This is a genomic window from Eubacterium album (assembly GCF_025336545.1).
GTDB classification, from domain to species: domain Bacteria; phylum Bacillota; class Clostridia; order Lachnospirales; family Lachnospiraceae; genus Eubacterium_U; species Eubacterium_U album.
In genome coordinates, this window is sequence record NZ_JAODBU010000007.1 from 1 (window position 1) to 57,671 (window position 57,671).

Sequence of the window (57,671 nt, forward strand, 5' to 3'; positions counted from 1 at the left end):
ACGTGCAGCTGACTGATACTAATAGGTCGAGGGCTTAACCATAAGGAAGGAATTTGAGGAAAAGTTATCCAAGGAAGGAAAGAGATTGGAAGATTAGTTGGTGTGCAGTTTTGAATGTATAATCAAAACAGAAAAAGAAAAAAGAAATAATCCTCGATAGCTCAATGGTAGAGCACTCGGCTGTTAACCGAGGGGTTGTAGGTTCGAGCCCTACTCGGGGAGTTTTTATTGTATAAGGAAGTAAACAGAGAAGAAATGAGGCTCCATGGTCAAGCGGTTAAGACACCGCCCTTTCACGGCGGTAACAGGGGTTCAAATCCCCTTGGAGTCATTAAAGATAGAAGAAACAGAAAAAGGAAACAAGAAAGCAAAGACATGCCGATGTGGCTCAATTGGCAGAGCAGCTGATTTGTAATCAGCAGGTTAACGGTTCGAGTCCGTTCATCGGCTTTTTTGGACCTGTAGCTCAGTTGGTTAGAGCAACCGGCTCATAACCGGTCGGTCCTGGGTTCGAGTCCCCGCAGGTCCATTGAACTCAAAAGAAAAGAAGAAAACAGCAAGGGATCTTAGCTCAGCTGGGAGAGCACCTGCCTTACAAGCAGGGGGTCACAGGTTCGAGCCCTGTAGGTCCCATCAAGGCGAAAAGCCTGAGGAAGCCGGCGTGGCGGAACTGGCAGACGCGCAGGACTTAAAATCCTGTGGTAGCAATATCGTACCGGTTCGATTCCGGTCGCCGGCATAGACAAGCAACTTAGGTTGCTTGTTTTTTTATGCATTAGTTTATATTTTAAGGTATTGTCTTAAAATATTGCTTAATGTTGAATAGTTTATAATTAGTATTAGTATAAGATACATCTGAAAAATTAAAGAAGGTATGAGGGAAAAATAATGAAAAAATTATTATATGCAGTTACAAGCATATGTTTGATGACGGGAATTATATTTTGTAATAATGTGAATACAGAGGCAAAAGTAATCAATAACAAAATTGTTTATGCTAAAAATAATGAAAATGGAATAGCAATAAAATGGGATGTAGTTAGAAATGCGACAAAGTATGTAGTTTATAGAACTAATCAGGATGGAAAGTTTGAAGAATATGATACAGTAAATTATGGAAATAAATATTTAGATGAAAATGTTGAAACAGGTGAAGAATATAGATACGTTATATATTCATATAGGTATTCAAAAAAAATTGCAGAAAGTGATGAATCGGAGAAAATAGTTGGAGATCCAAAGACAGTAACAAACGTTACTGCAAAAACAGGAAAGGGTGATGAAATTTGTATCACTTGGGATATTAATCCATATGCGTCAGGATATTATGTATATAAAAGTTCAGATAATAAAAATTGGGATAAAATAGGAACAGTATATGAAAATGAAGGAAAATATATTGATAAAAATACAGAATATAACATATTAAATAATAGTACTAAATTAAATGCAAAGTTAGTATATAAATACAAAGTAAAGGCATTTGAAAATATAGATGGAATAACATATACAAGTAAAATATCTAATAGTTATGGAATGGCTATTCAGGAAAAAGGAATTGATGTATCACATCACAATGGAAAAATTGATTGGAAAAAAATAAAAAAATCAGGCGTTGATTTTGCAATGATTCGTATAGGGTATGGAGATTCTAAAAAGGGTGGAATAAAGGATAAAAAATTTAAATATAATATGAAAAATGCAAAAGCTAATGGAGTAGAGATTGGCGTATATTTTTATAGTTATGCTGATAACATACGTGAAGCAAAGAAGGAAGCAAAATATGTAATTAAGAAAATGAAAAAATATAATATTGATTATCCAATAGCATATGATTTTGAAAATGATTACAGAAGAAAGCGAAAATTAAAAAAGAAAAACACAAAAATTATTGATGCATTTTGCAAGACAGTAGAAGATGCAGGATATAATACAGTAATATATTCCGATGCAAACTATTTTAGAGATTTCTTATATACAAAGAAATTGGCAAAATATGGGCTTTGGGTTGCAAGATGGACATATGATAAGAATGATTTTAGAGATTATGATTTAGAAAATGTACTTATTTGGCAATACTCAGATAAAGGTAGAATTAAAGGATGTGATTATCCGTTAGACTTAAATGCGAGCTTTATTTGTAAAAATGACAATTAAATTAATAATTTTACATATTTTTAATTAAACTGATTAGAGAATATAAGCTAATTGTATAATTTTAATAAATAGTATATTATTTAATAAAAAACAATAAAAACAAAAATAAAAAACTCACAAAAATAAAAAAATTCACAAAAATAAAAAACTCAACTAATTATAATAAAATTGGTTAATTATATTGACATCTTATGAAATTTAATGTAAAATACACAATGTCGCGTAAAACGATATTGTATGTACGTGTAGCTCAGCTGGATAGAGCGTCTGGCTACGGACCAGAAGGTCGTGGGTTCGAATCCTGTCACGTACATTGAAATCCTCTAGATTTATCTAGAGGATTTTTTATTATGCATAATTTAGTATATAGGATATAAAAGAATAGTATTGCAAAGTCATAAAAAATAGAAGAATAGTATTACAAATTTGTATAAAAAAATAGAAATAAAGTATTATAAATTTGTATTAAAAAATAGAAGTATAGTGTTACATATTTGTATTAAAAAAATAGAAATAAAGTATTGCAAATTTATATTAATAAATTAGAAAAATTTTATAAGAAAATATCTAAATTTTTGCTGGTATATGTTTTAATGGTTTTGATTAATGAAAATTAACATTAATTAATGCTAATTTTATATAAGAACTTAGAAATAGGAGAGTTTTAAATGCAAGAAGATTTGTCTATGAATATAAAGAAAAAAGTAATGAAATTATTAATATGTATAGTATTAACATTGATGTTGGCCGTTGGTTGTGAAAATATCGAAAATACAAATTTTAATAATGAAAATCAAAATGTTAGTTATAATATAGAAACAGATTTAAATAGTTCAAAAAGTGAAAATAGATCAGAAGAAAGCACTGAAGAATATGATAACATTTCATTAAATGATGGAGAATGTAATATATATGTACTGGATGTAGGACAGGGGAGTAGTACATTAGTTGAAGCAGATGGTGAATATATGCTTATAGATGGTGGAGACTCAGATAAGTCATCATATGTAGTAAGTTATCTGAAGGAGAAAAAAATTACAAATTTCAAGTATGTAATTGCAACACATTATGATGCAGATCATTTAAATGGAGTGGTAGGGGTGTTGAATGTATTTGATGTCGAAAATGTTATTGATCCGCAATATACAGCTACAACAAGAGTATATAATTCATTTACTAATATTATTGATACTAAAAAGATAAATCAAATAAAACCGATTGTAGGAGAAACATATTCACTAGGAAGAGGTGAATTTACTATAATATCACCAAATTCATCAGGATATAGCAATGTGAATGACTATTCTGTAGGAATACGGTTTAAATATAACAATAAAAGCTTTTTAGTTGCAGGAGATGCAACTAGTGTTTCAGAAGAAGAAATTGTAAATAATGGAATAGATATAAATTCTGATGTTTATATAGTAAATCACCATGGAAGTAGTGGATCGAGTTCAAGCGAATTTTTAAATAAAATCAATCCTAAATACGCAGTAATAAGTGCAGGAAAAGGAAATTCATATGGACATCCGGCATACAAAACATTAGAAAAACTTAATAAAATAGGGGCAAAAATATATAGAACGGATATTGAGGGTGAAATTGAATTTTCATTTTCAAAAAAAGAAATTAAGTTTAATAAAGATTCGTATAATAAGTTGGAGCCTGGAGAAAAATTAAATAATTCAGATGAAAATAATCCGGATAATAAAATTGAAACATCTAATGTAAATGATAATCAGAATGACATAAATATGGATTCAAATGATTCGGAAAATAGCGTAAATTATATATTAAATAAAAATACTAAAAAAATTCATAAAACTGATTGCAATAGTGTAAAAAATGTGAGTGAGAATAATAAAGTATATTTTGATGGCACACTAGATGAAGCAGAGGCACAAGGATATAGTAAGTGCCAAAATTGTTTGAAAAATGAATAAATAAAAATATATGAGGCATAATATCCATGTGACAAAAAATGAATTAAAGAATTTAGGAGGACATTATGTCAAAAAAATATTCGAATGAATTTTCAAATTCAAAAAATAGTACTTCAAATGTAGAAAACAAGATTTCAGACAATTCTGCATCAAAAAATTCAACATCAAAAAACTCAACTTCAAAGAGTTCAACATCAAAGAACTCGACTTCAGAAAAAGATTGTTCTGATAAATACTAATATAATTAAAAAATTTTTAGTAGAGGTATTTTGTAATTAAGGGCAAAATGCCTCTATATTTTTATACTTTTTTATGAGGGTTTGAAATGAAAGGCTTATTTTTTAGTTTATATAAATTTAGATAACTATATAAATAAAATAATAATATTTATATATTGAACTTTTACTGCAAAAAAATAATGATTAATGCAAATATATATAATGCATAATGAATATAAACAATTTTACATATGTGGTCTGGAATATGATACAATAATTAGGATTGTTAATTTTTATGAGAGAAGGAGAAAAAATAAAATGAAAAAAGCACTTATTATAGGGGCAGGCCCGGCAGGATTAACAGCAGCATATGAGTTAATTGTTAAATCAAAAGACATACAGGTAATTGTGTTTGAAGAGAGTGATAGTTTTGGTGGAATTTCAAGGACAGTAGAGCATAATGGAAACAGAATGGATATGGGAGGTCATAGATTTTTTTCAAAAATACCGGAAGTTAATGAATGGTGGGAAAACATGCTTCCAATGCAGGGAAAACCATCTATGGATGACAAGATTTTAGATAGAGATGTAACACTTTGTAAAAATGGACCGGATCCGGAAAAAGAAGATAAGGTAATGCTATCAAGGAATAGGGTATCCAGAATATTTTTTGATGATAAATTTTATGATTATCCGGTATCATTAAAAATAGAAACGTTAAAGAATATGGGATTTATGACAACTATGCAAGTAGGTTTTAGTTATATTGCATCATTGATACATAAAAGACCCGAAGATAATTTAGAAAATTTTTATATTAATAGATTTGGGAAAAAATTGTATTCAATGTTTTTTGAATATTACACAGAAAACCTTTGGGGAAGGCATCCAAGTGAAATTGATGCATCGTGGGGAAGCCAAAGAGTTAAAGGGTTGTCAGTAGTTGCAATTATAAAAGATATTTTGGGGAAAAGGGCTAACAAGAAGAACAGGCAGGTTGAAACATCTTTAATTGAGGAATTTAAATATCCCAAGTTAGGACCAGGTGAATTATGGGATGTTACAGCGGAAAAAATACAGGAATTAGGTGGAATTATCATTAAAAATGCTAAAGTAACAAAAGTATGGAAAGATAATGATAACAGGATAATTAAACTTACGTATGAGGAAAACGGAATTGAAAAAGAAATGTATGGAGATTATTTCATATCGTCTATGCCGGTTAAAGATTTAATTTTGGGAATGAATGATGTTCCTGACAATGAAAGAAGAATTGCAAAAGGATTACCATATCGTGATTATATGACACTGGGAGTGTTAGTATCAAAATTAAATTTGAAAAATAAAACAAAAATAAAAACAGTTTCTAACATTGTTCCTGATTGTTGGGTATATGTGCAGGATAGAAGAGTAAAGATGGGCAGGTTCCAGATTTATAATAATTGGTCTCCGTATTTGGTTAAGGATTTAAAGAATACAGTATGGATTGGATTAGAATACTTTGTTACAGAAGGGGATAAGTTCTGGAATATGACAGAAAAGGAATTTTCAGATTTTGGTGTTTCGGAAATGTTAAAAATGGGACTGATAAATGATAAAAAAGAAGTTATAGATACACATATGGAAAGAGTGAAGAAAGCATATCCGGCATATTTTGATACATATAACGAAATAGATACGCTAATTTCGTATATTAATAATATAGATAATCTTTATTGTGTAGGTAGAAATGGGCAACATAGATATAATAATATAGATCATTCTATGGTAACGTCTTTTGAAGCAGTAAAGAACATTTTAAATGGAAACAAAGATAAATCAAATATTTGGAATGTTAATACAGAGCAGGAGTATCATGAAGAAACAAAGTAAAACAAACATAGCAAAAAGCAATGGACTAACAAATAAATTTGAAAAATTATACACTACAAATTTAAATGAACTTTCAGAAATAGAAATAGAGAAAATATGTATGCGAATATTGTTGATTGGAAGTATTGCAAAATTGATTTATAGCCTTATAGTTCCATGTAATATTTCTAGACATGACTTAGGGTTTATTTCTGATTGGAAAACAATAGAAAATGGACACTTAGGATATATACAATATATTTATCAATACAAACATTTGCCGGATTTTTCACCTGAAGGAATGGTTCAATTCTACCATCCACCATTTTTTTATATTGTTTCGGCAATTTTAATGGGGATTACAATGATGTTCGAAACAAACGTTATATTTGCATTTGACGTAATACAAGTATTTGTTACTTTGATTGCAATATATACAACAATGCTCTTGTTTGTGATGGCAAAAAAGATTGGAATTAAGGGAAGAAACTTAGTATTTTTAGCAACATTTTTTTCGTTTTGTCCTATTTTTTACATATTAGGGGTAACTCTTAATAATGATATGCTGATGATAATGCTAAGTGTTTTAGCAATGTATTTTACATTGTGTTGGTGTGAAAATCATTCCCTTAAAAATATAATAGGCATTGCAATATCTATGGGACTTGCAATGATGACTAAAACTTCTGCAGGTATCATTGCACCAGCTATAGGTTTTGTATTTTTACACGAATTAATAGTAAATAAAAATATGAGAAAAAAACTGATAATACAATTTGTATTATTCGGGATTATATGTGTTCCTTTAGGAATGTTCTGGGCTATAAGAAATAATGTACTTTACGGAATACCGTTTAATTATGTATTTGATCCAAAAAGTGATGAAATGTATTTAGGATATCATACTTTAATTGATAGGATTGGTTTGCCAAGTATTTATGAACTATTTGGGTATAGAATTGACATTTCACAAACTGATAAATATTATAATATCTGGGGACAAACAATGATGACAATGGTGTTTGATGAAGGAATTCTAAGTATTAAATCAATTCCTGAATGGGTAATGGGAATACTTATGATGTGGAGCTCTACAATTCTTTATATTATGGGATTAGTTTCTACTGTGAAAGGAATAGTAGATAAAAAAATCAACATAAATAGAAGGATTTTGTTTATAATCAGTTTTTGGAGTGTATTTATAAGTTACATAATATTTTGCTTTAAATATCCTTATATTTGCACGATGAACTTTAGATATATAGTAATAACCCTGGTATCAGGAATGATGATGCTTGGATTAATGGAAAATAATAAGCAATGTATGAAAGCTAATAACAAAAAAAAGAGTATAACCACTGTTTTGTTTAATCTGTGCGTTATAGTCACAAGTATTTGTAGTTTTATATTATTTATTGTTTGTGCAGAAAGCCCATATTAATATAAAAATGTTTAATATTTATAAAAAAGAAAAGGAATAGCATATGAAAAAATATAATTTTGTTGCACCGTGCCATTTTGGAATTGAAGCGGTACTTAAAAGAGAAATTCAGGATTTAGGATATGATATCGTTAAAGTTGAAGATGGAAGAGTCACATTTGAGGGAGATATTTCAGCTGTATGTAGGGCAAATGTTTTTTTGAGAACTGCAGAGAGAGTGTTACTTCAGGTAGGACGAGTTAAGGCGACAACTTATGACGAATTGTTTGAAGCCGTAAAAGCTATGGATTGGGAAGAGTATATACCTGAGGATGGAAAATTCTGGGTGAAAAAGGCAAGCTCTATAAAAAGTAAGTTATTTAGTCCTTCTGATATACAAAGAATTGTAAAAAAGGCTATGGTAGAGAAATTGAAATTAAAGTATAGAGTAAACAGATTTGCAGAAACAGGAAATGAGTATCCTTTAAGAGTTGTTTTTTACAAGGATGAAGCTATTATAGCGCTTGATACTTCAGGTGATTCTTTACATAAAAGAGGATATCGTAAAAATACGGCTAAAGCACCTATTTCAGAGACTTTGGCAGCAGCATTAATAATGCTTACACCTTGGAACAAAGACAGAATTTTAGTTGATCCATTTTGTGGAAGTGGAACATTTCCAATAGAGGCAGCGTTAATAGCAGCAAATATTGCACCAGGAATGAATAGAGAATTTACTGCAGAAAACTGGGATAATCTTATTGAAAAGAAATTATGGTATGACGCAATAAATGAAGCAAATGATATGATAAATGATGATATAGAAGTAGATATTCAAGGCTATGATATAGATGGAGAAGTAGTAGAATTTGCCCGAAAAAATGCTGAACTAGCAGGTGTAGACCATTTGATTCATTTCCAAAGAAGACCGGTTAGTGAATTAAGACACAGCAAAAAATATGGGTTTATTATAACAAATCCACCTTATGGAGAAAGATTAGAAGAAAAAGAACAATTACCTCCAATATATCAGGCGTTAGGTAGACAGTACAAGGCACTTGACAGTTGGTCTGCATTTGTAATAACGTCATACGAAGATACTGAAAAATATATGGGGTTAAAAGCAACTAAAAATAGAAAAATATACAATGGAATGATTAAAACATATTTTTATCAGTTTATGGGACCAAAACCGCCTAAAAAGAAGGAAAATTTGCGATAAATGGCGGAATGCTTTAATATTTGTTTGAAAAAAGATAGGAGAGAGATAAAAATGAAAGAAATAATTTTTGCAACAACAAATCAAAATAAAGTAAGAGAAGTAGGAATGATGTGCAATAATCCTGATTTGAAATTGTTAACTTTAAAGGATATTGGCTTAGATGTAGATATTGTAGAAGATGGAAGTACATTTGAAGAAAATGCAATAATTAAAGCAAAAACAATTATGGAAATGACAGGAAAAATAGCTTTAGCAGATGACTCAGGTCTCGAGGTTGATTATTTAAATGGAGAACCAGGAATTTATTCAGCGAGATATTTAGGGGAAGATACACCTTATTCAGAAAAAAATGCCGACATTATTAGAAGACTTGAAGGAGTAGAGGGAAGTGACAGAAGTGCCAGATTTGTGTGTGCAATGGCTGTAGCATTTCCTGATGGAAGAATAAGGACATGTCGAGGAACTATTGAGGGAGTAATAGATTATAAGGAAAAAGGAACAAATGGATTTGGATATGATCCAATAGTTTATGTGCCTGAATATGGGTTGACAACAGGTGAAATGGAGCCTGAACTAAAAAATAGTATTAGTCATAGAGGAAAAGCTTTAGAACAGGTAAAAAAGATACTTGAGGAAGAATTGCAGTAATTGATAAACGAATAAAGTTAGTGTTTGAAAGTGGTGTTAATATGAAGAGAGTATTAGTTGTAAGTGATTCGCATGGAAATATGGGAAATTTAAGTGAAGTAATAAAAAGATCTAAAGATATTGATATGTTAATTCATCTTGGAGATATACAGGGAGAAGATGAATTACTACGTTCTATGTGCAATTTCCCAGTTGAAATTGTACGTGGAAATTGTGACTTTGAAACAAATAATAAATTATACTTGACAATTGAGCTAGAATGTCATAAGATATTCGCGACCCATGGACATGCCTACGGCGTTGAATGGGGAATAGAAAGATTGTCATATGCAGCTTTAGAAGAAGGTTGTGATATTGCGATGTATGGACATACACATGTTCCGGAAATTATTCAGGGAGATGACATTACGGTTATAAATCCCGGAAGTATTTCAAGACCGCGACAGATGAACCATAAACCAAGTTATATTTTGATGGAATTACTTGACAATGGGGAAGTTTTTTACAATCTAAATTACTTTGAAAAATAAGTGATTAAAAAAATAAAAAAAGTTTAAAAAAGTTGTTGACAAGTTGAAATACATAATATATAATACATCATGTTGCTGCTGAAAAACACAGAACAAAACAGCAACGAAGACGCGAAGTACTAACACCAATCGGGGTGTGGCTCAGCTTGGCTAGAGCGCTTGATTTGGGATCAAGAGGTCGCAGGTTCGAATCCTGTCACCCCGACTTCGCGGGTGTAGTTCAATGGTAGAACACTAGCCTTCCAAGCTAGATACGTGGGTTCGATTCCCATCACCCGCTTTGCTTATTAGAGAGCCTTGTGAAAGTTGATTCTCTATGTAAGCTGAGAGGTTAACACCTAGAAGTTAATGAATGTGCGTGTCCGTAGCTCAGCTGGATAGAGCAACGGCCTTCTAAGCCGTGGGTCGGGGGTTCGAATCCCTTCGGGCACATTGTTCTGGAAAGAAGCCAGATGCTGTGGTGGCTATAGCGCAGTTGGTTAGCGCGCCAGATTGTGGCTCTGGAGGCCGAGGGTTCGAATCCCTCTAGCCACCTTTCACAATGGGCTATCGCCAAGCGGTAAGGCACAGGACTTTGACTCCTGCATTCGCTGGTTCGAATCCAGCTAGCCCAGTTATTGGGCAACCAAGTAAAACATTATATGGGCCACTAGCTCAGGTGGTAGAGCACTTGACTTTTAATCAAGTTGTCCGGGGTTCGAGTCCCCGGTGGCTCACTGACAGGTGTAAGAAATCTTACACCTGTTATTTTTTGAAATGATTTAGCGGGTGTGGCGGAATTGGCAGACGCGCCAGATTTAGGTTCTGGTGGGAGACCGTGCAGGTTCAAGTCCTGTCACCCGCATGAAAAAGGATTGTCGATTGCGACAATCCTTTTTGTTTTTGAAGAATTACTAAAAAATCAAATAAAAAGCTACCTTTAATTAAAAGGAGATATATGGTATTATTTATTATGCTATTCACATGGGATATTAGAATCGAAGAATAAGAAAAGCCAATAGATATGGAGGAGAAAAAGGTGGAAAAAGAATTTAGAGACAAGGTTCTTAGATTTGGATTAATAACATTAGTTATATGCATTTTATTGGAAATTTTTGTGTTTAACTATAAGAGCTTTACGTTGTTGGGAGGTAAATATAATCAAAGGACAATTCCAGTGTCGGAAGCACAGGTTACAGGTGCAAGTGAGAGTAATGGAGTATATACTGCATCGAACAAGGAAATAGCAGTAAAGTTTCCGGTAAATGATTATGTTAAAACGATAAAGTTTAATATGGAATCTGCTGATGGTGGAAAAGAACAAACAGATGTAAGTATCGCATATACAGAAAGCGCACATAGAGACTCAGATAGGTATAGCAATAAAAAGATGAATATAGTTAAATCTATGCCTGAAACAAAATATGCTACTTGTAGTTTTACAGGTGAAACATATACGATTACCATGAAAATAGAATCTGAAGCAAATCAGAGGTATACAATTACAGGTTTGACTATAAATGAAAAAATCCCATTTAAATTTTCTTTTATCAGAGTTTTTATGATATTTATCATAATGGTTTTGGGATATGTATTTGCTAAATATCCAGGACTTGATGGAAGAATGAATCTGAAGAAAAAAAGTCAAAAGGCGGTAGTTATATTTGCAGTAGTTGTATCAGCGTTAACACTTACATTTATTGCAAAAATGTATACAGATGATTTGTTTAAAACAGAAGAAGTTGTGACGAATCAGATAAATCAGGAATTAGTTGATGCGTTTGAAAAAGGACAGGTATCATTGCTTGATCCTGTTCCGCAGGCGTTACTCGATGTGGATAATCCGTATGATTGGACGCAAAGAACGACAATGGGAGAATCATACAAATGGGATCATTTGCTTTATAATGGAAAATATTATTCATATTATGGAATAACAACAGTTTTAACGTTATTTATGCCATATCATAAGATTACGGGAAAATATTTTTCTACGGCCTTAGCGACTTACATTTATAGTATGATAGCGTTGATTTTTATAGCATTAATATATATAAGCGTTGTAAAAAACTGGTTTAAAAAGATTCCGTTTAGGATGACTATAATGGGATTGTTTACAACGTTGATAATTAGTGGAGTTACATTAAATGTTGTAAGACCTAAGTTTTACGAATTAGCATCAGCATCAGGACTTTGCTTTACAGCGATAGGAATGTTCTTTATTATAAACAGTGGAATTTTTCAGAAAAAGAAAATTAAAAAAAGTTTCCTGTTTTTGTCTGCGCTGTTTATGGGATTAGCAGTTCTTGCAAGAGTTACAGCTGTATTTTGGTGCTTCGCATGTGTAATATGGATTTTATATGGATTAATTCAGAACAATAAGCAAAATGGAAAGAATGCAATAGAGATTATCAAATATGTTTTGGCAGCAGGTGTGCCTTATGTTGTATTTGGATTAATTCAAATGTGGTACAATTATGCAAGATTTGGTAGTGTTTTTGATTTTGGAATTCAATATTCATTAACAATAAATGATTTTACTCAGGCAAAATCAACTATTGAATTGGTTATGGTTGCTGTTGTAAATACATTGTTAGTTATACCGACTATTAATTCAACATTTCCGTTCATACATGGTAATTATGACTCAATGCAGCTTAATGGGTATTATTTTGTGGATACACCATGTACAATGGGATTGATTGCAAGAGGACTTCCAATACTTTCAGTTCTATATGCACCGAAACTTGCTAAGAATTTTGATAAAAAAGAGAAGATAAAACTTGCATTGACATGGCTTATACCTGGAATTATATTCCCGTTAATAATGGTTTCAATGACATGGGAAAATGGTTATTCCATAAGATACGGATGTGATTATGCATGGCAGTTTATGATGGCGGGATTGGCAGTTATGTTCTATGTTTGTGGAAATATGAAGAATGAACAACTAAAAAAATGGATATACCGAGTTTTTGTATTATGTACGATATGGGCTGTTATAAGTACGATTGCAGCAAGTATTGCTGTTACACCTGAGAGCACATTAACATATTATGATAATGAAAAAGGTATGAGAATATATTGTCATTTAAGAAATCTAATAATGTTTTGGAACTAAATGATTGTGGTGAAATTAAAAAATTAATGAAAAGCCTCATTAGTATACTTACTTTTAAAAGTTAGCACAAAAAAATCTAACGATTAGAAGCCGGGACATTAATGAGGCTTTTTATTTAGTTAGCACAAAAAAACTAAAAGATATAATTTTTCAAAAAAAAGTGTAACCTGATATGAAATTATCGTGTCTATAGATATATAAGATAAAAATAATAAAACTAATTAGAAAGGGATAAAAATGAATACTAAAAAGAAAAATTATATAGAAGGTTTAGATGCAATGAGAGGAATCGCAATTCTGGGAGTTGTTTTTTATCATTTAATACCAGGCAAATTTCCAGGAGGATTTCTTGGAGTCAATATGTTTTTTGTTTTATCAGGATATTTGATTTATAAAGGGGCAGAATGGGAAGTGACTAATGGAAAATATTCTGTTCAAAAATTTTACATGAAACGAATAAAGAAAATTTTCCCACCATTAATAATTATGATATGCTCGGTGTGTGGAATGTTAGCGATATTTATACCGGAAGTGTTAAAAGGAAAAACAAGTGAAATTATTAGCGTTTTTGGAGGATATAATAATTTGTGGCAAATTCAACAAAATGCATCATATTTTGCCAGAATGAGTAACCAGTCGCCATTTACACATTTATGGGCTATAGCTATAGAAATGCAATTTTATATTGTTTGGCCTGTACTGTTTTTCATGATAAAACGTAGTGAAAAGTACTTTTCTAAAAAGAAAACTTTAATAATAATTGCTTTAGTAGTGTTAGTTGGCGGAGCGTGGATGAGTGTTTTGTATAGTCCACAAAATGATGTATCAAGATTATATTATGGGACAGATACAAGAATGTTTTCGCTTTTGATGGGAGTGCTTGTAGCAATTATACAAAATAATTTAAAGCATAGCGAGTCAAAAATAGTTTCATATGCCAAAAACATTTTTTTAGTAATGTTAAGTGTGTTATGCATATGTGGATACTTTATTGTAGAAGGACAGAGCGCATATGTATATTTAGGAGGACTGTTCGTAAATAGTGTTATTTGTGCATTAATTGTTTTACTGATGTCTGGCAGTGGATTTAGTAGAGTAATTGAAAAGAGCCCTCTAACTATTGTTGGAAAGATAAGTTATGAAATATATTTATGGATGTATCCTATTATATTTATCTTTGGATATTATAAGGCAAATTATGGAATCACATCATGGGTAATACAGATATTGTTGATTTTAGGTATTGCAATAGTTCAAAATTGCTTTACAAAACGTTTAAACACCAATCGAATAAGAGGCAAAAAAAATAAATTTGTTAAAAGTTATTTAGCTAAGAGTTATTTATCTGCATGTATAGTTTTGATTATGTGTATTTTGACTGTTAGATGTGACTTGTCAAAGGTATTGAATAGAACATTAATAAAAGCTGATGAAAACAAAGTAGTAAGTGAGATGAAAAATGAAAACAATTATGAGAAAAAAAATAATGACATAGCAAATAATCAAGAACCTGTAACTTTAAAAAATGAACAAGTGAATAATAAAGATTATACTAATGAAAAAAAGAAAAAAACAAAAAAGCAGCAAATTAAAAATGAAAAAATTACAATAATAGGAGATTCTGTATTGTTAGGAGCATCAGCCGAAGTGAAAAAAATAAATCCTAATATAATTATTGATGCAAAAGTATCAAGACAGGTATCACAGGCAAAAGATATTGTTAAGAATTTAGAAAGAGAAGGAAAACTAGGAGATATTGTTGTTATTGCATTGGGAACAAATGGAACATTTTCTTCTTCGACAGGAAAAGAATTGATTAAAGCTATTGGTGCAAAGCGACAGATATATTGGGTAAATGTTTTTGGCGAACATTTGCAGTGGCAGGAAGAATCAAATCATATGATTGAAAGCATTGTAAACGAATATAAAAATGTGAATTTAATAGATTGGTCAACATATGGAGAAAGTCATAAGGACTGGTTTGTGAATGATGGAATTCATTTAACAGAATCGGGGTGTAAGGCTTACGCAACGTTGCTATATAATAATATTTTAAATAATATAAATACGGATAACTGAAAATAGATTTTAGTAAGGAAATTAAAATGAAAAATTCGTCAATTAATCAAAAAAAAATAAATGAAATAGTGGATGATGAAGTTATTATCAAACAATTTTTTGAAAGGGATGAAAGAGCAATTGTAAATATAGAACAAAAATATGGTAAATATTGTTATTCAATAGCTTTTAGAATTTTGTTAAATGAAAAAGATACAGAGGAGTGTATAAATGATACATGGCTGAAAGTTTGGGATTCCATACCACCGATAATTCCGGAGATTTTATCAGCGTTTATTGGAAAAATAACAAGAAATCAGGCAATTAATAAATATAAATATGAAAATGCAAGCAAAAGAGTTAATTCAAGAATTGAAAAGACATTAGATGAATTAAATGAGTGCGAAATTCTATTGAATAATAATGTGAGTGAAGAAATGGATAGAAAAGAATTAGAAAATTCAATTAATAAATATCTCGAAAAACTGCCAAAACAAAAAAGACAAATATTTGTACGAAGATATTTTTATTTGGATGAAATAAAAGAAATTGCGGATAGGTTTAATCTTAAAGAGTCGGCAGTAAAAGTGTTATTGCATAGAATGAGAAGAAAATTAAAGAGCTATTTGGAAAATGAAGGATATGAAATATATTAAGGAGAATAGGCATGGACAATAAAAAAGAAAAAATCAGTAATTTAGAATTGCTGGAAGCTATGAGTGGAATTAATGAAAAATATTTAAAAGAGGCAGATTCTTTATGCATTAAAAAAAAGAATTATTGGCATATGGCAGTTGCGGTTGCAGCAGTAATTATATGTACAATAATAATTCCTAATATAAATGAATCAACAGCATATGCTATGCAAAAAATACCTTTTGTAGGTGCATATTTTGAAATGGTCACATTTAGGCAATATAAATTTGATGATGGCAAAAATTATGCAGATATTAATTTGAAAAAAGTGAAAAATAAAACAGAAGATACGGAATTAGAAATTAGAGAAAACGCTGATAAATCTGAAGAAAAAATAAATCAGGATATGAAGAAAAAAACAAATGAACTTATTAAAGAATTTAGAAAACAAGTTGGTGGCTTAGGGTATTCTTCTTTAAAGGTGAATAATACTGTAGTTACAAATTCAATTGATTATTATTGCATTAAGTTGTCAGCATATATGTCTCAGGCAGATGGTTATGAAGTAAACTATTTTTATACAATTGATAAAAAGACAGGACAAGTGATAAAATTAACAGATTTGTTTAAAAAAGATAGTCAATATGTAGATGTAATTACTAAAGATATAAAGAAACAGATGAAAAAGAAAATGAAAGAAAATTCACAGTATAAATATTTTATAGATGAAGAGGAAAAATATACAACATTTGAAAAAATAGATGAAAATCAACAGTTTTATATTAATAATTCAGGTGAATTAGTTATATGTTTTGCAGAAGGAGATGTTGCACCGGCATATATGGGCGCATTAGAGTTTACAATATCACATAAAACAATCCAAAATATTTTGAAATAAATAAAAAAGACTAATGTAATAATAAAAGGATTTATGCAATAATTAAAAAGGTAAAAAATTTTTAGTTATTGCGTTAAATCCTTTTTTTGTTGAGTTGAAAAAATTACAATATTTCTTTGCTCATATTACTGTTATGATACTTTTTGTCATATGTGACATCTTCTCCGAACCATTCAGGTGGAATAAATGAATTGGCATCTTCGATAGAATTAAATTCGACTTCTACCAGTAAACGACCATCAAATATATCGTGGAAAATATCTAACTCAGCTGTTAGAGAATTAAATAGAGGAATGAGATATCGTGTTTTTGTAATAATATTACCATCGGCTTTTGTCAAAAGATGAAAATAACTTTTTTGATTCAGAGGAAGATTATATTCTTCTCTAGACATCATTCCGCTACCTTTATATGTAAGAAAATAATCCTCATCCTGTTTTCTGATTCGAATAACAGGAGAAGTATTTAAATAAGCCTGTTGAATATCGTGGTGTTCATAAGAGTCTAAATTGTCAGGAAGACATTTAGGAATAAATTTGCGTTCTATTTCCATAAAAATACCATTATAACAAATACGTTAATACCTTTCATAAAATATAGTTGTATAACAAAACATTAAATACTAGAATAATATTATCAGTTTGCTATAATAAAGGCAAGAAAAGTACAAATATAAAGAAAGTGATTGTACAGAATAAAACTAATAAAATGATATAGAAAGGAATAAATATCATGAAGAAAATATATGCATTTTTAGCACAGGGATTTGAAGAAACAGAAGCGTTAATGGTAATCGATTTAATGAGAAGAAGCCATACAATTGATGTTGTTACAGTATCCGTAACGGATGAATTAATGGTTGAAAGTTCTCATAAAGTAAACATTATGGCAGATAAATTAATTAAAGATATTAATTTTGATGAAGGAAATGGAATTTTTCTCCCGGGAGGTATACCGGGCACACCTAATCTTGAGGCATGCGATATGTTGAAACAGGCAATATTAAAATATTATAAGGAAGGCAAGTATCTTACAGCTATATGCGCAGCACCAAGTATATATAGTCATTTGGGCTTACTAAAAGATAAAAGAGCTACATGTCATGGAAGTTTTGAAAAAGAAATGGATTGCAAAGAATATGGTGGAAGCGTAGTTACTGATGGACAGTTTGTTACTGCAAACGGATTAGGAGCAGCATTAGAGATGGGACTTGAAATGGTATCTATATTAGACAGCGAAGAAAAAGCAGGAAGTATTGCTGAAGCAATTCATTTTAATAGATAGTAAATCTGCATGATAAAGAATTGATAAAATGCAATAGTTAAAACACTTAGAAGTTTATAATTTATATAGAGAAAGTTTACAAATAATATTATATAAGTATTAAATAAAAAAATAATAATTGATAAAAATAGAGTTGAAAAAGTTAATAAAAAAATGATGACAGTATCTTGCATTTATGTTATAATGTTGTACTGCGTATAGGGTGTAGTATGCCCTGTTGCAATCAAAAAGATAGAAAGATGGACACTGACTCATAGTCCATTTTACATATTCAAGGAGGAAATATTAAGATGAGTTTACAAGTTGAAAAGTTAGAAAATAACACTGCAAAGCTTACAATTGAAGTACCTGCTGAAGAGGTTGAAAAGGCTATAGAAAGTGCATACCAGAAATCTAAATCTAAATTCAGCATTCCTGGATTTAGAAAAGGTAAAGTACCTCGTAAGATGATTGAAAAGATGTATGGCGTTGGCGTATTTTATGAAGATGCTGTAAATAGCATGATTCCTGGAGCTTATGCTGATGCTGCAACAGAAAGTGAATTAGAAATCGTTGCTCAGCCTGAAATCGATATAGTACAGATTGAAGCTGGAAAGCCATTTATCTTTACAGCAGAAGTAGTATTAAAACCTGAAGTAGAACTTGGAAAATACAAAGGAATTGAAGTAGAAGCTAAGGATACAACAGTAACAGATGAAGAAGTTGATGCTGAATTAGCAAAGGTTCAGGAACAGAACTCAAGATTAGTTGCTGCAGATGATAAAGAAGTGGAAAATGGAGACCAGGTAACAATCGATTTTGAAGGATTTGTTGATGGTGTTGCATTTGAAGGTGGAAAGGGTGAAGATTATCCATTAACAATTGGATCACATTCATTTATTGACACATTTGAAGATCAGTTAGTAGGAAAGAAAGTAGGAGACGAAGTTGAAGTTAACGTTACTTTCCCAGAACAGTATCAGGCTGAAGAACTTGCAGGAAAACCAGCAATGTTCAAGGTAAATATTAAAGAAATCAAGGTTAAAGAACTTCCTGAATTAGATGATGATTTCGCTCAGGATGTATCTGAATTTGATACACTTGCTGAATACAAGGAAGATGTTAAGAAGAACCTTGAAGAAAAGAAGAAAGAAGAAGCAGAACAGCAGAAAGAAGCTGATGTAATTAAAGCAATCGTTGAAGATGCTAAGATGGACATCCATGAAAAGATGATTAAAGCACAGGCACAGCAGATGGTTGAAGATTTTGCTCAGAGAATACAGTCACAGGGAATTTCTTTTGAACAGTATATGCAGTTTACAGGTTCAACACCTGAAATGTTACTTGAACAGGTAACACCACAGGCTGAAGAAAGAATTAAAGCAAGACTTGTATTAGAAGCAGTTGTTAAGGCTGAAAATATCGAAGTTTCAGATGAAGAATTCGAAAAAGAATTAGAAGAAATGGCTAAACAGTACAATATGGAACTTGATCAGATTAAGCAGTTCACAACAGATGCTGATAAAGAGACAATTAAGAAAGACATCGCAGTACAGAAGGCTGCTAAGTTAGTAGTTGACGCTGCAAAATAAATAACAGAAACAGGAGGTATGGCACATGAGTTTAGTACCTTACGTCATTGAACAGACTAGCCGAGGCGAACGTTCATATGACATTTATTCAAGATTATTAAAAGACAGAATTATATTTCTTGGTGAAGAGATTAATGATGCTGTAGCAAGTATAGTTGTAGCACAGTTATTATTCCTTGAATCCGAGGACCCAAGTAAAGATATCCATCTTTATATTAACAGTCCGGGAGGATCAGTTACTGCAGGAATGGCTATATATGATACAATGAAATACATCAAGTGTGATGTTGAAGTTACATGTATCGGTATGGCAGCAAGTATGGGTGCATTCCTTTTATCAAGCGGTACAAAAGGAAAACGTTACGCACTTCCTAATGCAGAAATTATGATTCACCAGCCACTTGGTGGTGCTCAGGGACAGGCAACTGAAATTCAGATTGCTGCAGAGCATATTTTAAAAACAAAGAAAAAGTTAAATGAAATTTTAGCTAGCAATTCAGGTCAGCCACTTGAGGTTGTGGAAGCTGATACAGACAGAGATAATTGGATGACAGCGAAAGAAGCTCAGGAATATGGTTTGATTGATAAGGTTATTGAAACAAGATAGCATGTAATTTATAAGGCACCGCATTAGTGGTGCCTTATTGTTAAAATTAGAAAGAGGTTATGATGGCAGGTAAAAATTTTGATGATAGCAATGTACGCTGCTCATTCTGTGGTAAATCTCAGTATCAGGTAAAGAGACTGATTGCAGGCCCGGAAGGAGTATATATATGTGACGAATGTGTAGAGACTTGCGCAGAAATTGTTGAAGAAGAGGTATACCATGCGCAGGATAGTGCTGTTACAGATGACATCAACTTACTTAAACCAAAAGAAATAAAAGAATTTTTGGATTCATATGTTATAGGACAGGATGAGGCAAAAAAGGTTCTTTCAGTAGCTGTATACAATCATTATAAGAGAGTATTGGCAGGAAATGATTTGGATGTAGAATTACAGAAATCAAACATTCTTATGTTAGGACCAACAGGTTCCGGAAAGACATATTTAGCACAGACTTTAGCAAAAATTCTTAATGTACCGTTTGCAATTGCTGATGCAACTACTTTGACAGAAGCAGGATATGTTGGAGAAGATGTAGAAAATATATTACTTAAACTTATTCAGGCAGCGGATTATGATATTGAAAAAGCACAATATGGAATTGTCTATATTGATGAAATAGATAAAATAACAAAGAAATCTGAAAATGTATCAATCACTAGAGATGTTTCAGGTGAAGGTGTGCAACAGGCATTACTTAAGATTTTAGAGGGAACAGTAGCAAGTGTACCACCTCAGGGAGGAAGAAAACATCCACATCAGGAATTGCTTCAGATTGATACAACAAATGTTTTGTTCATCTGTGGAGGAGCATTTGATGGATTAGAAAAAATTATTGAAAACAGAATGGATCAGAAAGCAATTGGTTTTAATTCTGAAATAACAGATAATACTGAAATGAATAACGATGCGTTATTTGGCGAAGTAATGCCACAGGATTTGGTTAAATTTGGAATTATTCCTGAGTTTATAGGACGTGTGCCTGTAACAGTTGCATTAAAATCATTAGACGAAAATGCATTAGTGGAAATTTTAACAAAACCAAAAAATGCGATTGTAAAACAGTACGAAAAGTTATTTGAACTTGATGGAGTAAAATTAACATTTACGGATGAAGCTTTAAAGACAATTGCTAAAAAGTCGTTTGAAAGAAAGACAGGGGCAAGAGGATTGCGAGCAATTATGGAGCAGACAGTATTAGATGTAATGTATGAAACACCTTCAGATGAAACAATCGAGGAATGCATTATTAATGAAGATGTAGTAAACCAGTTAGCAGATCCTGAGTTAAAGTACAAAAATAATTTGGATGCGAAAATAAAAAGAGCAAATAAGAAAGCAAAGAACGAACAGATTCAACCAGCTTAATGTAAGGGAGTAGAAATGCCAGACGAAATGTTAAATTTGCCGGTAATACCACTTAGAGGATTAACAATATTGCCGGGAACGACAGTTCATTTTGACGTCAGCAGAAAACAGTCTATTGCAGCAGCGAATGAAGCTGTGACGACAGGCGAAAAATTATTTGTAGTAACACAAAAAGACCCGGTGGTAGACGCACCGGGTTTTGATGACGTTTATAAAGTAGGAACTGTTGTTGAAGTAAAACAACTTAATAAGATGCCTGACCGGATAGTGCGTGTGATGGTTGAAGCAAAAGAAAGAGGAATAATTCATTCTTACAATGAAGAAAATTCATGTATTAAAGGCGATATTGAAATAATTAAAGAGCCGGATGAAAAAATTACTCAGGTTAGAGAAATTGCATTATTAAGAGAACTTAAGGATGAATTAGCACTTTATGATGGTATTAATCATGAATTGACACCTGTTGGAATAAAAAATATTGATAATCAGGAGTCATTAAGTGGTACAATGCTTCAGATTATTATGAGAATCCGAATGGATTTTAAAACAAAGCAGAAATATTTAGAGGCAAATACACTACTTGAAAGATATGAAGTGATTTTGTCATTTTTCAGTATTGAAAATGAAATAAGTCAGGTAAAAGCTGAAATTATAGAAAAAGTTAAAACAAATATAGATAAAAATCAGCGAGAACATATTTTAAGAGAACAAATGAGAGTCATCAGGGATGAACTTGGCGAAAATGATGCTACGTCAGATATTGACGAGATGATTGAAAAAACTAAAAAGTTAAATGCTGATGATGAAATAAAAGAAAAAATATTAAAAGAAATAAAAAGATTACGTATGTCAGCGGGTAATCCGGCAGATAGTAATGTATTAAGAAATTATATTGAAACTATGTTGGATATGCCATGGAATAACTGCACGGAAGAAAATCAAAATGTAGAAGATGCTGAGAAAATTTTAAACAGAGATCATTATGGACTTACAGATGTAAAGGAAAGGATGCTCGAATTTCTATCTGTAAGGGTTTTAACAAAAGATAAAGGCGAAAGTCCAATTGTTTGCTTAGTAGGGCCTCCGGGTACAGGTAAGACATCAATTGCGCACTCAATTGCAGAGGCATTAAATAAAAAATATGTCCGTATATGTTTAGGAGGAGTTACAGACGAGTCTGAGATAAGAGGACACAGGAAAACATATGTTGGAGCTATGCCTGGTAGAATTGCAACTGCTATCAGACAGGCAAATACAGCTAATCCTCTTATTTTACTTGATGAAATTGACAAATTAGGTCAAAGTATTCATGGTAATCCGGCAGCAGCAATGTTAGAGGTGTTAGATTCAGAACAAAATTCTAAATTCAGAGACAATTATTTGGAAGTGCCTTTGGATTTATCGAAAGTAATGTTTATTGCAACAGCTAATGATTTGTCAACTGTTCCAAGACCGCTTTTAGACAGAATGGAAATAGTTGAAGTATCAAGTTATACAGATAATGAAAAATTCCATATTGCTAAAGAGCATTTAATTCAGAAAGAATTAGAGCAAAATGGTTTGAAAAGATCACAACTTACAATATCTGATGAAGCAATAAATAAAATTATAAAATATTATACAAAAGAAGCAGGTGTCAGAAGTCTTGACAGAACAATTGCAAAAATTTGCAGAAAAGCAGCTAAGATAATAGTTGGAAAAGAAAAGAAAAGTATTAAAGTAACATCGAAAAATATTACTAAATATTTAGGAAAAGAAAAATTCCGCCAGGATGAAGCAAATGAAAAGAATGAAATTGGAATTGTTAGAGGACTTGCATGGACTAGTGTAGGTGGAGACACATTACAGATAGAAGTAAATACAATGCCTGGAAAAGGAATACTGGTTTTAACCGGAAATCTAGGCGATGTTATGAAAGAGTCAGCACAGATTGCGCTTAGTTATGCAAAAAGTGTTGCCAAAGAATATGGCGTTGACAGTAAATTCTTTAAAGAGAATGATATACATATGCATATTCCGGAAGGTGCAGTTCCAAAAGATGGACCATCAGCGGGTATAACTATGTCAACAGCAATAGTTTCAGCCATTGCAAATATTCCTGTAGACAGATATTTAGCAATGACAGGTGAGGTTACTCTTAGAGGAAAGGTTCTTCCTATAGGTGGACTTAAAGAAAAATTGTTGGCAGCAAAAGATGCGGGAATGAAAAAAGTACTTGTGCCGGTGAAAAATAAAACTGACGTAGAAGAATTCTCAACTGAAATTACTGATAGACTAAAAATAGTATATGTTTCAGAAATGACTGAAGTATTGAAACAGGCGTTAGTTAAATAATAACGACATATAAATAGAAAGGTAAATCAACATGATAATAAAGAGTGTAGAATTAGAAAAAGTTTGTGGAGTTACAAGCGTAATTCCGGACAATGATAAACCTGAAATAGCTTTTGCCGGTAAATCAAATGTAGGTAAATCATCATTGATAAATGCGTTAATGAATAGAAAATCATTGGCTAGAACATCTTCACAGCCTGGAAAAACACAAACAATTAATTTCTATAATATTAATGATGAATTATATTATGTTGATTTGCCCGGATATGGATATGCAAGTGTATCAAAAGAAGTTAAGGCAAAATGGGGAAAGTTAATTGAAAGATATTTGAGAAACTCTAAGCAGTTACAATGTGTGTTCTTATTGGTAGATATTAGACATGCACCGTCAACTAATGATGTAGAAATGTATGAATGGATCTTGGCAAATGGGTTCTATCCGATTATTATTGCAACAAAGCTGGACAAAATAAAAAGAAGCCAGGTTCAGAAAAATGTAAAGATAATTAAGGAAAAACTTAACGTGGAACCGGGAACAATTATTATTCCTTTTTCAGCTCAGACAAAACAGGGAAGAGATGAAATATGGGATATCATAGATCAGATTACAAAGGAGTAGATAAGAAATGGCAATGGATTCGGCTACATTGTATAAATTAATGATTTTATACATGCTTAATAAGGTTGATTTTCCGTTAACAAATTCACAGATTTCAGAATTTTTCTTAGAAAATGAGTATACGAATTACTTTTCATTACAGGAATCGATAAATGAGTTATGCGAAAATAATTTCGTGTTTTCGGATACAGTAAGAAATACATCATATTATCATTTAACATCAGAAGGAAGAGAAAGTTTAAAATTTTTTGAAAATAAAATTCCTAATGCAATAATTGATGATATGGATACTTTTTTGATAACAAATAAGTATGAACTTAGAAATGAAGTCGGAACAGTTTCTGACTATTATAGAGTAAATGATGGAGATTATATTGTGCATTGTCAGGTAAATGAAGATGCAAGTACATTAATTGAAATAAATCTGACTGTACCAAATAAAGAAAGCGCTGCAAAAATGTGTGCTAAATGGAAAGATGCAAGTCAGGAAATATATGAAATGGTTATAACAAAACTGACGAAATAGCCTTTGGCTATTTTGTCAGTTTTGTTGTAAAGAAAAAATAATGTATATCATGTTCATATGAATTATACGCTAAAAAGACTATGAATTAAAATGAGTAGTGAATAAAAATAGGTATTAAATTTATATAGACTATAAATAAAAATGTATAATAATTTGAAACGATGTTAATTGATGCACTTAAGACAAAAAGAGAGAAAGGAATAGTAATTATTTAAATAGAAAGACAACTACAAATAAAAACAAAGAGTTGGTTGTAAAGAAAATTAATAATTAGATGGTAATAGAGAGATGGATAAAAAAGGAATATTAGAATTAAAAAGAAGAATGACAAAAGATGGCTGTACATTTACAAAAATGACAGGATGTTATGTGGATGGAGAAAAAAATAAGATTGTAAATATAGATGAAAATTTCTTGGGATTAGAGGAAGAAGAATTTTATAAATACCTTGAAATTGCCAAGAAAACATTGTCAGGTACAATAGGCAATAATTTAATGGAATATGAATTTCCATTAGCTGAAGAGGAACCGGGAGGACATCAGCAAAGTCTTATGGCAATTAAGTCAAGTCAGTTAAAGAATGAAGAAATGCTTGAGTCATTTTATGATATGGTAATAGAAAATTATGAACATACAGGAAATTATCTAATTTTATTATTCCATGATGTTTATGATGTAATGACAAAAACAACAGACAATAATAAGTTAGATGAGTCAGAAGAGATATTTGAATATATCATATGCTCAATATGTCCTGTGGCTTTAAGTAAACCGGGACTTGGATACAGAAAAGACGAGAATAGAATTGGAACAGTAGACAGGGACTGGATTGTCGGACTTCCGGAAAGCGGATTTTTATTTCCGGCATTTACAGATAGAAGTACGGATATACATAATGTTATGTTCTATTCAAAGGATGCAAAAGAACCACATAAAGAATTGGTAAATAATATTTTAGGATGTGAAAGCAAACATACAAATGCAGAAAAACAGGTTATTTTTAATAATTTGTTATTAGAGCATGTACCTGAAGATGACCATAAAGAGGTGTTGATCAAAGTTAATGAAAATTTGGCAGATGTAATAGAAGAAAAACCGGAAGAAAAATTAACAGAAGAAGTTGTTGCGCAGGTTATTACTGAAAGTGGCGTAATGGGAAGTGTTGCGCAGAGTATCGCGGAAGAATTTGTGCATACATTAGGTGAAGAATTACCTGAAGCAGAAAATATTGTTGACCAAAAAATTGTGAAACAAAGTGCTGAGAAGAAGGAAAAGATTGAACTTACAGCAAAAGTGGAAGCACTTACAGCAAAGTTAGAAGAAGCAAATGAAACTATTGCAAATAGCACAATTAACAATGACGAAGAAGAAACACAGGAGACAGATGATAATGAAATTTTTGTAAGAGTTTCAGGTGATAAGAAAGATGAAATAAGAACCCAATTAATTGAAGGACAAAAGTGCATTGTGATTCCTGTATCGGAAGAAGATAACATAAATATTGTGAAGCGTTAAAATTTTTAAAGAGTACAATATCATTCAGAGTTTATAATCTTACTTCATTAAAATGATTATAAAAGAGGAGTTGCAATTACATAAAAGATCTACTGATAAAAAGGAGGAGAAGTGAAAAAATTATCTGCATATATATGGAAAAATAAACTTAGATATATTTTGGCAATAGGCTCGATGATTCTTGCAGTAAGTCTTGATTTAATGTCACCGCAGCTTACAAAACATATTATTGATGATGTTATTGTAGGTGGACAGATAGGCAAATTAAAATATTTACTTGCAGGAATTTTGGCAATAGGCGTAGGAAGAGCGGTATTTCAATATATAAAAGAATATACATTTGACTGCTTAGGTTCTGATATAGCAAGTTCTATGCGAAAAGATTTATTTATACATACACAGAAATTGAGCCAGGATTTCTTTGATAGAACGGATACCGGTGAATTGATGTCAAGAATTAAGGATGACGTTGATAAAATCTGGGATGGATTAAGCTATGTAAGTATGCTGTTGATTGAAGTGGTAATACATACATCAATAGTATTATTTTGCATGTATACAACAAACGTTAAACTTGCGATTATACCTACAGTAGCCATGATTTTTTGTGGATGTATTGCTTTAATTATGGAAAGAAAACTAGGAGCAGTGTATGAGGAAATAAGCGAAGAAAATGCCGAGTTAAATACTGTTGCGGAAGAAAATCTTGCAGGAGTCAGAACAGTTAAGGCATTTGCCAGAGAAAAATATGAAATAGAAAAATTTCTGAATCATAACAACAGATATTATGAATTGAATATGAAGCAGTCAAAAGTATTTGTAAAATATTATCCTTATTTTTCTGTAGTAACAAAAATTTTACCGCTATTAACATTACTCGCAGGCGGGAAAATTGTTATTGATGGAAGAATGTCTTTGGGACAATTGGCTGCAATGGTAGAATATTCAAATAATATAGTGTGGCCGATGGAAATGCTTGGATGGCTTACAAATAGTTTCTCATCAGCAATTGCATCTAATAGAAAATTAAAGAAAATTTATAATGAAGTACCAACAATCAAAGAAAAAGAAAATCCTATAATTCTTGATGAGGTTAAGGGTAAGATTACTTTTGACCATGTGGCATATGGAAAAGAAGGAAAACATATATTAAGAGATGTTTCTTTTGAAGTACAACCTGGAGAAACACTTGGAATTATGGGAGAAACCGGGTCGGGAAAATCTACAATAATTAATCTTATGTCAAGATTTTATGATGCTGATAAAGGAAAAATATGTCTTGATGATGTTGACATAAGGGATATGAAACTAAGTCAGGTAAGAGAAAGTATTTCTCAGGTTATGCAGGATGTATTTTTATTTTCCGACACAATAGCTGAAAATATCAAACTTGGTAAAAAGGACTACATAAGTGAGGAAGAAGTAGAGATAGCTTCAAATAATGCACAGGTAAGTGAATTTGCTACTAAAATGAAAAATAAATATAATACTGTAATAGGTGAAAGAGGTGTTGGACTGTCGGGAGGACAGAAGCAGAGAATCAGCATAGCGAGAGCATTTGCAAAGAAAAATCCAATACTGATATTAGATGATTCTACATCAGCACTGGATATGGAAACAGAGCAACAGATTCAGGAAGCATTAAGGAAATTAGATGGTGTTACAAAGGTTATAATAGCCCATAGAATTAGTGCTGTGAAAAATGCTGATGAAATTATAATTCTCAAAGATGGAATTATCGCTGAGAGAGGAAAGCATCAGCAGTTGTTAGAAAAACATGGCCTTTATTATGAAACATATCAATCTCAATATGGTGATGTAGAAGGGGGTGAAGTGAATGGCTTATAATTCATATAAAGAAGATGAAAAAAGCGTAGAAAAAAGTAAACTTCAAACTCTTAAAAGATTGCTTTCTTATTTGTTAAAATACAAGTGGACAATAGTGTTAGTTTTGATGCTTATGGGATATTGTGTAGTTGTAAGTTTAATAAACCCTCTAATAATTGAGTCAGCAATAGATAATCATATTGGAAATAAAGACTATATAGGCTTATACAAATTATTAATTATAGCGTTAATTATCAATTTAATTGCAACATTTGCCATTAAACTTAGAATGTATATAATGGCTAAAATGTGTAATCAGATATTACTTACAATTAGGCAGGAATTATATACTCATATACAAAAACTTGGATTTAAGTTCTTTGATAGTAGACCTACAGGAAAAATATTATCTAGGATTATCGGAGATATAAATTCCTTAAAAGATGTGCTGTCAAATTGTGTAACAACATTAATACCTGATTTTATTACAGTATGTGCAGTTGTTATTATTATGTTTTCTAAGAATCCAAAACTTGCAGTAGCAGCACTTATAAGTACACCTTTTATGGCAATTGCAATAACAATGATACAGGTTAAGGCTCATCCAAGATGGCAGACTTTTAGAAAAAAATCTTCTAATTTAAATGCGTTTTTGCATGAAGATATGTCGGGAATGAAAATAATTCATAGTTTTACTGCTGAAAAAGAAACAGAAGAAACATTTGATGAGTTACTAAATGAACATAAATCATCATTCAGATCAGCTGTAAGATTAAGTGACTGTTTTGGTTCTGTTATTGATTTCTCATGGGGATTTGGATGTGTTGCATTATATTTTATAGGAATTGTTGTATTGAAAGATGAAAATATTTCTGTAGGTACATTTTTGGCATTTGGAACATATATTAATATGTTTTGGCAGCCTATTAATAATTTAAGCAATTTCTATAATCAGATAACAACAAATATTGCAGGAGCAGAAAGAATATTTGAAATTTTAGATACAAAGCCTGAAATAGAGGATGAGAAAGGTGTTGTCGATTTACCTGATATAAAGGGTGAAGTTACATTTGACCATGTTACATTTGGATATGATGAAGAAAAAGTATTAGATGATGTAAGCTTTGTTATTAAACCGGGAGAAACGATAGCGATAGTTGGACCTACAGGAGCAGGAAAATCAACTATAATAAATCTTATCAGTCGATTTTATGATGCAAATGAAGGAAGAGTGTTGTTAGATGGTTATGATGTAAAAGATGTTTCGATAGAAAGCCTTAGAAAACAGGTTGGAACAATGACGCAGGAAAATTTTATTTTTTCAGGAACTGTCAAAGATAACATAAGATATGGAAAATTAGATGCAACAGATGAAGAAATAATCGAAGCTGCTAAAGCTGTTAATGCTCATGAATTTATAATTAAGCTTGATAAAGGCTATGATACTGAGTTGTTAGAGCGTGGTGGAGGATTATCTATAGGTCAGAAACAGATTTTAGCATTGGCAAGAACAATGGTTTCAAAACCTAAAATACTTATACTTGATGAAGCAACATCAAGTATAGACACAAAAACAGAATTAATAGTTCAAAAAGGGATTGATAAATTGTTGAGTGGAAGAACTTCTTTTGTAATTGCACACAGATTATCTACAATAAAGAGAGCAGATAGAATATTTGTTGTTGATAATGGAAAGATAATAGAAGAAGGAAATCATAGACAATTATTGGAAAAGAAAGGTGCATATTATAATTTGTATATGGCACAGTTCAACATATAACACGAATTGCTACGTTCTTCGAACTCTCGCAATTCTACAAAATATATGAGAAAACAGTTCTATCGGACTATGAATATTCTTATATAAATATATAACACGAATTGCTACGTTCTTCGAACTCTCGCAATTCTACAAAATATTCGAAAACCACCCTATCGGGCTATTTTCTCATATTTTGGCGATTCATAAAAAAGACTGCGTTTTCATGCAAGCATGAACGCAGTCTTTTTTTGAATCTGGTGTTATATGTTTTCTTTTACGGCTTTGCTTACTACTTCGGCAACTTCAGGATTGAAGGCTTCAGGTAAAATAAAGTTTTCGCTTAACTGGTCATCAGGAACGAGAGAAGCAATTGCATTAGCAGCAGCTAATTTCATTTCTTCAGTAATCTGCTTTGCACGACCTTCAAGAGCACCCTTGAAAATTCCAGGGAAGGCAACAACATTGTTAACCTGATTTGGAAAATCAGAACGTCCTGTACCAACGACCCTTGCACCTGCTTCTTTAGCAAGGTCAGGCATAATTTCAGGTGTAGGATTTGCCATTGCAAATATAATAGCGTCTTTGTTCATTGAAGCAACCATTTCCTTAGTTACGATGTTTGGAGCTGATACACCAATAAATATATCTGCACCAACCATTGCATCGGCAAGAACACCATTTTTTCCTTCAAGGTTAGTTACCTGAGCCATTTCCTTTTGAGCCCAGTTTAAATCTTTAACATCATTTGATAATATTCCATATAAACCGCATATTGTAAGGTCTTTAAAACCATATTTTAATAATAATTTTGAAATTGCAATACCGGCAGAACCATCACCATTTACAACTACCTTACAATCTTCTTTTTTCTTTCCGACAACTTTTAAAGCGTTGATAATACCGGCAAGAACAACGATTGCTGTTCCGTGCTGATCATCATGGAATACAGGAATGTCTAATAATTCTTTAAGTTTACTTTCTATTTCAAAACATCTTGGAGCAGAAATGTCTTCAAGATTAATACCACCGAATCCGGGAGCAATTCTAACAACAGTGTCAATGATTTCCTGTGTATCCTGTGTGTCAAGACAAATTGGAACGGCATTTACATCACCGAATTCTTTAAAAAGAACAGCTTTACCTTCCATAACAGGCATGGCAGCGTAAGGGCCGATATTTCCTAAACCTAAAACAGCACTTCCGTCTGAAACTACGGCTACTGTATTTGCCTTCATTGTGTATTTATAAACATCTTCCGGATTGTTAGCAATTTCAACACAAGGTTTAGCAACACCCGGTGTATATGCAATTGATAAATCCTCACGTGTTTTGATTTTACATTTTGCTTCTGTACTGATTTTACCTACTAAATCAGCGTGGAGCTTTAAAGCTTTTTCATCTGTTGTCATAATAACCTCCAAATATAATATAAATAGTAATAAATGTATATTTTAAACATATACATAAAATCAGGTGTCTGAAGTATAGTAGTAAAAAATACATTTAAACACCTGTTTATAAGCATAACACATTTTTAAAAATTACACTATTATTTTTAAAAAAGATGTGTTAATATAAAAACAGAATCTAGACTCAAGTGGGTTTCCCACACATTTCCCGGATTTAATAATAAATATTGAACAGATAGATAGTGAAAGGACTGGTGCATTTATGAGAGAAAAGTTGCAGTCATTACCAGTGAGCGAATTACGAGCCATTGCAAAGGAAAATGGGATTAAAAGTGTAACAAAGTTAAGAAAACAGCAGTTAGTAGATATGATTTTGGAAGTGAATGAGCGAAATCAGAAAAAGCAGACTGAAGCTGCCAAAAAAGAAGAAGTTAATAATGATAATAAAGAAAATATACAGATAGCAGAAGTAAGTACTGAAGAAAAAGAAGATAAGCCTGAAAAGGAAGTAAAGAAAAAAAAGTCAGAAAATAAAGAAAAAAATTCAGAAAGTAATAAAGAGTTAAAGACAGAGAAAAAGAATTCACATAAATTGGAAGGAAAGACTGAACATAGAATAATAAAAACACATTCTAAAAATGAAAATAAACCGGTACAGAAGGTGCAAAAAACTGAGAAGAGAGATCCTCAGCCAACAGATGAAGGAGATTTTAAATCAGGAATACTTGAGGTTATGCCGGATGGATTTGGATTTATCAGATGTGATAACTATATGCCTGGAGATGATGATGTTTATGTGGCACCATCACAGATTAAAAGATTTAATTTGAAAACAGGAGATATATTAGAAGGAAAAGTAAGAGCAAAGAGAGAATCAGAAAAGTTTGGAGCTCTTTATTATTTAGATAAAGTAAATGATGAATCATTAGAAAAAGTTATTTCCAGACCAAATTTTGAAGATTTAACTCCTATATTCCCTAATAACAGACTTCATTTGGAAACACCATCTGAAAATATGGCAATGAGAATAGTTGATATTATCAGCCCAATTGGAAAGGGACAAAGAGGAATGATTGTGTCTCCACCAAAAGCAGGTAAGACAACCCTTTTAAAACAGGTAGCAAAATCAATTCAGACTAATAATCCTGAAATGAAAATGATTATTTTATTAATAGATGAAAGACCTGAAGAAGTTACAGATATAAAAGAAGCAATTGAAGGGGAGAATGTAGAGGTAATTTATTCTACATTTGATGAATTACCTGAGCATCATAAACGTGTTTCGGAAATGGTAATCGAAAGAGCAAAAAGATTAGTTGAACATGGAAATGATGTAATAATTTTATTGGATAGTATTACAAGACTTGCAAGAGCATACAACATGACTGTACCGCCAAGTGGAAGAACTTTATCAGGTGGTTTGGATCCGGCAGCACTTCATATGCCAAAGAGATTCTTTGGTGCTGCAAGAAATATGAGAGAAGGTGGAAGCCTGACGATTCTAGCTACAGCATTAGTAGATACAGGAAGTAAGATGGATGATGTTGTATATGAAGAATTTAAGGGAACAGGTAATATGGAATTGGTTCTTGATAGAAAATTATCTGAGAAGAGAGTATTCCCGGCTATTGATATAATTAAGTCAGGTACAAGAAGAGAAGATTTATTATTAGATAGTGAAGAATTAGGAGCATCTTATGTAATAAGAAAAGAAATTAATGGAATGAAGAAAGAAGACGCGGCAGAAAGAATAATTAATTTATTCTATAGAACAAAAAATAATAAAGAATTTATTTCAAAAATTTCAAAAATAAAAAATAATGATGGACCAACAAATTCAACAGGTGCTCACAGATTCACGTAATTTTTGTCGAATCATTATAAAATAAAGTGACATTTAATAAAAAAAGGTTGCTAATAGTAAAAGCATATGCTATAATGACTAGGCTATTGAGTTAAGACGGATTGGCGTTGCCAATAAGCATAAAATTTAATTTAAGGAAATGAAGAGGTGAATGTAATGAGAGAAGGAATCCATCCAGATTACCAGCAGGCAACCGTTACATGTAACTGTGGTAACACATTCGTAACAGGTTCAACTAAGTCAGATATTCATGTTGAAATTTGTTCAGCATGTCATCCATTCTACACAGGACAGCAGAAAGCAGTTTCAGCTCGTGGTAGAATTGATAAGTTTAATAAGAAATATGGTATTCAGTAAGTATTAAGGATAACAGGTTGGGAATTTTTGTTCTCAACCTATTTTCTTATGTAAAGATATGCAGGTTAGAAGCATAATCTGATTATGAAAATAGGGATATTTAATATTTTTATTTGTGCGATTATAATGAATGAGGACATTTATGAAAAATAAAAATAAATTAGGTTCTTCCGGAATAGGAGGACAGGCAGTTATAGAAGGAATTATGATGAGAAATAAGGACTGGTATTCTGTAGCTGTAAGAAAAAGTGATAATACAATTGAGGTAGAAAAGAAGCAATATAAAAGTGCTTCACAGAAAAACAAAATTTTGGGAGCTCCTTTTATCAGAGGAGTATTTAGTTTTATTGATTCCCTAGTGCTTGGAATAAAATCTCTTACATATTCAGCATCTTTTTTTGAAGATGATGATGAAACAGAAGAAGAGCCTGGCAAATTAGAATTGTGGCTTATTAATAAATTTGGTGAGAAAGCTGAGAATGTAATAATGGGATGTGTAGTAGCAGTTTCTATTATATTTTCAGTATTAATATTTATGATGTTACCGTTATTTATAGCGGATATGTTTGAAAGATTTGTTCCGGGAATAGGAAACAGACAGGTTCCAGTAATAGAGGGAATAGCCAAGATGGTTATTTTTATCGGATATATGCTGTTAATATCATTAATGAAAGACATAAGAAGGACATTTATGTATCATGGAGCAGAGCATAAATGTATTAACTGTATTGAAAATGGAAAAATATTAACTGTAGAAAATGTAAGAGAAAGTTCGAGATTTCACAAAAGATGTGGAACAAGCTTTATGTTGATAGTTTTGATAATTAGTATTTTGTTCTTTATCTTCATTCGCTCGGATGTAGTTTGGATTAAATATACAATAAGATTAATTTTAATACCTGTAATTGCAGGTGTTTCATATGAGATTATCCGATTAGCAGGTAGTAGCGATAATTTTATTGTTAATTTAATAAGTAAACCCGGAATATGGATGCAGAAAATAACAACTAAAGAACCAACTGATGATATGATTGAAGTTGCAATTAAGGCAGTTGAGGAAGTATTTGACTGGAAAGATTATTTGAAAAGCAATGGAATAGAAGTTTTGGATGAAATTTCAGGAGAAGAAGATGTCGACTGAATTTGAATTAAAAGATTTGATAAAAGATGGAATAGAAAAATTGCAGAAAGCATCTGATTTGGATGCAACTGTTGATGCGTGGCTTTTAGCAGAAGAAGTTTTAGGGATTACAAGAGTACAGTATTTTATCAATCCTCAAAGATTAGTTAATAAAGAGGATGCAGATAAGTTTTTTAAATTTATAGATATGCGTTGTAATAAGATTCCTTTACAGCACATAACCGGTAAGCAGGAATTTATGGGATTATCATTTAATGTGAATGAAGATGTATTGATTCCAAGACAGGATACGGAACTTTTAGTTGAAATGGTTTTAAATTATTTAAAACAAAAGATTCAAGGCAAGAAAGTTAAAGTATTAGATATGTGTACCGGCTCAGGATGCATAGCAATTTCAATAAAAAAACTTGCTGAAAATGTAGATGTAACAGCAGTAGATTTGTCCCAAAATGCATTAAAAGTTGCAATTGATAATGCAAAGCAGTTAGATGCAAAAGTTACATTTATTGAATCAGATTTATTTGAAAATGTATCAGGTAAATATGATATAATTGTATCAAATCCGCCATACATAAGAAAAAGTGATATTGAAACGCTTATGGAAGAAGTAAAAAATCATGAACCGATGATGGCTTTAGATGGTGATGAAGACGGATTGATATTTTATAAAAAAATATCGGAAAAGTTAAATGAATATTTGTCAGATGACGGGATGATTTTTTATGAGATTGGTTATGATCAGGGAAAAACAGTTCCCGATATTTTGAAACAGTATAATTTTAAAGATATTAATGTGTATAAAGATTTGTCAGGAAATGACAGAGTTGTGATTGCGAGAAAAGGAGAAGAAAATGTTTGATAAATTAGACGGTATATTGGAAAGATTTGATGAAATATTAGAAATGTTAAACGATCCAAGCGTGGCAAATGACCAGAATAATTTTAGGAAATTAATGAAAGAGCAAAGCGACTTAGCACCAATTGTTGAAGCGTATAAGACATATAAACAGGCTAAGCAGGATGTTGAAGACAGTCTTTTAATTCTTGAAGAAGAAAATGACGACGATATGCGTGAATTAGCTAAAGAAGAATTAAATGAAGCTAAGGCAAAAGTTGAAGAAATGGAACAACAGTTAAAGATTTTACTTTTACCAAAGGATGAAAATGATGATAAAAATGTTGTTGTAGAAATCCGTGGCGGTGCAGGTGGAGATGAAGCTGCGTTATTTGCTGCTGAACTTTACAGAATGTATTGTATGTATGCAGAAAAGAATCGTTGGAAAACAGAAATGATTTCTTTAAATGAAAATGGTTTAGGTGGATTTAAAGAAGTTGTATTTATGATTAACGGTCAGGGTGCATATTCTAAGTTGAAATATGAAAGTGGAGTACATCGTGTACAGAGAATTCCGGTAACTGAATCAGGTGGAAGAATTCATACATCAACAGCAACTGTTGCAATTATGCCCGAAGCAGAAGAAGTAGATGTAGAAATCGATATGAATGATTGTAAATTTGATGTGTTTAGAGCATCAGGAAACGGTGGTCAGTGTGTAAATACAACTGATTCAGCTGTACGACTTACACATATTCCAACAGGAATTGTTATTTCATGTCAGGATGAAAAATCACAGTTAAAAAATAAGGATAAAGCACTTAAAGTATTAAGAGCAAGATTATACGAACTTGAACTTCAAAAGAAGCAGGATGCTGAATCAGCAGCAAGAAGAAGTCAGGTAGGAACCGGTGACCGTTCAGAAAAGATAAGAACTTACAATTTCCCACAGGGAAGAGTAACAGATCATAGAATTAAGTTTACATCACATAGATTAGATGAAATAATGAATGGAAATCTTGATGAAATAATCGATAACTGTATAGCAGCAGATCAGGCAGCAAAGCTTAGCAATATGGAAAATGAAGTATAAATTTTTTGAGCCATCGAAAGATGGCTCATATTTATATAAAAAAGTGAGGGTAGAATTATGCAGATGACAACTCTTTGTTATATAGAAAATGATGAAAAATATTTGATGCTTCATCGTGTGAAAAAGAAAGAAGATATTAATAAAAACAAGTGGATAGGAGTAGGTGGACATGCTAACGAATGGGAATCACCGGAAGAATGTCTTGTAAGAGAGGTAAAAGAGGAAACAGGACTAATACTTACTTCATATAAATTCAGAGGAATTGTAACATTTATCAGTGATGAATGTGAATCGGAAACCATGTGCCTATTTACTGCGGATAAGTTTACAGGAAATATAATTGAATGCGATGAGGGAGAACTTAAATGGGTAGATAAAAAAGTAGTACCTAATTTGCCAACATGGGAAGGGGATGCAATATTTTTGAAATTACTGTTAAATGATGAGAAAAGATTCTTTTCATTAAAATTGGTATATGAGGGAGATAAATTAGTAGAAAATAATATTGTTTTTTATTAAACAAAATATGAAAGCTTATGAGGTGCTTACTAAATGATAGTATTAAGTAAAAAGCAGATTGTTGATATAATGGAAGAAAAACAAAAAAATAAGGAACAATTATAAGCAAAAAATCAAAATTACTTAATTTTTAATCGTTATATATTAAAAAAAGCCTTTGAAATTTAAAAAGAAATTTGCTAAAATATCAAACGAATCGAGTGGCTAAGAGCGTAAATCCAGATATGGATTTGCGCTCTTTTATGTTATATAAGACGAAGTCGTGTGTATAACAACAAATAAAAAATTGACGAAGCCGGATTGATTTAATTTTATGAATTTTGGGAATTCATTTTAAACATAGGAGGTAAAGGGAAAAGTGGAAGAAAACAAGGAAGCAAACAAAATGGGGACGATGAAGGTAAACAAATTGATGCTGACAATGGGAGCACCTATGATTTTATCGATGGTGTTACAGGCTGTGTATAATATTGTTGACAGTGCATTTGTATCCAATATGCATGAAAATGGAGAAGCAGCTTTGAATGCCTTAACATTGGCGTTTCCTGTTCAGATGATGATGGTTGCGATTGCAATAGGCACAGGTGTCGGAATGAATGCATTGCTTTCGAAAAATTTAGGGAGTGGAAATCTGAAAAAAGCATCTATGATAGCAGGAAATACAATATTTTTAGGAACAATAATTTATTTAATATTTCTTGTTTTCGGAATATTTGGAGCAGATTTCTATGTATCTACACAGACAAGTAATGAATTAATAAAAAATATGGCAATACAATATTTGAAAATATGCTGTACTTTATCTATAGGAATAGTGTTCTTTTCAATATTTGAAAAAATGCTACAGGCAACAGGGCGCTCATTATATTCAACGATAGCACAAATACTAGGGGCTGTAACAAATATGATTTTAGACCCTATTTTAATATATGGTTTGCTAGGAATTCCTGAAATGGGAGTCGCAGGCGCGGCATATGCAACTGTTATAGGTCAGGTAGTGTCAGTTTTAACAGCGATTGCTTTCCATATAAAATTTAATGTCGAAATAAAAGGAATAATTAAAAATTTAAAACCATCAGCAAAAATAATAAAAGAGATATATATGATTGGTTTACCTGCAATCATAGCTCAGGCATTAATGTCATTTATGACATACGGATTAAATATAATACTTGTTAGAATAAGTGAAACAGCAGTTACTGCATATGGATTGTACTATAAAATTCAACAGTTTATTTTGTTTGCAGCATTTGGCTTAAGAGATGCAATTACTCCGATAGTATCATTTAATCATGGAATGAGAAGTAAAGAAAGAGTTAGGGACGGAATAAAATATGGTTTGATTTATACTTTAATTATAATGGTTGTAGGAACTGTTGTGCTGGAAATTTTTGCAAATCCATTTGCTAAGATATTTGGGTTGTCAGGTGTTACGCAACAATTATGCGTTAGTGCGATAAGAGTAATTTCTATAAGTTTTGTATTTGCAGGTGCAAATATTGCTTTTCAGGGAATATTTCAGGCACTTGAAGGTGGCATGGAATCACTATTTATTTCAATATGCAGACAGTTCTTATTTGTTCTTCCTGTTGCATGGGGATTTTCTTTAATTGCAATAAAAGATATAAGCTACATATGGTTAGTATGGATGACATTTCCGATAGCAGAGGCAGTATCATGTGTTATTGCGTGTGTGTTTATGAAGAGGATTGATAGGAGAAAAATACAAAGTCTTAATAAATAGGTAGAAATGTATGTATATATTGTTGTATTATATAAAGTATGTAGAAAAAGTATTAATTATTTATATTCTGCAGACAGATACAAGTGTCAGAGAAATATTTTTATTTAATGGGCATTTGTGCAAGAGTAAAAGCCATAAGGAGAAGTACAATGGATATTACAGTTAGAAGAGCAGAAATTAAAGATATTGATAAAGTGAGCATATTATTAAGTGAGGTACTCGAATTACATGCGAAGTTAAGACCTGACATATTTATATCAGGTACAACAAAGTATACAAGGGAAGAACTAACTAATATATTTCAAAATGATGAAACACCGGTATTTGTAGCTATAGATAATGATGAAGTTGTAGGTTATGCATTTTGTGTAATAAAAAAACAACCTTTTAGTACAAATATGGTTGATTTTAAAACATTACATATTGATGATTTGTGTGTAGACGAAAATTGCAGAGGAAAACATATTGGAACAATTTTGTATAAATATGTTCTTGAATATGCTAAATCAATAGGATGTTATGATGTTACGTTAAATGTATGGGAAGGAAATGATAATGCCCGTGCATTTTATGAAAAGGTGGGAATGTTTGTAAAGGAAACACAGATGGAAGTGATTCTTAAATAAGGATATTCATGGTAAAGAATTGGTATATGTGATAGATTTTTACAGACATATATCACAAGGATAAATTTAGGGAGAACTAAGGAGAAAGTAATATGGACAATCTGTCAGTATATGAACTTATGTGGCTGTTTTTAAGTTATTCATTTTTAGGATGGATTCTAGAAACAGTATTTGCAACAATAAAGGAAAGAAAAGTAGTTAACAGAGGTCTTATAAATGGACCATTTTGTATTATATATGGTATCAGTGCAGTTTTAATATCAACAACATTACACGAACTTACAGGAATTTGGTTGATTTTATTTGCAGCTATATATGCATCTGTTGTTGAATGGTTTGGTGGACATTTAGTTGAAAAAATATACCACGAAAAATGGTGGGATTATTCAGATATTAAATGGAATTTTGAAGGATATGTATGCGTTCCAATGGCAGCAGTATGGGGCGTGCTAGGATACATAGTTGTTAAGTTTGGAGATAGTCTGTTACTTGATTTGTACAAATTATTTCCGGAACTTTTAATGCATATAATTTTATGGATTATAACAGGATGCCTTATTGCAGATATAGTATTTTCTTCAATTATTATTAAATTTGAAGGTAAAGGCGTAGATAAAATAATTGAAGCAAATAATAAATTTACGGAAATTAGTTTAAAACTTGAAAAATGGATTGCCAAAAGAATAAATCTGCGTATAGATAAAGCTTATCCAAAATCTTCTAAAGTAGAGAAAAAGGAAAAGGATAAGAGTGTATTTGCAAGGGGATGTGATTTTTATAAAATTGCATTACTGTTTTTTATCGGCTCATTTCTTGGAGATGTAACTGAAACAATATTTTGCAGGGTTACAGCAGGAGTATGGATGAGAAGAAGCAGTGTAATATGGGGACAGTTCAGTATAGTGTGGGGCTTGGCAATTGCAATCGTAACGGCAATGCTCTATAAATATAGAGAAAAAAGTGATAGTTTCTTATTTATAATGGGAACGTGTTTAGGGGGAGCATACGAATATTTATGTAGTGTATTTACCGAAATTATATTTGGAAAGATATTTTGGGATTACAGCAAAATACCATTTAACTTAGGAGGAAGAATAAATCTTTTATATTGCTTCTTCTGGGGAATGGCAGCAGTTGTATGGTTTAAAATATGTTACCCTAAATTATCAGCAATAATTGAAAAAATTCCTGTAAAGCCGGGAAAAATATGTACATGGGTATTGATTATATTTATGAGTGTTGATGTCGTTGCGACATGCATGGTGCTTCATAGATATGACCAGAGAGAAAATGGAATAGTGGCAACAAAGCAGTGGCAGATATGGGTTGATGATAATTACAATGATGCCAGAATGGAAAAAATATATCCAAATGCAAAAAATGCCAATTAATTATTTGAAAAATGTTGTTAAAACAACAGAAATGTTATTTGAATTATAATACTATCTGCATGTGATAATTTTACATCAGAAAGGAATTTTAATAGATGGATAAAATGTTTTGTTTTCAATGTGAACAGACAGCCGGATGTACAGGCTGTACAGGAGCGATGGGAGTGTGCGGAAAGTCAGCCGATACATCTATGTTGCAGGACAAACTTACAGGTGCAATAATAGGACTGGCAAAAAGTACAAGTCATAATCCTAAAAGAAAAGAAACAGACAAAATTATAATAGAAGGTCTTTTTACAACTATAACGAATGTTAATTTTAATGATGATACATTAAAAGAAATGATAGATAAAGTTCATTTAGAAAAAAATGCAATTGCACCAAACTGCAATGCGTGTGCGATGCCTTGTGGAAGTACCGAAGATTATGATATGAATTTGTTGTGGAATGAAGATGAGGATATCCGCTCATTAAAATCACTTATTTTATTTGGAATAAGAGGGATGGCAGCGTATGCATATCATGCCATGGTTTTAGGGTATGAAGATGAAGAGGTGAACGACTTCTTTTACAAAGCGTTATCAGTTATTACTTATGATATGGAAGTTGGACAACTTCTGTCAGTAGCGCTTGAAGTGGGAGAAAAGAATTTAAAATGCATGGAATTACTTGATAGGGCAAATACAGAAAGTTATGGAAATCCTACTCCGGTAAAAGTCCCATTAACTATAGAAAAGGGGCCGTTTATTGTAATTTCAGGACATGATTTAAAAGATTTAGAATTGTTATTACAGCAGACAGAGGGAAAAGGAATAAATATATATACTCATGGAGAAATGCTTCCTGCACATGGTTATCCGGAATTGAAGAAATATTCTCATTTAAAGGGAAATTTTGGGACGGCATGGCAGAATCAGCAAAAGGAATTTGATGATATCAAAGGACCTGTATTATTTACAACTAATTGTCTAATGCCGGTTAAGCAAAGTTATGCAGACAGAGTATTTACAACGGAAGTTGTTTCGTATCCTGAGATGGTTCATATCGGAGAAGACAAGGACTTTACTCCTATAATAAATAAGGCACTTGAACTTGGCGGTTATGAAGAAGATAAAGTTATGACGGGAATAAACGGTGGAAAATATGTCATGACAGGATTTGGACATGGAACTATTCTTGGAGTTGCAGATAAGGTTATTGAAGGAGTTAAGAACAAAGAAATAAGTCATTTCTTCTTAGTTGGAGGATGTGATGGAGCAAGAGTCGGAAGAAATTATTATACGGAATTTGTTAAGCAGTCACCAAAGGATTCTATTATTTTAACACTTGCATGTGGCAAATACAGATTTAATGATTTAGATTTGGGAGATATTAACGGATTACCAAGAATTATGGATATGGGTCAGTGTAATGACGCATATGGAGCTATAAAAGTTGCAATTGCGTTAGCACAGGCATTTGAATGCGAAGTTAATGATTTACCATTATCAATGATTTTATCATGGTATGAACAGAAGGCAGTATGTATTTTATTAACATTATTATATCTTGGAATTAAAAACATATATTTAGGACCAACGCTTCCTGCTTTTATATCACCAAATATATTGAATTATTTAGTGGAAAATTATAACATTTCACCTATTAGTACACCGGATAAAGATTTAGAAAAAATTATGACAAATAAGTAAAATAAAACAGTTCGACCATACAATAGCAGGGATTATTACAGTTTATGCTATATGGCCGGACTGTTATTATTTTTAGATAAATTAATATATAGACTCTTCATTTATTAATGTTTTTCTGCTAGAATAGGAAAATGAGATTAAAACAAAAGATTTATTAGCCGAAGAGGATGCTTATGTAATTATTGAATAGAAATAAGAATTTAATTCGGAATTATTCTAAAGTCAATTAGAAAAGGTAGAGGTTAAGTAAATGAAAATTGGATTTGATAATGACAAGTATTTAAAAATGCAGTCAGAGCATATCAGAGAGAGAATTGAAAAATTTGGAAACAAGTTATATTTAGAATTTGGTGGAAAATTATTTGATGATTATCATGCATCAAGAGTTCTTCCGGGATTTCAGCCTGATTCAAAATTACAGATGTTATTACAGTTAAAAGACCAGGCAGAAGTTGTTATAGTAATTAGTGCGGAAGACATTGAAGAAAATAAGGTAAGAGGCGATTATGGAATAACATATGATTTAGATGTATTAAGACTTATTGACGAATTTCAGTCAGTTGGTCTTTTTGTAGGAAGTGTATGCCTTACAAAATTTGCAGGACAGCCATCAGCAGAATTATTCCAACAGAGATTAAAAGAACTTGGAATTAAGTCATACAGACATTATAAGATTCCGGGATATCCAAGCGATGTAAATCACATTGTAAGTGATGAAGGATATGGAAAGAATGATTATATAGAAACAGAGAGACCTTTAGTAGTTATTACTGCACCGGGTCCCGGAAGTGGAAAGATGGCAACATGTCTTTCACAGTTATATCATGAGCATAAAAAAGGAATTGAAGCAGGATACGCTAAATTTGAAACATTTCCTATATGGAATATTCCACTTAAGCACCCTGTTAACCTTGCGTATGAAGCAGCAACAGCAGATCTTAATGATGTAAACATGATTGATCCATTTCATTTAGAAGCGTATGGAAAGACTACAGTTAACTATAATAGAGATATAGAAATATTCCCTGTTGTTAATGCAATGTTTGAACTTATTGCAGGTGAAAGTCCATATAAATCACCTACAGATATGGGTGTTAATATGGCTGGTAACTGTATTGTGGATGATGAAGTATGTTGTGAAGCATCACAGCAGGAAATTTTACGAAGATATTATAAATGTTTATGCGATAAAAAACGTAATGGTGAAACAAAAGATGACATATATAAATTAGAACTTTTGATGCAGCAGGCAGGAGTTACTATTGATGACAGAAAAGTAGCAAAAGTAGCTAAAGAAATTGAAGAAAAAACAGGTAGTCCTGCAGTAGCTATTGAGCTTGAAGATGGAACAATGATTACAGGAAAAACAAGTGATTTGCTTGGCTCATCTGCAGCAGCCTTATTAAATGCAGTTAAGAAATTAGGTAAAATTGAAGATGATGTTAAATTGGTATCACCACAGGCAATTGAACCGATTCAGACATTAAAGACACAGTATTTAGGAAGTCAGAATCCACGACTTCATACAGACGAAATTTTAATTGCTTTATCATCAACAGCAGCAAATAGTGAAGTTGCAAAAGTAGCGATGAAGCAGTTACATAAGTTAAAAGGATGTCAGGCACATTCTACAGTATTGCTTACATCAGTAGATGAACAGACATTTAAGAGATTAGGAATACAGCTTACATGTGAACCTAAATACGAAGAAGATGGAAGAAAATATCATAAACACTAATTTGCAAAATAATAAATATAAACATTAAAATAACCGGTTATTAATTTTTCTTAGATTGATAACCGGTTAAAATAAGCAGGGAAAGTTGAGGTAAATATGATACAGGACATAGAACCAAAACTAAACAATCAATATAAAAATATTAAGCCTAAAGATAATGATTATGTATTAAGTTACAGTGGGAGAAGGGTATTGTTATCTAAAAAGGCAGAAGCAATAGAATATTTAACATATGAGAAGTATAAACAGATAAATCAGGGGGATGAGGCCTTGGTTTATTTTTTTAGTATAGGAAATGATTCATATTTCTATGAAAAAAACGAAATAGAAGCTGATGGATTTGAGTATGTACCAATGTTTAAGACAAGAACAATGAAGCCAATGGCTAAAGTAATGGCAGCAGCAACAGGATGGCATTTAAATATATGGTATAAGTCGAATAAATTTTGTGGTGCATGTGGTTGCAATCTGGAACATGATGATAAAATAAGAATGTTAAAATGTCCTAAATGTGGAAATCAGGTATTCCCTAAAGTCGCTCCGGCAGTTATAGTAGGAGTGACGGACAATGATAAAATATTATTAACAAAATATGCAGACAGAGAGTATAAAAGATATGCACTAATTGCAGGTTTTACAGAGATAGGAGAGACTATCGAAGAAACAGTTGCAAGGGAAGTATTTGAAGAAACAGGAGTGCATATTAAAGATATAACATATTACAAAAGCCAACCATGGGGATATGATGGTAATGTCCTTATGGGATTTTTTGCAAAACTAGATGGCAATATGAAAATTACAATGGATGAAGATGAATTGTCCGTAGCAGAATGGGTTAATTATAAAGATGTTCCGGATGATGAAGAAAAGATAAGCCTAACAAGAGAAATGATGACATGTTTTCGCAAGGAGAGAGAAAATGAAAGCAAAAGACGAAAAAACAAATGTAATGAGAGTTTTAGACAGTAAGAAAATTAAATATCAGCATTATTATTATGGTGATACAGATGCAATAAGTGGGACTGATGTTGCAAAAGCATTAGGACAAAATCCGGAGTGCGTATTTAAAACATTAGTCACAGAAGGAAAGACAAAAAATCACTATGTATTTATTGTACCTGTAGAAAAAGAACTTGATTTAAAAAAGGCAGCAAAAGCTGTAGGAGAAAAATCAATACAAATGATAAAATCAAAGGAACTTTTACCACTTACAGGATACATTCATGGTGGCTGCTCACCGATTGGAATGAAAAAATTATTTAAAACAACAATTGATTCGAGTGTAGAAAAAGTAGAAAAATTTTGCGTAAGTGGTGGAAAAATCGGCTATCAGGTAGAAATTACACTTGAAGATTTAAGAAAGGTAATTCCTGTTCAGACCGCTGAAATTACTGTATAGATATACTGCATATTTAAGAAAGACTAACGAAAGAATTCTTGCACAAACTAACATACGTAGCACTCTAAATTCTTAGAATATAGTATGTCTTTGATAGAAAATTTGAAAATAGGAGGAAGAAAATGAAATACGAATTAATTGGGTTGGATATGGATGGAACGATGCTTAATTCAGAAAAGAAAATTACTGATGGAGTAATTAAGGCTATAAAAGAAGCAATAGCAAATGGAAAATATGTTTCATTATCATCAGGTCGTGCATTAGCTGAATTGACTGAGTATAGGGAAATGTTAAAGGATATGGAATATGCTATTCTTGAAAGTGGAGCATTAGTTTATAACTTAAAAAAAGATGAGATAATATCAGTAGTTACATTAGATGAAGATATTGTAAAAAAAGTATTTGAAGCAGTTAAAGGTAAAGATGTTTTTGTGCATTTGATTTCGCAAGGACGTTCAGTTTCACCTGAGAAGTTAATACCAAAAATGGATAAATATCATATGGGTGTTTATATACCTATGTATGAAAAAGTATGCACAAAAGTAGAAGATACAATAAAATTTCATTATGAAGATAAGCAGGGAATTGAAAAAATAAATTTGTTCCATACAACTCCACAGGATAGGGAAAATACAAGAAAAAAATTACAGGGTTTGCCAATAGAAATGTTGGATGCGGAAGAAACATCGCTTGAAATATCACCTCTTGGTGTTACAAAGGGCTTTGGATTAAAGAAATTATGTGAGTATTTAAATATGGGAATTGAACAATCAATTGCTGTTGGAGATGCAGATAATGATTTAGATATATTAAAAACTGCAGGACTTGCCATAGCTATGGGTAATGCAAATGAAAATGCACAAAAGATAGCAGATGTTAAGGTTGCTGATAATGACCATGACGGGGTTGCAGAAGCGATATATAAATATTTGCTTGAGAAATAAAATTCTTGAATAAACATATATACTTGTGATATAATGAGACGTAAGAAATCACGATATAAAACAACAAACCGGATTCTTTACGAATCCGGTTTTGTAGCGTCCGGGGAAAAGTGACGCATAACAAATTTAAAGAACAGGAGTTGATTGTGTATGCATTATGACTTGATTATTGTAGGTGCAGGACCGGCAGGAATCTTTACAGCATTAGAATTATTAAAGAATAATAGTGACAAAAAGATTCTTTTGGTTGAGAAAGGAAAAGCAGTAGAAAAAAGACATTGCCCGAAAGCGGAAGTAGGACATTGTGTTAACTGCAAGCCAAATTGTGCAATAACTACAGGGTTCTCCGGAGCAGGAGCTTTTTCAGATGGTAAGTTAAGCTTGTCATATGAAGTAGGTGGAGATTTGCCGATGCTTATTGGAGAAGAATTTGCACAGGAATTAATTGACTATACAGATACAATCTATTTGGAATTTGGTGCAGACCCACATGTAGAAGGAATTTACGAGGGAGAAGACATCAAGGAAATAAGAAAGAATGCAATTAAGGCAGGTCTTAAGTTAGTAGACTGCCCAATCAGACATTTGGGAACGGAAAAGGCACAGCAGCTTTATTACAATATTCAGGAATGGTTGTTACAGCATGGTGTTGAAATGAAATTTGAAATAGAATGTGAAAATATCATTCTCGATGAAGAAGGCTGTAAAGGTGTTATCTTAAGAGAAGGTAATGAAAGTGTTCATTATTATGCAGATGAAGTTGTTATTGCAACAGGAAGAAGAGGAGCTGATTGGTTAGAAAAACTATGTGCAGAACATAATATTGCACATAAACCGGGAACAGTTGATATCGGTGTGCGTGTAGAATGCAGAAATGAAGTAATGGAAAAGGTTAACGAAGTACTTTATGAGTCAAAGCTTATCGGATATCCAAGACCATGGAAAAATAAGGTACGTACATTCTGCCAAAATCCGGGAGGATTTGTTGCGCAGGAAAATTATGACAATGATTTGGCTGTAGTAAATGGTCATAGCTTCAAGGAAAAGAAGAGTAATAATACAAACCTTGCAATACTTGTAAGCCATAACTTTACTGAGCCATTCAACAAGCCGATTGAATATGCACAAAAGGTTGGTGAGTTGACAAATATGTTAGGCGCAGGTCATATTATGGTACAAAGATACGGAGATATTCTCGATGGAAAGAGAACATGGCCTAAAGAATTAGCACAGAGTAATGTTAAACCTACACTTAAAGATGCAGTAGCAGGTGATATAACAGCGGCAATGCCATACAGAGCAATGACAAATATCATTGAATTTATAAAAATGCTTGATAAAGTTGTTCCGGGATTCGCTTCAACAGAAACATTGTTGTACAGCCCTGAATTAAAATTCTATTCAAATAAAGTAAAAATGGACGAAAACCTTAATACAAACATTAAAGGTTTACATTGTCTTGGAGATTCTTCAGGATGGACAAGAGGTCTTATGATGGCATCAGTTATGGGTGTTCTTATGGGAAGAAAATTATTAGATAAATAAACGGAAGCAACAATCTGTCTGGATAGATGGGTTGTTGCTTCTTTTGCCATGAGAATCAGCCGGATTTATTAAAAATAGAATAAACACAAAATAAATGAAAAGAATATATTAGAGAAAAGATAAAATACACAATATATTTTTTATTAAATAGGATTAAGTGCCTGTATCAATAGTATGAATTTACAGTTTTAGTGAAGAAAGTAATACATTACAGTAAAAGAAAATTGCATTTAATTGTTATACATTTGGCGAAATTTGTATATTTTTTAGAAAAAATATGTATAGTATAATTCAATTTAAGATGTAGAAATCTACAGAGAATATAAGCTTTAGATGTTTATGAAAATGTTATAGCTTATGAGATTTTAAGAAAGGTGGTGTCTTAATGATTAAAGAAACAATGGCTTCCATTAAAAAAGCTGAAAAACAAGGGGAAGAAATTGTTAATAAAGCAAATGAAGATGCTGAAAAAAATATAAAAAAGGCAAATGAAGATGCTGAAAAGAGCATTGATGATGCAGTAAAAAGGCAGAAAGACAAGATAGAAGAATATTGTCAAAAAGCCAGAGAAAGAGGAGAGAAAGAAGCAAAAACAATTAGAAGTGATAATGAAAAGAATGTTAAAGAACTGTATGACAAGGCTTTAACTCTCGAAAATGAGGCTGTAAATAAGGCAGTAGAAGAAGTAATGAAATTTTAATTGTTTGTGATTTGAAATTTAAGATTATTAGATTGCATATAATGAAGGAATTGATGCTTAATCGATATAATTAAATTATCATATAACTATAAATTGTTATTTCTTTAGAAATAAAGAAGGGAGGCATGATAAAATGGCAGTATTAGAAATGCAAAAAATATGCATTTGTGCCCTGAAAAAAGAACGAAAGCCTATCATAGAATATATTCAAAGAAGTGGTGTTGTTGAAATCAAGGAAAGAAAAGTAAAAAAAGGCTTTTCCAAGATGGATACAAGTGTTGCTAAATCAAGTTTTGAAAGAAATGCAGCTTTAGCAGAAAATGCTTTGGAAGTATTAGAGCAATATGAACCGGAAAAGAAATCAATGTTTTCGTCTCTAGAAGGAAAGAGGCAGGTTGCTTCAAATGAATTTAAAAGAATTTCAGATAATAGAGATGAAATAATGGATAAAATATCAGCTATTCTTAATTTGCAAAAAGAAATATCAGCAAAACAAAATGATATTTTGAAATTAAAAGCAAATATAGAAGCTGTAAAACCATGGTTAAATATGGATGTTCCGGGTGCGACAACGGGAACTGAAAAGACAGCGTTTATTTATGGCTCATTTCCCGGAAATATTACTCAGGAACAACTGTATCAGCAAATCCAGTCAAATGAAAAGTTCCCTAAAGCGAGCGATGTAAGAATATTTTATTCAGACAAAAATCAGACCTGTGTTGCAGGATTTTGTATGAAAAAAGATGCAGAACAGTTTGAGGAAGCATTGAGGCAGATGGATTTTTCAAGACCTTCGCTGATAATGAGAAGTATTCCTGAGGTATCTAAGGAAAAATGGACAAAGAGGATTGCTGAGTTTGAAAACAGCATAGATAATCGCATTGAGGAACTCAGGCAATTAGCAGAGGATAGAGAGGACATTCAGTTAGCGGCAGATTATTTTAACAGCAGAGCAGAAAAATACGATGTACTTGGAAGGATTCTTCAAACAAAACATGTATTTATAATTACAGGTTATATTCCAAAAAAAGAATTTGAGAAGCTTAAAGAAACACTTACTGATAAATTCACGGTTATGATTGAGGCAGAAGAGATATCGGCAAAAGAACAACCTCCGGTTTTACTTGAAAACAACGCTTTTGCAAGACCTGTAGAGGGTGTTGTTGAATCATTTGGATTACCAAAGAAAGGCGAGTTTGACCCAAGTGCAATAATGGCAGTATTTTATTACATTTTATTTGGAATGATGCTAAGCGATGCAGCTTATGGATTGATAATATTTTTAGCATGCTTTATAGCGATAAAAAAATTCCCTAGAATGGGCGATTCGTTAAATAAATCATTGCATATGTTTATGTATTGCGGAATATCAACGACAATATGGGGATTGCTATTTGGAGGATTTTTTGGTGATGCAATTACAGTTGTATCGAATGTATTTTTCCATAAAAATATAGAACTTAAAGCGTTGTGGTTTGTTCCGCTTAACGATCCGATGAGACTGTTAATGTATTCAATGGTAATAGGAATTATTCATATGTTCTTAGGACTTGGAATAAAAGGGTATATGCTTTTGAAAGACAATAAAATAGTGGATTTTATATGTGATGTATTATTGTGGTATTCACTGTTAATCGGATTAATATTGTTATTATTGCCAACTGATTTATTTGCATCTATTTCACAGATGACATTTGTATTTCCGGTATGGCTGACAATCCTGTCAAAAGTTTTAACAATAATAGGACTTGTAGGATTGCTTCTTATGTCTGGCAGAAGAAAAGGTAACAAGTGGGCTATCAGAATTGCTCTTGGAGCTTATGATATTTATAACGTAACAGGCTGGCTAAGCGATTTGCTGTCATATTCAAGACTTTTAGCATTAGGTCTGGCAACAGGAGTTATTGCATCAGTTGTAAATTCTATGGGCAGCATGATAGGCGATGGCCCGGTAGGAATAATAGTTTTCATAATAGTATTTATTGTAGGTCATACACTAAACCTTGCAATCAATCTGTTAGGAGCTTATGTTCATACAAACAGATTACAGTATGTAGAATTTTTCGGAAAATTCTATGAAGGAGGAGGCAGAGCCTTCAATCCATTCACATTAAAAACAAAATATGTTGAGTTAGATAAAGGAGAGAAATAATAATGGAATTAGGAATTTTTTATGCCATTCTTGGCGCAGCGTTAGCAACTTTATTGGCAGGAGCAGGATCAGCAATGGGTGTAGGTATTGCAGGTCAGGCAGCAGCAGGTGTAGTAACAGAAGATCCGGGTAAATTTTCAAAGGTTTTAATTTTACAGCTTCTTCCTGGTACACAGGGTATTTACGGTTTATTAGTTGCATTTATCACATTAAGTAAAATCGGTTTATTAAACGGAAATCTTGCATCAATATCAACAGGAACAGGACTTATGATTTTAGCCGCATGTCTTCCAATTGGTGTTGTTGGTTTAATCTCAGGATTACACCAGGGAAAAACAGCAGTTGCAAGTATTGGAATCGTAGCTAAGAAACCTGAACAGTTTGGTAAGTCAATGTTATTCCCTGCAATGGTTGAAACATATGCTATTTTAGCACTTCTTATATCAATTCTTTCTGTAAGTAATATTCCGGTTTAATAGAAGTATATAAGCAGAAAGGAGTTGCCCATGGGTGGATTAGAAGAAATATTAAACCAAATTAAAGCTGACGCAAATGAAGAAGCGGCAGATATTTTGGCAAAGGCACAAGACACCTGCGACTCTATAAAAGAAAACGCTCAAATTGAAATTGATAAAATAGAGACTGCAGGGACAAAAAAGGCTGAGAGTGAAGAAAAATTACTATTTAGTAAAATTAAGTCAGCAGCCGGAATGGAAGCAAAGCAGAAATATCTTGAAGCAAAACAAAAAATTATTTCAGATATAGTGAATAAGGCATATAACAAAATGGTAAATGCTTCGGATGAGGAATATTTTGGTTATTTAATAAAAATGACAGAGGAATATGCTCAGCCGGCAGAAGGAAAAATGTGCCTTAATAAAAAAGATTTAGAGAGACTTCCTAAGGATTTTCAGGAAAAGATAAGTGAAGCAGCAAACAAAAATAATGGAAAATTATCAGTAAGCAATGAACCTATAAATATTGAAAATGGAATGATTCTTGATTACGGAGATATAGTGGAAAATTGTACTTTTGATGCTGTATTTCACAATAAAAAAGATGATTTGCAGGATGAAATTAACAGATTCCTGTTTAAATAGTTGAGGAGAAAAATATATGTCAGAAACCAATTATACTTATGCGGTTGCCCGTGTTCGTGCAAAAGAGGTCTCACTATTTTCTGATTCAGTGATTGAACAGTTGATGGCTTGTAAAGATTATAAAAGCTGTATGGCATTTCTTCATGACCATGGTTGGGGAAATGGAGAACCGGCGGAAACAGAAGATGAAATGCTTGCATTTGAGAGAAAGAAAACCTGGGATGACATACATGAGTTAGTAAATGAGAAAGATGCATTTGCTGTAATTACAGTACCAAGAGAGTATCATAATTTAAAAGCAGCAATTAAACAGGTATGTAGTGGAGATAAAGCAGAGCATGCATATTATGATAATTGCAGATGGTCACCTGAGCAGTTGAAGGATATGGTTGAAAGAAAAGATTTTGACAGTTTGCCTGAAAGAATGGCTTATGTAGCGAATGAAGCGACAGAGGCGTTACTACAAACTCAGGATGGTCAGTTATGCGACATAATAATTGATACAGCAACATTAGAAGCTGTTAAAGAAGAAGGAGCAAAATCAGATTCAAAATTAATAAAACAATATGCTGAAGAAATGGTTGCAGTTGCAAATATAAGAGTTGCAGTAAGATGTGCTAAAACAAAGAAATCAAAAGATTTTATGGAAAGAGCAATTGTTGCCTGTGATTCTTTAAGCAAAGCTTCTTTAATTAAAGGCGCGGAATCAGGAATTGATGGAATATGCAGTTATTTACAATCGGCAGGATACAGCGAGGCAGCTGAACATATAAAAGAATCACCGTCAGCTTTTGAAAGATGGTGTGATAATAGAATAATCGATAAAATCAAAGAAGAAAAATATAATTCTTTTTCGGCAGGCCCAATACTTGCATATTTTCTTGCAAGAGAAAATGAAATAAAAACAGTTAGAATTATATTGACCGGAAAGTTAAATAACTTAAGTGATGATTATATTCGGGAAAGGTTAAGGAAAATGTATGTATAAGATTGCAGTGTTAGGTGATTATGACAGTATATATGGGTTTGGCGCAATCGGAATGGACACATTCCCGGTAACCGACCCGGAAGAGGGAATTAAAACCCTTAGAGTGTTGGCTAAAAGCGAATACGAAATTATTTATGTGACGGAAGGTCTGGCAGTTCAGATTAATCATGAGATAAATAAATATAAAGAAATGCTGTCACCGGCAATAATATTAATTCCCGGCGTATTTGGAAATACCGGGGAAGGAGTTGCAGGAGTTAAGGCAAGTGTAGAACAGGCTGTAGGCAGCGATATTTTGTTTTCATAAATTAAAGTGAAGTGATTTTATTTCACAGTAAGGAGACTAGTATGAGCAAAGGAGTAATTAAGAAGGTTGCGGGACCTTTAGTTATAGCAGAAGGGATGAGAGATGCCAATATGTTTGACGTTGTAAGAGTAAGTAAAGAACGTCTTATTGGCGAAATCATTGAAATGCATGGTGACCAGGCTTCGATTCAGGTATATGAAGAAACAGCAGGACTTGGACCGGGAGAAGAAGTTGAGTCAACAGAAGCACCATTATCTGTAGAATTAGGTCCGGGACTTATAGCAAGTATATATGATGGAATTCAAAGACCACTTGATGATATTATGAAAGTGGCAGGAAACAACTTGAAAAGAGGAGTTGAAGTGCCATCTTTAAAGAGAGAGTTAAAATGGAACTTTGTACCTTGCATGAATGTTGGAGATGAAGTTGAAACAGGAGATGTTATTGGTACTGTAAAAGAAACAGAAGTTGTAACTCAGAAGATAATGATTCCATATGGAATTAAAGGAAAAATAAAATCAATAACAGCCGGAAATTATACAGTTACAGAGACAGTTGCAGTTGTAGAGACAAAAGACGGCGATAAAGAAATTACATTAATGCAGAAATGGCCGGTTAGAAAAGGAAGACCATATGCAAAGAAACTTCCACCAACAAAACCATTGGTAACAGGTCAGAGAGTAGTAGATACATTATTCCCAATTGCAAGAGGCGGTGTAGCAGCAGTTCCGGGACCATTTGGTTCAGGAAAAACAGTAATTCAGCATCAGTTGGCAAAATGGGCAGAGGCAGATATTGTTGTATACATTGGTTGTGGAGAACGTGGAAATGAGATGACAGATGTACTTAATGAATTTCCGGAATTAAAGGACCCAAAGACAGGACGTTCCCTGATGGAGAGAACAGTATTAATAGCAAATACATCAGATATGCCTGTTGCAGCCAGAGAAGCTTCTATTTATACAGGAATTACAATTGCTGAGTATTTTAGAGATATGGGATATTCAGTAGCACTTATGGCAGATTCAACTTCAAGATGGGCAGAAGCGCTTCGCGAAATGTCAGGACGACTTGAAGAAATGCCTGGTGAAGAAGGTTATCCGGCATATTTAGGTTCAAGACTTGCTCAGTTTTATGAAAGAGCAGGTGAGGTTATTTCACTTGGAAAAGAAGGAAGAGAAGGAGCACTTTCGGTAATTGGAGCTGTATCTCCTCCGGGTGGTGATATTTCAGAACCTGTGTCTCAGGCTACACTTCGTATCGTAAAGGTATTCTGGGGACTTGATTCAGCATTAGCTTATAAGAGACATTTTCCTGCAATTAACTGGTTAACAAGTTATTCCTTATATGTAGATAATATAGGAAAATGGTTCGAAGAAAATGTATCAGAAGAATGGCTTAAATTAAGACAGGAGCTTATGAGTCTTTTGCAGGATGAAGCACAGTTGGAAGAAATTGTAAAAATGGTAGGTATGGATGCACTTTCAGCACCTGACAGACTAAAAATGGAAGCAACAAGATCAATAAGAGAAGATTTCTTACATCAGAACTCATTCCATGAGATTGACACATACACTTCTCTTAATAAGCAATATTTAATGATGAAATTAGTACTTGGATATTATTATGAGGCAAATGAAGCTCTTTCAAATGGTGCTTCAATTGACAAATTAATAGCACTTCCAATAAGAGAACAAATCGGAAGATTTAAGTATACTAAGGAAGAAGATATTCAGAGTAGATATGATGAAATCTTAAAGGAACTTGAAATTCAGGTTGCAGGAGCATTTGATAAGGAGGACTTCTAATATGGCAAAGGAATATAGAACAATTCAGGAAGTAGCAGGTCCTTTGATGCTTGTTAGGGACGTAGAAAATGTTACTTACGATGAACTTGGAGAAATAGAACTTGCAAATGGTGAAACAAGACGTTGTAAAGTGCTTGAAATAGATGGCAAAAATGCACTGGTACAGTTATTTGAAAGTTCTACTGGAATTAACCTTTCAAACAGTAAAGTAAGATTTTTAGGTCGAAGCATGGAACTTGGCGTTTCGGAAGATATGCTTGGAAGAGTATTTGACGGATTAGGTAACCCAATAGATGACGGACCCGCAATTCTTCCGGAAGAGAGAAGAGATATTAATGGTGTACCTATGAATCCGGCAGCAAGAAATTACCCTTCAGAATTTATTGAAACAGGAATTTCAGCAATTGATGGATTAAACACATTAGTAAGAGGACAGAAATTGCCAATTTTCTCAGCTTCAGGTCTTCCACATGCACAGTTAGCAGCGCAGATTGCAAGACAGGCAAAGGTAAAAGGAAAAGATGAACAGTTCGCCGTAGTATTTGCAGCTATGGGTATAACATTTGAAGAGGCAAATTATTTTATAGATAGTTTCAAAGAAACAGGAGCGATTGATAGAACAGTATTGTTTATAAATTTAGCAAATGACCCGGCTGTTGAACGTATTGCCACACCGAAAATGGCATTGACTGCAGCAGAATATCTTGCATTTGAAAAAGGAATGCATGTACTTGTAATTCTTACGGATATTACTAACTATGCAGATGCTTTAAGAGAAATTTCTGCAGCAAGAAAAGAAGTTCCGGGACGTAGAGGATATCCGGGATATATGTATACTGATTTGGCAACAATGTATGAAAGAGCAGGACGTCAGAGAGGTAAAGACGGTAGCGTAACAATGATTCCTATTCTTACAATGCCTGAAGATGATAAGACACATCCAATTCCTGACCTTACAGGATATATAACTGAAGGACAGATTATTTTAAGCCGTGAGCTTTACAGAAAAGGCATTCAGCCACCAATAGATGTTCTTCCATCGCTTTCAAGACTTAAAGATAAAGGCATTGGGGAAGGAAAAACAAGAGCAGATCATTCAAATGTAATGAACCAGTTGTTCTCAGCATATGCAAGAGGTAAGGATGCTAAAGAACTGATGGTTATTTTAGGTGAGGCAGCACTTTCAGAAACAGACAGAATTTATGCAAAATTTGCTGATGAATTTGAAAAGAAGTATGTATCACAGGGATACCAGTCAGACAGAAGCATTGAGGAAACAATGGATATAGGATGGGAATTGCTTAATATTTTGCCTCGTGCAGAACTTAAACGTATTGATGATAAATATCTTGATATGTATTACAAAGAAAAATAAGTGATACAAAAAAGCGTTTAGAAAGCGAGGTGAGAGAATGGCAAACACTCAGGTTAATCCTACAAGAATGGAATTGACGAAACAGAAGAAGAAACTTGTATCTGCAGTAAAGGGACATAAACTTTTAAAAGATAAAAGAGATGAGCTTATGAGACAGTTTTTGGATTTGGCAAGGGAAAATATGGAACTTAGACTAAAGGTTGAGGAATCCATAAAAAAGGCAAATACAATTTTTGTTGTTGCTAAGGCGGGAATGAATACTGAAACATTAACAACGGCTTTAATGGCAACAAAGCAAAAACTTGAACTAAATGTAGATAAGAAAAATATAATGAGTGTAGATATTCCGGTATATTCCGTTAAATCTAAGACAGCTAATCCAAATGACATATATTCTTATGGATTTGCATTTACAACAGGAGACTTAGATGATGCAGTCACATCTCTCGCAGATATCAGAGAAGATATGGTACGATTAGCACAGATTGAAAAATCATGTCAGTTGCTTTCAAGTGAAATCGAGAAAACAAGAAGAAGAGTTAATGCCTTAGAACATGTTATAATTCCTGAGGCACAGAAAAATATAAAGTATATTACTATGAAATTAGATGAAAATGAACGAAGCACACAGATTCGATTAATGAAAGTAAAAGATATGATGTTAGAGGAAGCACATCATTATAAAGAAAAATAAATATAGTTATTTTATGTAGCGGACAAATGGAATTTTGTTTTACATCAAAAAATAAATACTAAAATTATGTAAGGTTACTTTTAGTGATGTAAGATAAATTTGTTCGCTACTTTTTTATTTATGGACTATAAAACAGATACTATGCGTGTGATGATCAT

48 protein-coding genes and 14 tRNA genes are annotated in these 57,671 nt (G+C 32.3%); 60 read left to right on the plus strand and 2 right to left on the minus strand.

Annotation, left to right across the window (positions count from 1 at the left end):
- Window positions 1-150: 150 nt before the first annotated feature.
- From N5B56_RS07555 to N5B56_RS07680, 26 genes are all read left to right on the plus strand, one after another.
- Window positions 151-222 (plus strand) — tRNA-Asn (locus tag N5B56_RS07555).
- Between the two features lie 37 nt (window positions 223-259).
- Window positions 260-331: transfer RNA gene (locus tag N5B56_RS07560), tRNA-Glu, on the plus strand.
- Window positions 332-377: 46 nt separating this feature from the next.
- Window positions 378-450: transfer RNA gene (locus tag N5B56_RS07565), tRNA-Thr, on the plus strand.
- Window positions 451-455: 5 nt separating this feature from the next.
- Window positions 456-529, plus strand: a tRNA-Ile gene (locus N5B56_RS07570).
- Window positions 530-560: 31 nt separating this feature from the next.
- A tRNA-Val gene (locus tag N5B56_RS07575) sits at window positions 561-633 on the plus strand.
- 22 nt (window positions 634-655) lie between these two features.
- Window positions 656-739: transfer RNA gene (locus N5B56_RS07580), tRNA-Leu, on the plus strand.
- Between the two features lie 149 nt (window positions 740-888).
- A complete protein-coding gene (locus tag N5B56_RS07585) occupies window positions 889-2,157 on the plus strand; it encodes a GH25 family lysozyme (protein WP_260978676.1) in 1,269 nt (422 codons plus the stop codon).
- Window positions 2,158-2,396: 239 nt separating this feature from the next.
- Window positions 2,397-2,470 (plus strand) — tRNA-Arg (locus N5B56_RS07590).
- 355 nt (window positions 2,471-2,825) lie between these two features.
- Window positions 2,826-4,100 carry a ComEC/Rec2 family competence protein gene (locus tag N5B56_RS07595; RefSeq protein ID WP_260978677.1) on the plus strand — a complete coding sequence of 425 codons (1,275 nt, stop codon included), beginning with the start codon at window positions 2,826-2,828 and terminating at the stop codon, window positions 4,098-4,100.
- 65 nt (window positions 4,101-4,165) lie between these two features.
- The gene (locus tag N5B56_RS07600; protein ID WP_260978678.1) at window positions 4,166-4,339 is read left to right on the plus strand and encodes a hypothetical protein; all 174 of its coding nucleotides are present in this window, start codon (window positions 4,166-4,168) and stop codon (window positions 4,337-4,339) included.
- 297 nt (window positions 4,340-4,636) lie between these two features.
- Window positions 4,637-6,190, plus strand: a complete 1,554-nt coding sequence (locus tag N5B56_RS07605; RefSeq protein ID WP_260978679.1) for an NAD(P)/FAD-dependent oxidoreductase — start codon at window positions 4,637-4,639, stop codon at window positions 6,188-6,190.
- Window positions 6,174-7,610 (plus strand): ArnT family glycosyltransferase, encoded by a 1,437-nt coding sequence (locus tag N5B56_RS07610; RefSeq protein ID WP_260978680.1) that lies wholly within the window; start codon window positions 6,174-6,176, stop codon window positions 7,608-7,610. Before N5B56_RS07605 ends, N5B56_RS07610 begins: the two co-directional genes overlap by 17 nt.
- A gap of 43 nt (window positions 7,611-7,653) precedes the next feature.
- A complete protein-coding gene (locus N5B56_RS07615; RefSeq protein WP_022089054.1) occupies window positions 7,654-8,811 on the plus strand; it encodes a THUMP domain-containing class I SAM-dependent RNA methyltransferase in 1,158 nt (385 codons plus the stop codon).
- Window positions 8,812-8,862: 51 nt separating this feature from the next.
- The gene (locus N5B56_RS07620; protein WP_022089055.1) at window positions 8,863-9,459 is read left to right on the plus strand and encodes an XTP/dITP diphosphatase; all 597 of its coding nucleotides are present in this window, start codon (window positions 8,863-8,865) and stop codon (window positions 9,457-9,459) included.
- A gap of 41 nt (window positions 9,460-9,500) precedes the next feature.
- On the plus strand, window positions 9,501-9,989 hold the full coding sequence (locus tag N5B56_RS07625) for a metallophosphoesterase family protein (protein WP_147339825.1): 489 nt from the start codon (window positions 9,501-9,503) through the stop codon (window positions 9,987-9,989).
- 130 nt (window positions 9,990-10,119) lie between these two features.
- Window positions 10,120-10,194 (plus strand) — tRNA-Pro (locus N5B56_RS07630).
- A gap of 4 nt (window positions 10,195-10,198) precedes the next feature.
- A tRNA-Gly gene (locus N5B56_RS07635) sits at window positions 10,199-10,269 on the plus strand.
- 78 nt (window positions 10,270-10,347) lie between these two features.
- Window positions 10,348-10,421 (plus strand) — tRNA-Arg (locus tag N5B56_RS07640).
- Between the two features lie 28 nt (window positions 10,422-10,449).
- Window positions 10,450-10,523, plus strand: a tRNA-His gene (locus tag N5B56_RS07645).
- Window positions 10,524-10,531: 8 nt separating this feature from the next.
- Window positions 10,532-10,603, plus strand: a tRNA-Gln gene (locus tag N5B56_RS07650).
- 29 nt (window positions 10,604-10,632) lie between these two features.
- Window positions 10,633-10,705, plus strand: a tRNA-Lys gene (locus N5B56_RS07655).
- Window positions 10,706-10,753: 48 nt separating this feature from the next.
- Window positions 10,754-10,833: transfer RNA gene (locus N5B56_RS07660), tRNA-Leu, on the plus strand.
- A 174-nt stretch (window positions 10,834-11,007) separates the two neighbouring features.
- The gene (locus N5B56_RS07665) at window positions 11,008-13,089 is read left to right on the plus strand and encodes a hypothetical protein (protein WP_022088219.1); all 2,082 of its coding nucleotides are present in this window, start codon (window positions 11,008-11,010) and stop codon (window positions 13,087-13,089) included.
- A 237-nt stretch (window positions 13,090-13,326) separates the two neighbouring features.
- A complete protein-coding gene (locus N5B56_RS07670; protein ID WP_260978681.1) occupies window positions 13,327-15,168 on the plus strand; it encodes an acyltransferase family protein in 1,842 nt (613 codons plus the stop codon).
- Window positions 15,169-15,194: 26 nt separating this feature from the next.
- Entirely contained in the window at window positions 15,195-15,803 is a 609-nt protein-coding gene (locus N5B56_RS07675) for an RNA polymerase sigma factor (RefSeq protein ID WP_022088221.1), read from the plus strand.
- Between the two features lie 11 nt (window positions 15,804-15,814).
- A complete protein-coding gene (locus tag N5B56_RS07680) occupies window positions 15,815-16,681 on the plus strand; it encodes an RsiV family protein (protein WP_022088222.1) in 867 nt (288 codons plus the stop codon).
- Between the two features lie 103 nt (window positions 16,682-16,784).
- Here the strand turns inward: N5B56_RS07680 and N5B56_RS07685 are convergent, their stop codons facing one another.
- Window positions 16,785-17,234, minus strand: a complete 450-nt coding sequence (locus tag N5B56_RS07685; RefSeq protein ID WP_022088223.1) for a CYTH domain-containing protein — start codon at window positions 17,232-17,234, stop codon at window positions 16,785-16,787.
- Between the two features lie 179 nt (window positions 17,235-17,413).
- Between N5B56_RS07685 and N5B56_RS07690 the strand changes: the two genes are divergently transcribed.
- The 10 genes from N5B56_RS07690 (at window position 17,414) to N5B56_RS07735 (ending at window position 30,111) form a co-directional block, all read left to right on the plus strand.
- Window positions 17,414-17,965 carry a DJ-1 family glyoxalase III gene (locus N5B56_RS07690; protein ID WP_147586393.1) on the plus strand — a complete coding sequence of 184 codons (552 nt, stop codon included), beginning with the start codon at window positions 17,414-17,416 and terminating at the stop codon, window positions 17,963-17,965.
- Between the two features lie 290 nt (window positions 17,966-18,255).
- Window positions 18,256-19,536: a trigger factor gene (gene tig / locus N5B56_RS07695; protein ID WP_117910325.1), complete on the plus strand. Its 1,281-nt coding sequence runs from the start codon at window positions 18,256-18,258 to the stop codon at window positions 19,534-19,536.
- A gap of 25 nt (window positions 19,537-19,561) precedes the next feature.
- Window positions 19,562-20,143: an ATP-dependent Clp endopeptidase proteolytic subunit ClpP gene (clpP, locus tag N5B56_RS07700; protein WP_022088226.1), complete on the plus strand. Its 582-nt coding sequence runs from the start codon at window positions 19,562-19,564 to the stop codon at window positions 20,141-20,143.
- A 62-nt stretch (window positions 20,144-20,205) separates the two neighbouring features.
- On the plus strand, window positions 20,206-21,510 hold the full coding sequence (clpX, locus tag N5B56_RS07705) for an ATP-dependent Clp protease ATP-binding subunit ClpX (RefSeq protein WP_117910327.1): 1,305 nt from the start codon (window positions 20,206-20,208) through the stop codon (window positions 21,508-21,510).
- Between the two features lie 15 nt (window positions 21,511-21,525).
- A complete protein-coding gene (gene lon / locus N5B56_RS07710; protein ID WP_260978682.1) occupies window positions 21,526-23,844 on the plus strand; it encodes an endopeptidase La in 2,319 nt (772 codons plus the stop codon).
- Between the two features lie 31 nt (window positions 23,845-23,875).
- On the plus strand, window positions 23,876-24,463 hold the full coding sequence (gene yihA / locus N5B56_RS07715) for a ribosome biogenesis GTP-binding protein YihA/YsxC (RefSeq protein ID WP_022088229.1): 588 nt from the start codon (window positions 23,876-23,878) through the stop codon (window positions 24,461-24,463).
- A gap of 7 nt (window positions 24,464-24,470) precedes the next feature.
- Entirely contained in the window at window positions 24,471-24,989 is a 519-nt protein-coding gene (locus N5B56_RS07720) for a DUF4364 family protein (RefSeq protein ID WP_022088230.1), read from the plus strand.
- A gap of 288 nt (window positions 24,990-25,277) precedes the next feature.
- Window positions 25,278-26,504, plus strand: a complete 1,227-nt coding sequence (locus tag N5B56_RS07725) for a DUF4317 domain-containing protein (protein WP_260978683.1) — start codon at window positions 25,278-25,280, stop codon at window positions 26,502-26,504.
- Window positions 26,505-26,615: 111 nt separating this feature from the next.
- Window positions 26,616-28,352: an ABC transporter ATP-binding protein gene (locus N5B56_RS07730; RefSeq protein ID WP_022088232.1), complete on the plus strand. Its 1,737-nt coding sequence runs from the start codon at window positions 26,616-26,618 to the stop codon at window positions 28,350-28,352.
- A complete protein-coding gene (locus N5B56_RS07735; RefSeq protein WP_260978684.1) occupies window positions 28,342-30,111 on the plus strand; it encodes an ABC transporter ATP-binding protein in 1,770 nt (589 codons plus the stop codon). Before N5B56_RS07730 ends, N5B56_RS07735 begins: the two co-directional genes overlap by 11 nt.
- Before the next feature lie 242 nt (window positions 30,112-30,353).
- Here the strand turns inward: N5B56_RS07735 and N5B56_RS07740 are convergent, their stop codons facing one another.
- A complete protein-coding gene (locus N5B56_RS07740; RefSeq protein WP_260978685.1) occupies window positions 30,354-31,502 on the minus strand; it encodes an NAD(P)-dependent malic enzyme in 1,149 nt (382 codons plus the stop codon).
- A 262-nt stretch (window positions 31,503-31,764) separates the two neighbouring features.
- On the opposite strand from N5B56_RS07740, the gene rho reads away from it, so the two are divergent.
- The 24 genes from rho (at window position 31,765) to N5B56_RS07860 (ending at window position 57,513) form a co-directional block, all read left to right on the plus strand.
- Window positions 31,765-33,366 (plus strand): transcription termination factor Rho, encoded by a 1,602-nt coding sequence (gene rho / locus N5B56_RS07745; RefSeq protein WP_260978686.1) that lies wholly within the window; start codon window positions 31,765-31,767, stop codon window positions 33,364-33,366.
- A gap of 156 nt (window positions 33,367-33,522) precedes the next feature.
- Window positions 33,523-33,723, plus strand: coding sequence for a 50S ribosomal protein L31 (gene rpmE, locus N5B56_RS07750; RefSeq protein WP_022088236.1), 201 nt, complete (start codon window positions 33,523-33,525; stop codon window positions 33,721-33,723).
- A 142-nt stretch (window positions 33,724-33,865) separates the two neighbouring features.
- Window positions 33,866-34,864: a DUF1385 domain-containing protein gene (locus N5B56_RS07755; RefSeq protein ID WP_117910333.1), complete on the plus strand. Its 999-nt coding sequence runs from the start codon at window positions 33,866-33,868 to the stop codon at window positions 34,862-34,864.
- Window positions 34,854-35,723, plus strand: coding sequence for a peptide chain release factor N(5)-glutamine methyltransferase (gene prmC, locus N5B56_RS07760; RefSeq protein WP_117910334.1), 870 nt, complete (start codon window positions 34,854-34,856; stop codon window positions 35,721-35,723). The genes N5B56_RS07755 and prmC overlap by 11 nt, the downstream gene beginning before the upstream one ends.
- Complete coding sequence (gene prfA, locus N5B56_RS07765) at window positions 35,716-36,792, plus strand: peptide chain release factor 1 (protein ID WP_117910335.1); 1,077 nt, start codon at window positions 35,716-35,718, stop codon at window positions 36,790-36,792. The genes prmC and prfA overlap by 8 nt, the downstream gene beginning before the upstream one ends.
- 57 nt (window positions 36,793-36,849) lie before the next feature.
- Entirely contained in the window at window positions 36,850-37,311 is a 462-nt protein-coding gene (locus N5B56_RS07770) for an NUDIX hydrolase (protein WP_117910336.1), read from the plus strand.
- Between the two features lie 358 nt (window positions 37,312-37,669).
- Window positions 37,670-39,055, plus strand: a complete 1,386-nt coding sequence (locus N5B56_RS07775) for an MATE family efflux transporter (protein WP_487318530.1) — start codon at window positions 37,670-37,672, stop codon at window positions 39,053-39,055.
- A 149-nt stretch (window positions 39,056-39,204) separates the two neighbouring features.
- Window positions 39,205-39,681, plus strand: a complete 477-nt coding sequence (locus tag N5B56_RS07780) for a GNAT family N-acetyltransferase (protein ID WP_117910337.1) — start codon at window positions 39,205-39,207, stop codon at window positions 39,679-39,681.
- 92 nt (window positions 39,682-39,773) lie between these two features.
- On the plus strand, window positions 39,774-41,072 hold the full coding sequence (locus N5B56_RS07785) for a putative ABC transporter permease (protein ID WP_260978687.1): 1,299 nt from the start codon (window positions 39,774-39,776) through the stop codon (window positions 41,070-41,072).
- A 95-nt stretch (window positions 41,073-41,167) separates the two neighbouring features.
- Entirely contained in the window at window positions 41,168-42,763 is a 1,596-nt protein-coding gene (gene hcp, locus N5B56_RS07790) for a hydroxylamine reductase (protein WP_260978688.1), read from the plus strand.
- Between the two features lie 250 nt (window positions 42,764-43,013).
- Window positions 43,014-44,501, plus strand: a complete 1,488-nt coding sequence (locus N5B56_RS07795) for a DUF1846 domain-containing protein (RefSeq protein WP_022088264.1) — start codon at window positions 43,014-43,016, stop codon at window positions 44,499-44,501.
- Between the two features lie 96 nt (window positions 44,502-44,597).
- Entirely contained in the window at window positions 44,598-45,470 is an 873-nt protein-coding gene (gene nudC / locus N5B56_RS07800) for an NAD(+) diphosphatase (protein WP_260978689.1), read from the plus strand.
- Window positions 45,421-45,900: a Cys-tRNA(Pro) deacylase gene (ybaK, locus tag N5B56_RS07805; protein WP_117910340.1), complete on the plus strand. Its 480-nt coding sequence runs from the start codon at window positions 45,421-45,423 to the stop codon at window positions 45,898-45,900. The genes nudC and ybaK overlap by 50 nt, the downstream gene beginning before the upstream one ends.
- Before the next feature lie 122 nt (window positions 45,901-46,022).
- Window positions 46,023-46,844: a Cof-type HAD-IIB family hydrolase gene (locus N5B56_RS07810; protein ID WP_147586408.1), complete on the plus strand. Its 822-nt coding sequence runs from the start codon at window positions 46,023-46,025 to the stop codon at window positions 46,842-46,844.
- Between the two features lie 150 nt (window positions 46,845-46,994).
- Complete coding sequence (locus N5B56_RS07815; protein WP_022088268.1) at window positions 46,995-48,389, plus strand: NAD(P)/FAD-dependent oxidoreductase; 1,395 nt, start codon at window positions 46,995-46,997, stop codon at window positions 48,387-48,389.
- A gap of 385 nt (window positions 48,390-48,774) precedes the next feature.
- Window positions 48,775-49,089, plus strand: a complete 315-nt coding sequence (locus tag N5B56_RS07820; RefSeq protein ID WP_117910342.1) for a hypothetical protein — start codon at window positions 48,775-48,777, stop codon at window positions 49,087-49,089.
- A 133-nt stretch (window positions 49,090-49,222) separates the two neighbouring features.
- Window positions 49,223-51,241, plus strand: coding sequence for a V-type ATP synthase subunit I (locus tag N5B56_RS07825; RefSeq protein WP_118565493.1), 2,019 nt, complete (start codon window positions 49,223-49,225; stop codon window positions 51,239-51,241).
- A gap of 2 nt (window positions 51,242-51,243) precedes the next feature.
- Window positions 51,244-51,717, plus strand: coding sequence for a V-type ATP synthase subunit K (locus N5B56_RS07830; protein WP_022088271.1), 474 nt, complete (start codon window positions 51,244-51,246; stop codon window positions 51,715-51,717).
- A 30-nt stretch (window positions 51,718-51,747) separates the two neighbouring features.
- Complete coding sequence (locus N5B56_RS07835; protein ID WP_118565492.1) at window positions 51,748-52,341, plus strand: V-type ATP synthase subunit E; 594 nt, start codon at window positions 51,748-51,750, stop codon at window positions 52,339-52,341.
- 16 nt (window positions 52,342-52,357) lie between these two features.
- On the plus strand, window positions 52,358-53,329 hold the full coding sequence (locus tag N5B56_RS07840; protein WP_117910345.1) for a V-type ATPase subunit: 972 nt from the start codon (window positions 52,358-52,360) through the stop codon (window positions 53,327-53,329).
- Window positions 53,322-53,636, plus strand: coding sequence for a V-type ATP synthase subunit F (locus N5B56_RS07845; protein ID WP_117910346.1), 315 nt, complete (start codon window positions 53,322-53,324; stop codon window positions 53,634-53,636). The genes N5B56_RS07840 and N5B56_RS07845 overlap by 8 nt, the downstream gene beginning before the upstream one ends.
- Before the next feature lie 41 nt (window positions 53,637-53,677).
- Window positions 53,678-55,444: a V-type ATP synthase subunit A gene (locus N5B56_RS07850; protein ID WP_260978690.1), complete on the plus strand. Its 1,767-nt coding sequence runs from the start codon at window positions 53,678-53,680 to the stop codon at window positions 55,442-55,444.
- Window position 55,445: 1 nt separating this feature from the next.
- Window positions 55,446-56,819, plus strand: a complete 1,374-nt coding sequence (locus N5B56_RS07855) for a V-type ATP synthase subunit B (protein ID WP_117910348.1) — start codon at window positions 55,446-55,448, stop codon at window positions 56,817-56,819.
- Between the two features lie 37 nt (window positions 56,820-56,856).
- Window positions 56,857-57,513 (plus strand): V-type ATP synthase subunit D, encoded by a 657-nt coding sequence (locus N5B56_RS07860; protein WP_117910349.1) that lies wholly within the window; start codon window positions 56,857-56,859, stop codon window positions 57,511-57,513.
- The last annotated feature ends 158 nt before the right edge of the window (window positions 57,514-57,671 follow it).

Bases quoted from the DNA above. Each gene is read 5' to 3' on its own strand.
- nudC (WP_260978689.1), top strand. From the start codon at position 44,598: ATGATACAGGACATAGAACCAAAACTAAACAATCAATATAAAAATATT.
- N5B56_RS07780 (WP_117910337.1), top strand. From the start codon at position 39,205: ATGGATATTACAGTTAGAAGAGCAGAAATTAAAGATATTGATAAAGTG.
- N5B56_RS07735 (WP_260978684.1), top strand. From the start codon at position 28,342: ATGGCTTATAATTCATATAAAGAAGATGAAAAAAGCGTAGAAAAAAGT.
- hcp (WP_260978688.1), top strand. From the start codon at position 41,168: ATGGATAAAATGTTTTGTTTTCAATGTGAACAGACAGCCGGATGTACA.
- N5B56_RS07835 (WP_118565492.1), top strand. From the start codon at position 51,748: ATGGGTGGATTAGAAGAAATATTAAACCAAATTAAAGCTGACGCAAAT.
- N5B56_RS07625 (WP_147339825.1), top strand. From the start codon at position 9,501: ATGAAGAGAGTATTAGTTGTAAGTGATTCGCATGGAAATATGGGAAAT.
- lon (WP_260978682.1), top strand. From the start codon at position 21,526: ATGCCAGACGAAATGTTAAATTTGCCGGTAATACCACTTAGAGGATTA.
- tig (WP_117910325.1), top strand. From the start codon at position 18,256: ATGAGTTTACAAGTTGAAAAGTTAGAAAATAACACTGCAAAGCTTACA.
- N5B56_RS07860 (WP_117910349.1), top strand. From the start codon at position 56,857: ATGGCAAACACTCAGGTTAATCCTACAAGAATGGAATTGACGAAACAG.
- N5B56_RS07610 (WP_260978680.1), top strand. From the start codon at position 6,174: ATGAAGAAACAAAGTAAAACAAACATAGCAAAAAGCAATGGACTAACA.
- clpP (WP_022088226.1), top strand. From the start codon at position 19,562: ATGAGTTTAGTACCTTACGTCATTGAACAGACTAGCCGAGGCGAACGT.
- N5B56_RS07685 (WP_022088223.1), bottom strand. From the start codon at position 17,234: ATGGAAATAGAACGCAAATTTATTCCTAAATGTCTTCCTGACAATTTA.
- clpX (WP_117910327.1), top strand. From the start codon at position 20,206: ATGGCAGGTAAAAATTTTGATGATAGCAATGTACGCTGCTCATTCTGT.
- N5B56_RS07820 (WP_117910342.1), top strand. From the start codon at position 48,775: ATGATTAAAGAAACAATGGCTTCCATTAAAAAAGCTGAAAAACAAGGG.
- N5B56_RS07755 (WP_117910333.1), top strand. From the start codon at position 33,866: ATGAAAAATAAAAATAAATTAGGTTCTTCCGGAATAGGAGGACAGGCA.
- N5B56_RS07725 (WP_260978683.1), top strand. From the start codon at position 25,278: ATGGATAAAAAAGGAATATTAGAATTAAAAAGAAGAATGACAAAAGAT.
- N5B56_RS07845 (WP_117910346.1), top strand. From the start codon at position 53,322: ATGTATAAGATTGCAGTGTTAGGTGATTATGACAGTATATATGGGTTT.
- N5B56_RS07690 (WP_147586393.1), top strand. From the start codon at position 17,414: ATGAAGAAAATATATGCATTTTTAGCACAGGGATTTGAAGAAACAGAA.
- N5B56_RS07850 (WP_260978690.1), top strand. From the start codon at position 53,678: ATGAGCAAAGGAGTAATTAAGAAGGTTGCGGGACCTTTAGTTATAGCA.
- N5B56_RS07720 (WP_022088230.1), top strand. From the start codon at position 24,471: ATGGCAATGGATTCGGCTACATTGTATAAATTAATGATTTTATACATG.
- N5B56_RS07795 (WP_022088264.1), top strand. From the start codon at position 43,014: ATGAAAATTGGATTTGATAATGACAAGTATTTAAAAATGCAGTCAGAG.
- N5B56_RS07785 (WP_260978687.1), top strand. From the start codon at position 39,774: ATGGACAATCTGTCAGTATATGAACTTATGTGGCTGTTTTTAAGTTAT.
- N5B56_RS07620 (WP_022089055.1), top strand. From the start codon at position 8,863: ATGAAAGAAATAATTTTTGCAACAACAAATCAAAATAAAGTAAGAGAA.
- prmC (WP_117910334.1), top strand. From the start codon at position 34,854: ATGTCGACTGAATTTGAATTAAAAGATTTGATAAAAGATGGAATAGAA.
- N5B56_RS07810 (WP_147586408.1), top strand. From the start codon at position 46,023: ATGAAATACGAATTAATTGGGTTGGATATGGATGGAACGATGCTTAAT.
- N5B56_RS07585 (WP_260978676.1), top strand. From the start codon at position 889: ATGAAAAAATTATTATATGCAGTTACAAGCATATGTTTGATGACGGGA.
- ybaK (WP_117910340.1), top strand. From the start codon at position 45,421: ATGAAAGCAAAAGACGAAAAAACAAATGTAATGAGAGTTTTAGACAGT.
- N5B56_RS07825 (WP_118565493.1), top strand. From the start codon at position 49,223: ATGGCAGTATTAGAAATGCAAAAAATATGCATTTGTGCCCTGAAAAAA.
- prfA (WP_117910335.1), top strand. From the start codon at position 35,716: ATGTTTGATAAATTAGACGGTATATTGGAAAGATTTGATGAAATATTA.
- N5B56_RS07675 (WP_022088221.1), top strand. From the start codon at position 15,195: ATGAAAAATTCGTCAATTAATCAAAAAAAAATAAATGAAATAGTGGAT.
- N5B56_RS07595 (WP_260978677.1), top strand. From the start codon at position 2,826: ATGCAAGAAGATTTGTCTATGAATATAAAGAAAAAAGTAATGAAATTA.
- N5B56_RS07830 (WP_022088271.1), top strand. From the start codon at position 51,244: ATGGAATTAGGAATTTTTTATGCCATTCTTGGCGCAGCGTTAGCAACT.
- rho (WP_260978686.1), top strand. From the start codon at position 31,765: ATGAGAGAAAAGTTGCAGTCATTACCAGTGAGCGAATTACGAGCCATT.
- N5B56_RS07605 (WP_260978679.1), top strand. From the start codon at position 4,637: ATGAAAAAAGCACTTATTATAGGGGCAGGCCCGGCAGGATTAACAGCA.
- N5B56_RS07770 (WP_117910336.1), top strand. From the start codon at position 36,850: ATGCAGATGACAACTCTTTGTTATATAGAAAATGATGAAAAATATTTG.
- N5B56_RS07840 (WP_117910345.1), top strand. From the start codon at position 52,358: ATGTCAGAAACCAATTATACTTATGCGGTTGCCCGTGTTCGTGCAAAA.
- yihA (WP_022088229.1), top strand. From the start codon at position 23,876: ATGATAATAAAGAGTGTAGAATTAGAAAAAGTTTGTGGAGTTACAAGC.
- N5B56_RS07670 (WP_260978681.1), top strand. From the start codon at position 13,327: ATGAATACTAAAAAGAAAAATTATATAGAAGGTTTAGATGCAATGAGA.
- N5B56_RS07615 (WP_022089054.1), top strand. From the start codon at position 7,654: ATGAAAAAATATAATTTTGTTGCACCGTGCCATTTTGGAATTGAAGCG.
- N5B56_RS07855 (WP_117910348.1), top strand. From the start codon at position 55,446: ATGGCAAAGGAATATAGAACAATTCAGGAAGTAGCAGGTCCTTTGATG.
- N5B56_RS07680 (WP_022088222.1), top strand. From the start codon at position 15,815: ATGGACAATAAAAAAGAAAAAATCAGTAATTTAGAATTGCTGGAAGCT.
- N5B56_RS07740 (WP_260978685.1), bottom strand. From the start codon at position 31,502: ATGACAACAGATGAAAAAGCTTTAAAGCTCCACGCTGATTTAGTAGGT.
- rpmE (WP_022088236.1), top strand. From the start codon at position 33,523: ATGAGAGAAGGAATCCATCCAGATTACCAGCAGGCAACCGTTACATGT.
- N5B56_RS07815 (WP_022088268.1), top strand. From the start codon at position 46,995: ATGCATTATGACTTGATTATTGTAGGTGCAGGACCGGCAGGAATCTTT.
- N5B56_RS07600 (WP_260978678.1), top strand. From the start codon at position 4,166: ATGTCAAAAAAATATTCGAATGAATTTTCAAATTCAAAAAATAGTACT.